This window comes from Diaphorobacter limosus (genome assembly GCF_033100095.1).
In the GTDB taxonomy this organism is placed as follows: Bacteria; Pseudomonadota; Gammaproteobacteria; order Burkholderiales; family Burkholderiaceae_C; genus Alicycliphilus; species Alicycliphilus limosus.
Genome location: NZ_CP136921.1, coordinates 1380249 through 1435699, shown reverse-complemented (window position 1 = coordinate 1435699; position 55451 = coordinate 1380249). Strand labels below are relative to the sequence as shown.

Annotated in this window: 54 protein-coding genes and 4 pseudogenes (2 of these 58 cut by a window edge); 41 read left to right on the top strand and 17 right to left on the bottom strand. The window is 64.9% G+C overall.

The annotated features are described in order from the left end of the window. The 3 genes in view from P4826_RS06955 to folK are tightly spaced (at most 4 nt apart) and all read left to right on the top strand, a layout consistent with a single transcriptional unit that may run on beyond the window. Window positions 1-608, top strand: partial view of a histidinol-phosphatase gene (locus P4826_RS06955; RefSeq protein WP_317703126.1) — the 3' portion only. It extends 88 nt beyond the left edge of the window; only the last 608 of its 696 coding nucleotides appear in the window; the start codon falls outside the window, past its left edge; it ends in the stop codon at window positions 606-608. A 4-nt stretch (window positions 609-612) separates the two neighbouring features. Continuing rightward, window positions 613-2178: a polynucleotide adenylyltransferase PcnB gene (gene pcnB, locus P4826_RS06950; protein WP_317703125.1), complete on the top strand. Its 1566-nt coding sequence runs from the start codon at window positions 613-615 to the stop codon at window positions 2176-2178. After that, on the top strand, window positions 2175-2654 hold the full coding sequence (folK, locus tag P4826_RS06945) for a 2-amino-4-hydroxy-6-hydroxymethyldihydropteridine diphosphokinase (protein WP_317703124.1): 480 nt from the start codon (window positions 2175-2177) through the stop codon (window positions 2652-2654). Before pcnB ends, folK begins: the two co-directional genes overlap by 4 nt. An 84-nt stretch (window positions 2655-2738) precedes the next feature. Here the strand turns inward: folK and P4826_RS06940 are convergent, their stop codons facing one another. Together P4826_RS06940 and P4826_RS06935 are read right to left on the bottom strand one after the other, a co-directional pair. Next, window positions 2739-3710: a tripartite tricarboxylate transporter substrate binding protein gene (locus P4826_RS06940; RefSeq protein ID WP_317703123.1), complete on the bottom strand. Its 972-nt coding sequence runs from the start codon at window positions 3708-3710 to the stop codon at window positions 2739-2741. Between the two features lie 73 nt (window positions 3711-3783). Continuing rightward, a complete protein-coding gene (locus P4826_RS06935; RefSeq protein ID WP_317703122.1) occupies window positions 3784-4845 on the bottom strand; it encodes a CDP-6-deoxy-delta-3,4-glucoseen reductase in 1062 nt (353 codons plus the stop codon). 65 nt (window positions 4846-4910) lie between these two features. Between P4826_RS06935 and P4826_RS06930 the strand changes: the two genes are divergently transcribed. After that, the gene (locus P4826_RS06930; protein ID WP_317703121.1) at window positions 4911-5837 is read left to right on the top strand and encodes an NAD-dependent epimerase/dehydratase family protein; all 927 of its coding nucleotides are present in this window, start codon (window positions 4911-4913) and stop codon (window positions 5835-5837) included. On the opposite strand, the gene P4826_RS06925 is transcribed toward P4826_RS06930, so the two are convergent. The 4 genes and pseudogenes from P4826_RS06925 to P4826_RS06910 all read right to left on the bottom strand — a co-directional run bounded on the left by P4826_RS06925 (window position 5825) and on the right by P4826_RS06910 (window position 9494). After that, entirely contained in the window at window positions 5825-6472 is a 648-nt protein-coding gene (locus P4826_RS06925) for a DUF4124 domain-containing protein (protein ID WP_317703120.1), read from the bottom strand. The genes P4826_RS06930 and P4826_RS06925 overlap by 13 nt on opposite strands. Window positions 6473-6475: 3 nt before the next feature. Next, window positions 6476-7021 (bottom strand): hypothetical protein, encoded by a 546-nt coding sequence (locus tag P4826_RS06920; RefSeq protein WP_317703119.1) that lies wholly within the window; start codon window positions 7019-7021, stop codon window positions 6476-6478. A 193-nt stretch (window positions 7022-7214) separates the two neighbouring features. Then, window positions 7215-8183: pseudogene (locus tag P4826_RS06915) on the bottom strand (tripartite tricarboxylate transporter substrate binding protein BugE). Window positions 8184-8297: 114 nt separating this feature from the next. Then, entirely contained in the window at window positions 8298-9494 is a 1197-nt protein-coding gene (locus P4826_RS06910; protein WP_317703118.1) for an acyl-CoA dehydrogenase, read from the bottom strand. 165 nt (window positions 9495-9659) lie between these two features. Between P4826_RS06910 and P4826_RS06905 the strand changes: the two genes are divergently transcribed. Further along, window positions 9660-10613 carry a LysR substrate-binding domain-containing protein gene (locus tag P4826_RS06905; protein ID WP_317703117.1) on the top strand — a complete coding sequence of 318 codons (954 nt, stop codon included), beginning with the start codon at window positions 9660-9662 and terminating at the stop codon, window positions 10611-10613. 22 nt (window positions 10614-10635) lie between these two features. Here P4826_RS06905 and P4826_RS06900 read toward each other — a convergent pair. Next, a pseudogene (locus tag P4826_RS06900) lies at window positions 10636-10784 on the bottom strand (twin-arginine translocation pathway signal protein); the annotation flags it as partial. A 136-nt stretch (window positions 10785-10920) separates the two neighbouring features. On the opposite strand from P4826_RS06900, the gene P4826_RS06895 reads away from it, so the two are divergent. From P4826_RS06895 to P4826_RS06880, 4 genes are all read left to right on the top strand, one after another. After that, complete coding sequence (locus P4826_RS06895; RefSeq protein ID WP_317703116.1) at window positions 10921-11148, top strand: hypothetical protein; 228 nt, start codon at window positions 10921-10923, stop codon at window positions 11146-11148. Between the two features lie 847 nt (window positions 11149-11995). Next, complete coding sequence (locus P4826_RS06890) at window positions 11996-13360, top strand: tyrosine-type recombinase/integrase (RefSeq protein ID WP_317703115.1); 1365 nt, start codon at window positions 11996-11998, stop codon at window positions 13358-13360. Window positions 13361-13465: 105 nt separating this feature from the next. Continuing rightward, the gene (locus tag P4826_RS06885) at window positions 13466-13795 is read left to right on the top strand and encodes a type II toxin-antitoxin system RelE/ParE family toxin (protein ID WP_013517172.1); all 330 of its coding nucleotides are present in this window, start codon (window positions 13466-13468) and stop codon (window positions 13793-13795) included. Beyond that, window positions 13792-14109 carry a helix-turn-helix domain-containing transcriptional regulator gene (locus P4826_RS06880; protein WP_013517171.1) on the top strand — a complete coding sequence of 106 codons (318 nt, stop codon included), beginning with the start codon at window positions 13792-13794 and terminating at the stop codon, window positions 14107-14109. Before P4826_RS06885 ends, P4826_RS06880 begins: the two co-directional genes overlap by 4 nt. A 171-nt stretch (window positions 14110-14280) precedes the next feature. On the opposite strand, the gene P4826_RS06875 is transcribed toward P4826_RS06880, so the two are convergent. The 3 genes from P4826_RS06875 to P4826_RS06865 are packed head-to-tail and all read right to left on the bottom strand — an operon-like array spanning window position 14281 to window position 15863. Further along, window positions 14281-15309 (bottom strand): reverse transcriptase family protein, encoded by a 1029-nt coding sequence (locus P4826_RS06875; protein WP_013517170.1) that lies wholly within the window; start codon window positions 15307-15309, stop codon window positions 14281-14283. Next, complete coding sequence (locus tag P4826_RS06870; protein WP_013517169.1) at window positions 15272-15580, bottom strand: helix-turn-helix domain-containing protein; 309 nt, start codon at window positions 15578-15580, stop codon at window positions 15272-15274. The genes P4826_RS06875 and P4826_RS06870 overlap by 38 nt, the downstream gene beginning before the upstream one ends. 49 nt (window positions 15581-15629) lie before the next feature. Further along, entirely contained in the window at window positions 15630-15863 is a 234-nt protein-coding gene (locus P4826_RS06865) for a hypothetical protein (protein WP_013517168.1), read from the bottom strand. A 1020-nt stretch (window positions 15864-16883) separates the two neighbouring features. Here P4826_RS06865 and P4826_RS06860 point away from each other — a divergent pair. The 3 genes from P4826_RS06860 (at window position 16884) to P4826_RS06850 (ending at window position 20124) form a co-directional block, all read left to right on the top strand. Continuing rightward, window positions 16884-17711: a DUF932 domain-containing protein gene (locus P4826_RS06860; RefSeq protein WP_013517167.1), complete on the top strand. Its 828-nt coding sequence runs from the start codon at window positions 16884-16886 to the stop codon at window positions 17709-17711. 65 nt (window positions 17712-17776) lie between these two features. Beyond that, the gene (locus P4826_RS06855) at window positions 17777-19852 is read left to right on the top strand and encodes a ParB/RepB/Spo0J family partition protein (RefSeq protein WP_317703114.1); all 2076 of its coding nucleotides are present in this window, start codon (window positions 17777-17779) and stop codon (window positions 19850-19852) included. 62 nt (window positions 19853-19914) lie between these two features. After that, window positions 19915-20124 (top strand): hypothetical protein, encoded by a 210-nt coding sequence (locus P4826_RS06850; RefSeq protein WP_013517165.1) that lies wholly within the window; start codon window positions 19915-19917, stop codon window positions 20122-20124. 133 nt (window positions 20125-20257) lie between these two features. On the opposite strand, the gene P4826_RS06845 is transcribed toward P4826_RS06850, so the two are convergent. Then, entirely contained in the window at window positions 20258-20773 is a 516-nt protein-coding gene (locus P4826_RS06845; RefSeq protein ID WP_317703113.1) for a hypothetical protein, read from the bottom strand. Between the two features lie 183 nt (window positions 20774-20956). On the opposite strand from P4826_RS06845, the gene P4826_RS06840 reads away from it, so the two are divergent. After that, window positions 20957-22435 carry an IS5 family transposase gene (locus tag P4826_RS06840; protein WP_317703112.1) on the top strand — a complete coding sequence of 493 codons (1479 nt, stop codon included), beginning with the start codon at window positions 20957-20959 and terminating at the stop codon, window positions 22433-22435. Here P4826_RS06840 and P4826_RS06835 read toward each other — a convergent pair. Next, the gene (locus tag P4826_RS06835; RefSeq protein WP_317703111.1) at window positions 22377-22859 is read right to left on the bottom strand and encodes a hypothetical protein; all 483 of its coding nucleotides are present in this window, start codon (window positions 22857-22859) and stop codon (window positions 22377-22379) included. The two genes, P4826_RS06840 and P4826_RS06835, sit on opposite strands and share 59 nt — an antisense overlap. Further along, window positions 22856-23953 carry a nucleoid-associated protein gene (locus tag P4826_RS06830; protein WP_041715873.1) on the bottom strand — a complete coding sequence of 366 codons (1098 nt, stop codon included), beginning with the start codon at window positions 23951-23953 and terminating at the stop codon, window positions 22856-22858. The genes P4826_RS06835 and P4826_RS06830 overlap by 4 nt, the downstream gene beginning before the upstream one ends. Window positions 23954-24840: 887 nt before the next feature. On the opposite strand from P4826_RS06830, the gene P4826_RS06825 reads away from it, so the two are divergent. After that, complete coding sequence (locus tag P4826_RS06825; RefSeq protein WP_013517162.1) at window positions 24841-25155, top strand: DUF736 domain-containing protein; 315 nt, start codon at window positions 24841-24843, stop codon at window positions 25153-25155. 384 nt (window positions 25156-25539) lie between these two features. On the opposite strand, the gene P4826_RS06820 is transcribed toward P4826_RS06825, so the two are convergent. Continuing rightward, the gene (locus tag P4826_RS06820) at window positions 25540-25833 is read right to left on the bottom strand and encodes a helix-turn-helix domain-containing protein (RefSeq protein WP_013517161.1); all 294 of its coding nucleotides are present in this window, start codon (window positions 25831-25833) and stop codon (window positions 25540-25542) included. 258 nt (window positions 25834-26091) lie between these two features. On the opposite strand from P4826_RS06820, the gene P4826_RS06815 reads away from it, so the two are divergent. The 9 genes from P4826_RS06815 to P4826_RS06775 all read left to right on the top strand — a co-directional run bounded on the left by P4826_RS06815 (window position 26092) and on the right by P4826_RS06775 (window position 33511). Then, on the top strand, window positions 26092-26442 hold the full coding sequence (locus tag P4826_RS06815; protein WP_013517160.1) for a DUF2958 domain-containing protein: 351 nt from the start codon (window positions 26092-26094) through the stop codon (window positions 26440-26442). A gap of 328 nt (window positions 26443-26770) precedes the next feature. Next, on the top strand, window positions 26771-27544 hold the full coding sequence (locus P4826_RS06810) for a DUF2285 domain-containing protein (RefSeq protein ID WP_013517159.1): 774 nt from the start codon (window positions 26771-26773) through the stop codon (window positions 27542-27544). 83 nt (window positions 27545-27627) lie between these two features. Next, window positions 27628-27909: a helix-turn-helix transcriptional regulator gene (locus tag P4826_RS06805; protein ID WP_003107109.1), complete on the top strand. Its 282-nt coding sequence runs from the start codon at window positions 27628-27630 to the stop codon at window positions 27907-27909. Window positions 27910-27935: 26 nt separating this feature from the next. Continuing rightward, a complete protein-coding gene (locus P4826_RS06800; RefSeq protein ID WP_013517158.1) occupies window positions 27936-28769 on the top strand; it encodes a replication initiator protein A in 834 nt (277 codons plus the stop codon). A gap of 253 nt (window positions 28770-29022) precedes the next feature. Next, complete coding sequence (gene parA / locus P4826_RS06795) at window positions 29023-29661, top strand: ParA family partition ATPase (RefSeq protein ID WP_013517157.1); 639 nt, start codon at window positions 29023-29025, stop codon at window positions 29659-29661. Beyond that, window positions 29658-29942 carry a hypothetical protein gene (locus P4826_RS06790; protein WP_013517156.1) on the top strand — a complete coding sequence of 95 codons (285 nt, stop codon included), beginning with the start codon at window positions 29658-29660 and terminating at the stop codon, window positions 29940-29942. The genes parA and P4826_RS06790 overlap by 4 nt, the downstream gene beginning before the upstream one ends. Beyond that, the gene (locus P4826_RS06785; RefSeq protein WP_013517155.1) at window positions 29939-30484 is read left to right on the top strand and encodes a DUF2840 domain-containing protein; all 546 of its coding nucleotides are present in this window, start codon (window positions 29939-29941) and stop codon (window positions 30482-30484) included. The genes P4826_RS06790 and P4826_RS06785 overlap by 4 nt, the downstream gene beginning before the upstream one ends. Continuing rightward, a complete protein-coding gene (locus tag P4826_RS06780) occupies window positions 30481-31080 on the top strand; it encodes a S26 family signal peptidase (protein WP_013517154.1) in 600 nt (199 codons plus the stop codon). Before P4826_RS06785 ends, P4826_RS06780 begins: the two co-directional genes overlap by 4 nt. Before the next feature lie 448 nt (window positions 31081-31528). Further along, complete coding sequence (locus P4826_RS06775; RefSeq protein ID WP_013517152.1) at window positions 31529-33511, top strand: relaxase/mobilization nuclease domain-containing protein; 1983 nt, start codon at window positions 31529-31531, stop codon at window positions 33509-33511. Here the strand turns inward: P4826_RS06775 and cadR are convergent, their stop codons facing one another. Then, window positions 33512-33967, bottom strand: a complete 456-nt coding sequence (gene cadR / locus P4826_RS06770) for a Cd(II)/Pb(II)-responsive transcriptional regulator (protein ID WP_013517151.1) — start codon at window positions 33965-33967, stop codon at window positions 33512-33514. It lies immediately after the preceding gene. A 103-nt stretch (window positions 33968-34070) separates the two neighbouring features. Here cadR and P4826_RS06765 point away from each other — a divergent pair, with 103 nt between their 5' ends. From P4826_RS06765 to P4826_RS06755, 3 genes are read left to right on the top strand one after another with little or no spacing between them, the layout of a single operon-like run. Next, window positions 34071-36515 (top strand): heavy metal translocating P-type ATPase, encoded by a 2445-nt coding sequence (locus P4826_RS06765; RefSeq protein WP_041715872.1) that lies wholly within the window; start codon window positions 34071-34073, stop codon window positions 36513-36515. Between the two features lie 22 nt (window positions 36516-36537). Continuing rightward, window positions 36538-36828 (top strand): double zinc ribbon domain-containing protein, encoded by a 291-nt coding sequence (locus P4826_RS06760; RefSeq protein WP_013517149.1) that lies wholly within the window; start codon window positions 36538-36540, stop codon window positions 36826-36828. Between the two features lie 3 nt (window positions 36829-36831). After that, the gene (locus P4826_RS06755) at window positions 36832-37524 is read left to right on the top strand and encodes a ZIP family metal transporter (RefSeq protein ID WP_009523279.1); all 693 of its coding nucleotides are present in this window, start codon (window positions 36832-36834) and stop codon (window positions 37522-37524) included. Between the two features lie 35 nt (window positions 37525-37559). Here P4826_RS06755 and P4826_RS06750 read toward each other — a convergent pair whose 3' ends face one another. Continuing rightward, window positions 37560-38750 carry a heavy metal sensor histidine kinase gene (locus P4826_RS06750; protein WP_317703729.1) on the bottom strand — a complete coding sequence of 397 codons (1191 nt, stop codon included), beginning with the start codon at window positions 38748-38750 and terminating at the stop codon, window positions 37560-37562. A 128-nt stretch (window positions 38751-38878) separates the two neighbouring features. Next, the gene (locus tag P4826_RS06745; RefSeq protein ID WP_317703110.1) at window positions 38879-39565 is read right to left on the bottom strand and encodes a heavy metal response regulator transcription factor; all 687 of its coding nucleotides are present in this window, start codon (window positions 39563-39565) and stop codon (window positions 38879-38881) included. Between the two features lie 144 nt (window positions 39566-39709). Between P4826_RS06745 and P4826_RS06740 the strand changes: the two genes are divergently transcribed. The 15 genes and pseudogenes from P4826_RS06740 to trbE all read left to right on the top strand — a co-directional run. After that, window positions 39710-40045: a DUF4148 domain-containing protein gene (locus P4826_RS06740; protein WP_038212372.1), complete on the top strand. Its 336-nt coding sequence runs from the start codon at window positions 39710-39712 to the stop codon at window positions 40043-40045. Window positions 40046-40251: 206 nt separating this feature from the next. Next, window positions 40252-40605: a hypothetical protein gene (locus P4826_RS06735; RefSeq protein WP_084217330.1), complete on the top strand. Its 354-nt coding sequence runs from the start codon at window positions 40252-40254 to the stop codon at window positions 40603-40605. A gap of 166 nt (window positions 40606-40771) precedes the next feature. Next, entirely contained in the window at window positions 40772-42097 is a 1326-nt protein-coding gene (locus tag P4826_RS06730) for a TolC family protein (RefSeq protein ID WP_038212374.1), read from the top strand. A gap of 2 nt (window positions 42098-42099) precedes the next feature. Further along, window positions 42100-43692 (top strand): efflux RND transporter periplasmic adaptor subunit, encoded by a 1593-nt coding sequence (locus tag P4826_RS06725; RefSeq protein WP_317703109.1) that lies wholly within the window; start codon window positions 42100-42102, stop codon window positions 43690-43692. A gap of 16 nt (window positions 43693-43708) precedes the next feature. After that, a complete protein-coding gene (locus P4826_RS06720; protein ID WP_013517142.1) occupies window positions 43709-46897 on the top strand; it encodes a CusA/CzcA family heavy metal efflux RND transporter in 3189 nt (1062 codons plus the stop codon). A 69-nt stretch (window positions 46898-46966) separates the two neighbouring features. Next, window positions 46967-47860, top strand: a complete 894-nt coding sequence (locus tag P4826_RS06715; protein ID WP_013517141.1) for a LysR family transcriptional regulator — start codon at window positions 46967-46969, stop codon at window positions 47858-47860. A 35-nt stretch (window positions 47861-47895) separates the two neighbouring features. Next, window positions 47896-48168 (top strand): EexN family lipoprotein, encoded by a 273-nt coding sequence (locus tag P4826_RS06710; protein ID WP_009523287.1) that lies wholly within the window; start codon window positions 47896-47898, stop codon window positions 48166-48168. A 218-nt stretch (window positions 48169-48386) separates the two neighbouring features. After that, a pseudogene (locus tag P4826_RS06705) lies at window positions 48387-49109 on the top strand (type IV secretory system conjugative DNA transfer family protein); the annotation flags it as partial. Window positions 49110-49170: 61 nt separating this feature from the next. Further along, entirely contained in the window at window positions 49171-50142 is a 972-nt protein-coding gene (locus P4826_RS06700) for an IS5 family transposase (RefSeq protein WP_317701056.1), read from the top strand. 154 nt (window positions 50143-50296) lie between these two features. Continuing rightward, window positions 50297-51586: pseudogene (gene traG / locus P4826_RS06695) on the top strand (IncP-type conjugal transfer protein TraG); the annotation flags it as partial. Beyond that, window positions 51583-52029, top strand: a complete 447-nt coding sequence (locus tag P4826_RS06690) for a CopG family transcriptional regulator (RefSeq protein ID WP_013517139.1) — start codon at window positions 51583-51585, stop codon at window positions 52027-52029. The pseudogene traG and the gene P4826_RS06690, both read left to right, overlap by 4 nt. Next, window positions 52026-53060, top strand: coding sequence for a P-type conjugative transfer ATPase TrbB (gene trbB / locus P4826_RS06685; protein WP_013517138.1), 1035 nt, complete (start codon window positions 52026-52028; stop codon window positions 53058-53060). Before P4826_RS06690 ends, trbB begins: the two co-directional genes overlap by 4 nt. Beyond that, on the top strand, window positions 53057-53434 hold the full coding sequence (locus P4826_RS06680; protein ID WP_013517137.1) for a TrbC/VirB2 family type IV secretion system protein: 378 nt from the start codon (window positions 53057-53059) through the stop codon (window positions 53432-53434). Before trbB ends, P4826_RS06680 begins: the two co-directional genes overlap by 4 nt. Continuing rightward, window positions 53431-53703, top strand: coding sequence for a VirB3 family type IV secretion system protein (locus P4826_RS06675; protein WP_013517136.1), 273 nt, complete (start codon window positions 53431-53433; stop codon window positions 53701-53703). Before P4826_RS06680 ends, P4826_RS06675 begins: the two co-directional genes overlap by 4 nt. 9 nt (window positions 53704-53712) lie before the next feature. Beyond that, on the top strand, window positions 53713-55451 hold the 5' portion of the coding sequence (gene trbE / locus P4826_RS06670) for a conjugal transfer protein TrbE (RefSeq protein WP_013517135.1). The gene runs 697 nt beyond the window's last position; the window shows 1739 of its 2436 coding nt (coding positions 1-1739); its start codon is at window positions 53713-53715; its stop codon lies off the right edge, out of view.

The following is a 55451-nucleotide window of genomic DNA, read 5'->3' as shown; positions in this document are numbered from 1 at the left end:
GGGGCGAGTTCACCACCCGCATCGGCTGGACCGATCGCGAGGAGTTTGGCCGGCGCAACCAGGCCTTTTACGACGACTACGTGGCAGGGCGGCTGGACGTGCACGACTATGTGCGCTTTGCCACCGAGGCGGTGCGCCTGCGCGGCGCTGCCGCCGCTGCCGAAGCGCACGCCCGGTTCATGCGCGAGGTGATTGCCCCGGCCATCCACGCGCAGGCGCGCGCGCTGCTGCAAAAGCACCATGATGCGGGCGACGAGGTGCTCATCATCACCGCCACCAACGAATTCGTCACCCGCCCCATCGCCCAGGCCCTGGGCGTGCCGCAGCTGCTGGCCACCGAGCTGGCGCGCGACGCGGACGGCTGGATCACCGGCGAGATCCTGGGCGTGCCCTGCATGCGCGAGGGCAAGGTGCAGCGCATGCAGCAGTGGCTGGCCGGGCGTGGCCTGTCGTGGCAGGACGTGGACAGCACGTTTTACAGCGACTCCATGAACGACGTGCCGCTGCTGGAGAAGGTGAACCACCCCGTCGCCACCAACCCCGATGCGCGCCTGCGCGCGCTGGCACAGGAGCGCGGCTGGCGCGTCCTGGACCTGTTTCACGCCTAAAAAAATGATCAAGACCTTCATCGACAAACTGCTCGGCAAGAGTCCCTCGGGCCGCGGCGCCAAGAGCCGCTTTGGCAAGCGCCAGGAGGTGCCCGCGGCAGTGCACGGCATTGATCCCGGGCTGGTGGACAGGCGGGCCAGCGACGTGGTGCGCACGCTCAAGGACGCGGGCTTCGAGGCCTACATCGTCGGCGGCGCCGTGCGCGACCTGCTGCTGGGCCTGAAGCCCAAGGACTTCGACGTGGCCACCAACGCCACGCCCGAGCAGGTCAAGGGGCTGTTCCGGCGCGCCTTCATCATCGGCAAGCGCTTTCGCATCGTGCATGTGGTCTACGGCCGCGGGCGCGAGCATGAGGTGATCGAGGTCTCCACCTTCCGCGCCTACCTGGACAACGCCGCGGCCGAGGCCGTGAGCGGCAACGAGAAAACCAGCAAGCACGCCCTGGCCGGCATGCAGCATGCCGTGGACGCCAGCGGCCGCGTGCTGCGCGACAACGTCTGGGGCCCGCAGGACGAGGACGCCACGCGGCGCGACTTCACCGTCAACGCCATGTACTACGACCCCGAGACGCAGGTGGTGGTGGATTTCCACAAGGGCATAGACGACGCCAAAAAGCGCGTGCTGCGCATGATTGGCGACCCGGCCACGCGCTACCGCGAAGACCCGGTGCGCATCATCCGCGCCGTGCGCTTTGCCGCCAAGCTCAGCGCCCTGGGCTTTGCGCTCGAGCCCAAGACCGCCAAGCCCCTGGTGGCCTGCGAGCCGCTCCTGCAGGAGGTGCCGCAAAGCCGTCTGTTCGACGAAATGCTCAAGCTCTTGCAGACCGGCCATGCGCTGGCTTCCATCGCACAGCTGCAGAAGCTGGGGCTGGAGAAGGGCATTTACCCGCTGCTGGACGTGGTGGTCGAGCGCGCGTCCAGCACCTTCGTGCAGGCGGCCCTGCAGGACACCGACCGCCGCGTCGGCGAGGCCAAGACCGTGGCGCCCAGCTTTTTGCTGGCCTGCGTGCTGTGGCAGGACGTCAAGGCCGGCTGGGAGCAGCGCCTGACACGCGGCGAGCACGCCTTCCCGGCGCTGCAGGACGCCATCGACGAGGTGTTCGACAAGCGCATCGGCGATGTCTCCGGGCGCGGCAAGCTGGCGGCGGACATGCGCGAGATCTGGGTCATGCAGCCGCGCTTTGAAAAGCGCTCGGGCAGCACCCCCTTCAGCATGATTGCCCATATCCGCTTTCGCGCGGGCTTTGACTTCCTGCGTCTGCGCGCCGATGTCGGCGAGGTCGAGGAAGGCCTGGCCGAGTGGTGGCAGCAGTTCTCGCTGGCCGACGATGCACGCCGCGAGGACATGATCGAGCAGGTGCGCGAAGAGCAGCGCGCGCGCCAGCGCAAGGCCCAGCCGGTGGTGCGGCGCGTGCCCAAGGCGGCCGAGCCGGCCACCGTGCCTGCGGCCGAAGGCCCGGCCGGCGTGGACGGCGCTGATGGCGACGCCGCAGCGCCCAAGAAGCGCCGCCGGCGCCGCCGCAAACCCGCCGGGGGCGGCGAGGCAGGCACGGGCTCAGACCTGGCGTGAGCGCCTGGATAGGCCTGGGTGCCAACCTGGGCGACGCGCGCGCCGCCCTGCGCAGCGCCGTGCAGGCCATGGCAGCCTTGCCGGGCACGCGGCTGCTGCGCGTGTCATCGCTCTACCGCAGCGCGCCCGTCGATGCCGGCGGGCCCGATTACCTCAATGCCGTGGCCGAGCTGGACACCACGCTGGCCCCCCTGGAGCTGCTGCACGCCCTGCAGCGGATTGAACAGGCCGCCGGCCGCGAGCGCCCCTACCGCAACGCGCCGCGCACGCTGGATCTGGACTTGTTGCTGTATGGCACGCTCCGGCTGGACAGCGCCGAGCTCACCGTGCCCCACCCGCGCATGGGCGAACGCGCCTTCGTGCTGCTGCCCCTGGCGGAACTGGCCCCGCCGCTGGTGGATGCGCAGCAACTCGCCGCCGTGGCCGGCCAGCGCATGGAGTGCGTGGCGACGGCGCAGCAGTGGCTGCAAAATTGATAGCTGTTCGCGCTTGTCATTTGGCGTTTATGAATGGAAAACATTTGATAAACGCCATCCATCAAGCGTGAGCAGCTATTGTTTTTAGTCCACCTTGGCGCCCGATGCCTTCACCACCTGCTGGTATTTGGCGCGCTCGGCGGCCATGAAGGCGTCGAACTGCTCGGGCGTGGTGGGCACGGGCTCGGCCATCAGGGCCTCAAAACGGGTCTTGGTCTCGGGGGCCCTGAGGGCATCGGTGAAGGCCTTGTTCAGCCGGGCGATCACCGGCCCGGGCGTGCCGGCGGGCGCCACCAGGCCCCACCAGGTGTCGATGGCAAAACCCTTGAAGCTGCTCGACAGCGGCGGCACGCCGGGCAGCATGGGGCTGGCGGCCAGTGAGGTCACGGCCAGTGCCTTGAGCTTGCCGGCCTTGATGTTGGGCGCGGCGGCAGCCAGGTTGTCGATGTTGAAGTCCACCTCGCCGGCCAGCAGCGCCAGCTGCGCCGGGCTGGCGCCGCGGTAGGGGATGTGCAGGGCGTAGATGCCGGCCTTCTGCTTGAACATCTCGCCCGCCAGATGGCCGGCGCTGCCGTTGCCGCCGCTGCCGTAGTTGAGCTTGCCGGGGTTGGCGCGGGCGTAGGCAATCAAATCCTGCAGGCTGTGGATTTTGAGCTGCTCGGCGCGCGCGGCGTTGACCACCAGCACATTGGGCACGCGCACCATCTGCGTGATGGCGGCAAAGTCCCTGGCCGCGTCGTAGGGCATGCGGCTGTACAGCCAGGGGTTGACGGCATGCGTGGCCGTGGCGGCAATGCCTATGGTCAGGCCATCGGGCGCGGACTTGGCCACCAGGTCGGCGCCAATGTTGCCGCCGGCGCCGGCCTTGTTGTCGATGATCACCGTGCCCAGGCTGTCGCGCACGCGCTCGGCCAGGGCGCGCGCGGTGACGTCGATGGGGCCACCAGGCGCATAGGGCACGACCAGGCGGATGGTGCCGTCCTGGGCATGGCCCAGGGAGGTGACGGAAGCTGCGGCAACGGCCGCTGCCGAAAGAAGAAGTTGTCTGCGGTTCATGGATGGGCGTGAGAGAAAGAAAAGCGATATCGGCTGCCCGCTGGCAGCCTGCGGTGTGCGCGGTTGGGCGATTTCAGCCGCCGTGCTTGTCGGCTTCCGAGGTGAAGGAGTCGGCGAAGAACTCCTCCGCCGGCAGGCCGCGCTGCTCGCCATAGGCGGTGCGCGCCGAATCGACCACGATGGGCGCGCCGCAGGCATAGACCTGAAAGCCCGAGAGGTCGGCAAAGTCGTCCAGCACGGCCTGGTGCACCAGGCCTGTGCGGCCCGTCCATTCATCTTCGGGCAGGGCGTCGGACACCACGGGCACGTAGTACAGCTGGGGCAGGTCGGCCAGGCGCTCGCGTATCCAGCCGTCCATGTACAGGTCACGCGGGCGGCGACCGCCCCAGTAGAGCGCGGCCGGGCGCCTGATCTTCTGGTGCTGCATGCGCTCGATCAGCGCCTTGATGGGCGCAAAGCCAGTGCCCGAGGCCAGCAGGATCATCGGCTTCTTGGAGTCCTCGCGCAGGAAGAAGCTGCCAAACGGCCCCTCCACGCGCAGGATTTCCTTCTCTTTCATGGCGCCGAACACATGGTCGGTGAACTTGCCGCCGGGCATGTGGCGTATGTGCAGCTCCAGGCCGGGCGTGGCCTCCTGGGTGTGCGGCGCGTTGGCCATGGAGTAGGCGCGGCGCGAGCCATCGCGCAATATGAATTCGATGTACTGGCCCGCGTGGTAGCGAAACTGGTCGTTGGCCGGCAGCTGCAGGCGCAGCTGCATCACGTCGTGCGAGGCGCGCGTGAGCGTGGTCACGCGCACCGGCAGCTTCTTGATGGGGTAGGCGCTCTCGTCGGTCACCTGGCGCGACTCCAGCACCACGTCGGTCAGCGCGCGCGCGCAGCAGGTCAGCACATAGCCGGCGTCTTCTTCCTCCACGCTCAGCGCCTTGTGCTGGTGCTCGCCATGCACCACCGAGCCGCTCAGCTTCTTGCACTTGCAGGAGCCGCAGGCGCCGTCCTTGCAGCCATAGGGCAGGCCCACGCCGCTGCGGATGGCGGCCGCCAGTATGGCTTCGTCGCCCTGCGCCTGGAATGTGCGGCCGCTGGGCTGCACGCTGATCTGAAAGGCCGCTGGCGCGGTCTGTGGACTCGTCATGTATCGGTATCCTTGGATGTTTTCATGCCGGGGCCGAGGCCCCGCCTCGCTCGACGGAGCCGATTTTGCCCTCAAACCAAAACCCTCTCGGCGCCCTGCCGGCGCGCTTTCGGCGCCAGCGCCTGCTCATCATCGGCTGCGGCGACATAGGCCTGCGCGTGGCGCGCGGCCTGCAAGCGCGCCTGCGGGTGCTGGCGCTGACCCAGTCGCCCGAGCGCGTACCCGCACTGCGCGCCGCCGGCATCACGCCACTCGTGGGTGACCTGGACGCGGCCGCGTCGCTGGCGCGCCTGGCCGGCCTGGCCACGCGCGTGCTGCACCTGGCGCCGCCCCCGGCGCTGGGCGAGATCGATGCGCGCAGCCTGGCGCTGGCGCGTGCGCTGCGCCGGCGTGCGCTGCCGCTGGCGCTGGTCTATGTCTCCACCAGCGGGGTGTATGGCGACTGCGCCGGCGACTGGGTGGCCGAGTCGCGCCCCGTGGCGCCGGCCACGCCGCGTGCGCTGCGCCGCGTGAATGCCGAACGCGCGCTGCGCCACCTGGGGCGCGCCGGCCTGCGCCTGAGCATCCTGCGCGTGCCCGGCATCTATGCGCCCGATCGCGCGGGCGGCACGCCCGAGGCGCGGCTGCGTCGCGGCACCCCGGTGCTGGCCGCGCCCGACGATGTCTATACCAACCATATCCATGCCGACGACCTGGCGCGCGCCTGCGTGGCCGCGCTGTGGCGTGGGCGGGCGCAGCGCGCCTACAACGTGGCCGACGACAGCCAGCTGAAGATGGGCGACTACTTTGACCTGGCGGCCGACCTGTACGGCCTGCCGCGCCCGCCGCGTGTGCCGCGCAGCCAGGCGCAGGAGCAGCTGCCGCTGTCGTTGCTGAGCTTCATGAGCGAGTCGCGCCGGCTGGTGACCACGCGCATGGCGCGCGAACTGCGCCTGCGCCTGCGCTACCCCACGGTGCATACAGGGCTGCTGCCTGCGGGTCAGCGTGGGTAGGTATTGCCCTGGGCGTCGTAGCAGCGAAACACGTTGCAGTTGGCGATCTCGCGCCGTGGCGGTGGCGGCATGGGGCGGGGTGGCACAACCACCACCGGCGGGGCGTAGTAGGGCGTGGCGTGGCCGGGGTGGTGGTCGCGGCGGCGCTCGGTGCGAGCCTGCTCGGCCGGGCTCAGGCAGGCCAGATCCGCCTGGCGCTGGGCGGCGTCCAGCCGCGACTGCTCGTCATACATGCCCTGGCCCATGGTGGCCAGCACCTGCTGCAGCTGCCGGCGCGCTTGCCGGCATGCCATGGATTGGGCCGGGTCGTCGCGGGGGGCGGTGGTGGCCTGGCGTGCTGCGCGTTCGGCCTGCTGTGCATCGCGCCGTTGTTCGGCCTCCAGCCGCAGGCGCTCCTGCCTGCGTTCCAGTGCCTCGGCCGCCTGCTGGCGCTCGCGCGCGATGTCCTGCGGGGACTGGCGCTCCTGCACCTCGCGCACCGCATCGCCGCGGTGGCAGCCGCCGTCGGTGTAGGTCACCTGGCCCGTGGCCGGGTCGGTGCAGCGCATGACCTGGGCCGCCGCAGGCTGCGCCCAGCACGCCATGGCCGCCAGCAGCAGGGCCAGGGCAGGGGTAGCAGGGGATGGTGTGGGCATGTACTAGCGCCAGTCGTAGCGCGGGTTGCGATGCTCGCGCTCGTTGTGCGGTTCACGCTCGCGTGGGTGGCGGCCGGCCTCGGCATCCATGTTCGGGCATTGCGGCACGCGCGGCTGGTGGGCATGCGGCTCCATGTGGCGCTGGCGCTCCAGCTCCCGGCGGCGCTCGGCCTCGTGGCGCATGGCCTCGCGTTGGCGCTCGGCGTCGCGGCGCTCGAAATCGCGGCGGCGCTCCATGTCGCGGCGTTCGTGCTCACGGCGCTCACGCGCCTCGCGCTCGCGGTGTTCGCGCCACTGGCGTTCGCGCCAGGCGTCCTCGCGCCAGCCGTGCGGCGGCGGCGGGTAGTTGCGCCAGCCCACGGGCGGGGGCGTGTAGATCACGCCGGGTTGTTCGTACACCGTGACCGATGCCGATCCCGGGTAGTAGCCGCCGCCGCTGTAGCCACCGTCGTAGTAGGGGTCACCCGGCACGCCCACGCAGCCGGCCATCAGCGCGCCGAGTACGCCGGCGCTGGCGATGCGCAACAAGGGGTGGTGCATAAGTGACATGTGTGGATCCAATCGTGCCGAGCACAGGGTGACTGGGTGTGAGACGCATCAGCCGGTATTTTGGTTGACCCAGGCGGCAATGGTTTGCCGTACTTTGCGCATTGTTCACGATGGTGTCTGTGCGTTTCCGATGCCGGGCAGGCAACAAAAAGCCCCGCGGGCGGCGGGGCTGTGTGTGGCCATGGGCGGGCGATCATTCCATGGTCAGCTTCTGCTTGTCCACCACGGTCTTGTAGGCGGTGTACTCGGCCTTGATTTCCTGGGCGAACTTCTCGGGCGTGTCGGCGACGATGAGCGAGCCCGTATCCTCGATGCGCTTGCGCACGGCGGGGTCTTTCAGCACCTTGTGTACGGCGGCATTCACCTTGTCCACGATGTCCTTGGGCAGGCCCTTGGGGCCGATGATGCCGTAGTAGGCCATGCGGTTCACGTTGGGTACGCCCACTTCGGCCAGTGTGGGCACGTCCGGCAGCACGGCCAGGCGCTGGGGCGCGGCCACCACCAGGGCGGTCAGGCGCTTGTCCTTGATGAAGGGCAGGGCGGAGGGCAGGTTGTCGAAGGTCAGCGGAATCTGGCCGGCCACGGCGTCGTTGAGCGCCGGGCCGGAGCCGCGGTAGGGCACGTGAATCATCTGGGCGCCGGTCTCCAGCATGAACATTTCCATCATCAGATGGCCGATGCTGCCGGTGCCGGGCGAGCCGAACGAGTATTTGCCCGGATTCTTCTTCACCTCGGCGAGGAAGCTCTTGTAGTCCTTGCCTGCGAACTGGGGGTTGGCAGCGATCACGTTGGGCGTGGCTGCAACGTTCACGACGGGCGTGAAATCGGTGAACACGTTGTACGGGATCTTCGGGTTGATGGCCGGGTTGGTGGCCGTGGTGGACACGGTGGCCATGCCCAGGTTGTAGCCGTCGGGCGTGGCGCGCGCGGTTTCGGCGGCCCCTATGGCACCGCCGCCGCCGCCCTTGTTCTCGACGACAACGGGCTGGCCCAGCTCGCGGCCCAGCGGCTCGGCCAGCACGCGGGCAATCAGGTCGGTGGTACCGCCGGCGGCAAAGGGCACAAGCAGGCGTATGGGCTAGGCGGGGTAGCTGGACTGGGCCTGAGCGGTACTGCCCATCATGGCCAGAATGCCCAGGGTGAGGATGCTGCGACGGATCATGCGGATGGTCTCCTTGTGTGAGTGGCTGGCGCTTTGGTGATGGATTATTGCAATAAAAATAGCTGCTAGCGCTTATGTATTAAGCGAAGGCAGCTATGGTTTTTGCTAGTTAACTCAGTTGGCAAAGGCGGCGATGCCGGTCTGTGCACGGCCCAGGATGAGCGCGTGCACGTCGTGCGTGCCCTCGTAGGTGTTGACCACCTCCAGGTTCACCAGGTGGCGCGCCACGCCGAACTCGTCGCTGATGCCGTTGCCGCCCATCATGTCGCGCGCCAAGCGGGCGATATCCAGGGCCTTGCCGCAGTTGTTGCGCTTGATCAGCGACGTGACCTCGATCACGTTTTGGTGCTCGTCCTTCATGCGGCCCACGCGCAGCGCGGCCTGCAGGCCCAGGGCGATATCGGTCTGCATGTCGGCCAGCTTCTTCTGGATCAACTGGTTGGCGGCCAGCGGCCGGCCGAACTGCTTGCGGTCCAGCGTGTACTGGCGCGCGGTGTGCCAGCAGGCCTCGGCCGCGCCCATGGCGCCCCAGGCAATGCCGAAGCGCGCGCTGTTCAGGCAGGTGAACGGGCCCTTCAGGCCGCGCACCTCAGGGAAGGCGTTCTCCTCGGGCACGAAGACGTCGTCCATGACGATCTCGCCGGTGATCGAGGCGCGCAGGCCCACCTTGCCGTGGATGGCCGGGGCGGACAGGCCCTTCATGCCCTTGTCGAGGATGAAGCCGCGGATCTGGCCCACGGTGCCGGATGGCTCGACTTCCTTGGCCCATACCACGAACACGTCGGCCACGGGGCTGTTGGTGATCCACATCTTGTTGCCCTTGAGGCGATAACCACCATCGACCTTATAGGCACGCGTGGCCATGCTGCCGGGGTCGGAGCCGTGGTCGGGCTCGGTCAGGCCGAAGCAGCCGATGTACTCGCCCGATGCCAGCTTGGGCAGGTATTTCTGCTTCTGCGCCTCGGAGCCGAATTCGTTGATCGGCACCATCACCAGCGACGACTGCACGCTGGCCATGGAGCGGTAGCCCGAGTCCACGCGCTCGATCTCGCGCGCCACCAGGCCGTAGCTGACGTAGTTCAGGCCCGCGCCGCCGTACTCGGTGGGGATGGTGGGGCCGAGCAGGCCGAGCTCGCCCATCTCGCGGAAGATGGAGACGTCGGTCTTCTCGTGGCGGAACATCTCCAGCACGCGCGGCGCCAGCTTGTCCTGGCAGTAGGCGTGGGCGGCGTCACGGATGGCGCGCTCGTCCTCTGTGAGCTGCTGGTCGAGGTGAAAGGGGTCGTCCCATTGGAAGGCGGCGCGGGTCATGGTGTCTCCAGTGCTGATGGATGATGAATCTGGGTGGGATCAACCTATGCATTGCAGGCATGAAAGATTGATGGCTGGGATCGTACCCCCTTGCTATCGTTGATGGCAAGCGAGTAATTTTCATCAAAAAATGACGTTTACGAATATATGGATAAGATGTCCGGCATGCGACGACATCTGCCATCCACCCAGGCCCTGGCCTGTTTCGAGGCCGCCGCGCGGCACGAAAGCTATACCCGCGCCGCACAGGAGCTGGCGCTGACGCAAAGCGCCGTCTCGCGCCAGATCCTGGCGCTGGAGGATCAGTTGGGCGTGCAGCTGTTCCGGCGCACGCGCCACGGCGTGGTGCTTACGCCCGCCGGGCGCCACTACGCGCGCCAGGTGGCGCGCTGGCTGCAGGCGCTGGAGCAGGGCACTCTGGATGTGATGGCGCACCAGGGCCAGGGCGGCGCCATCTCGCTGGCGGCGGTGGCCACCTTTGCCACACGCTGGCTGATACCGCGCCTGCCGCAGCTGGCCGCGCGCCACCCGGAGATCGTCGTGCATATCGAGACCCAGACGCGGCCCTTCCTGTTCACCGACACCGGCTTTGACGCGGCCCTGTACGCGGGCACGCCCGAGCAGGTCGCCAACTGGCCCGGCGTGCAGGCCCAGCTGCTGATGCCCGAGGATGTACTGCCCGTGTGCAGCCCGCGCCTCCTGGAGCAGGCGGCAGAGCAGTCGGGCATGCCGCGCGGCACCGGGCGCGCGCACCAGGGTTTGGCGCCGCAGCTACTGGCGCGCATGCCGCTGCTGCAGCAAAGCACCCGGCCCTATGGCTGGCAGCAGTGGTTCGAGGCCATGGGCGTGCAGGACGCGCCGCGTGCGCTGGACGGGCCGCGCTATGAACTTTTCTCGATGACGGCCGTGGCCGCGGCCCAGGGCCTGGGCGTGGCGTTGATACCGCCCATGCTGATCGAGGCCGAGATGGCGCGCGGCGAACTGGTCGTGGCCTGCGCCCGGCCGCTGCGCGGCGAGCGCGGCTACTACCTCGTCAGCCCGGCGCAGCCCCAGCCGCCAGCACTGGCAGCGTTTGCGCGCTGGCTGCAGGACATGGTGGCGGCCGGGCCTGTCGCCTAATGGGGTGCGGCGGTCCGTTGGTTCAGCGCTGTGGCATGTCCTTGGCGGAATAGCCCCGTCGGGTGGTATCGGCGGCATGGATGCGTCCCAGGCCTCCCAGGCGGCGCGCAGCGCGGCCAGCCGTTCGGGTTCTTGCCTGGGCAGGTTGGCGCGCTCGCGTTCGTCGCGTGGATTTGCATCCGGTGCGGGTGATTGGCCCATTGCGCGCCGCGCGTGCTCGCAATACCCTGTCGCCTACGTGGCGCGGGTGATGTGTCCGTGGAACATTGCCGGCGCCGCGCAATCCCAATCCATAAAGGAGAACGCCATGGCCACCGCTCAGCCCATGTACCACGCACCCACGTTCGAACCCACGGTAGACGAGATCGCCACGCTCAAGCAGCTTGAAATGGGCGAGGCCATCGCGGTGCCCGATGCGCTCAAGCATCATCTGTCGGGGCGGCTGCTGGATTGGGGTTACATCGGCAAGTCACCGACGGGGGTTTTTCATATCACCGACACGGGGCGCAAGCTGATCCGGCGCCAGGACAACTGACCGCGCTGGGGTCAGATGCAGAAGTACTTGCGCATGCGTTGCAAAATGTTAATATCCACTCGCGGTAGTAACTGAATGTGCACACGCTGCGTCCTGATCGGATGTGGTGATTGCGGGCGGAGCCGATTCCTGTCAATGGTGCCTATTGCAGGCACACAGGTGCAGGAAATGGTTGCGCCGGCGGTGGTCGGATTCATGCTGCACCATGGCCGGGCCAGGGGCTCAGCCGGCGTGCAGGCAATACGGCCCTTGTTGCGCATGCGGGCGCCGCAAGGTTGGCAGGATCTTCCGCGGGCAGCGTATCTGCGGGGCCTGGGCTTCGATTGGCGTAGCCCCGGGGCAGGTGCCAGGCACTTTGCCGCTGCCATGGTGGAGAGGCGCACAATGAGCGGGTCAGGAGGCAGATGGTCATGATGACGTGCATTGCACACATACACCGCCAACCGGCGGAGCCGCCCGTGGAGCCCGACGTTCCCGCGCCACCCCCCGAGCCAGCGGACACGCCGCCCCACCTGGGGTGATGAAACGCTGAGCAGTACAGCCCCGCTTGCGGGGCTTTTTCGCATCTTGGCCCAAAGAAAAAGCCGCACGTTCTGGGAACTGCGCGGCCTTATTCGTGGTGCCCGGGGCCGGAATCGAACCGGCACGCCTTGCGGCGGGGGATTTTGAGATTGAGTCCCGAGACTAGCATGGAACCACGCTGGAACCCGCAGAGCCTTGCTGCGCTTGGTTTTCCAAGAGGCTAGTCCCGTTTAGCCTTACGCCTAGACCAGACCGATTGCGGCAGACATTCCGATGCCGTGGCTCCTGGCTGGTTCCTGCGTTCGATCCCGAACTAGGAGGCGTCATGGCCAAGATCAAACTCACCAAATCCGCTGTCGATACGGCAGAAGTCACCGGCAAGGACTACGAACTGCGGGACACCATTGTCCCCGGCTTTCTCTGCAAAGTCACCGCCCACGGCCGCAAGGTCTTCATGCTCCAGTACCGCACGAACTGGGGCGAGCGCCGCAAGCCGAAGATCGGCCAGTTCGGCGAACTGACCGTCGAGCAGGCGCGGTCGATCGCACAGGACTGGCTGGCCGACGTGCGCAAGGGCGACGACCCCAGCGCTGCCAAGCTGGCCGCGCGCATGGCCCCTACGGTCAAGGAGTTGTGCGAACAGTTCATCGAGGAATACTCCAGGCCGCGCAACAAGCCCCGGACGATCGATTCCTACCAGGGCTACATCGACCGCCACATCCTGCCTGCCCTGGGCAAGCTCAAGGTGCCGGACGTAACGCGGGCGCACATCACCACGCTGATGAAGGACAAGGCGAGGATCGGCGTCACGGCCAATCGGGTTCTGGCCTGTCTGCGCAAGATGTTCAACATGGCCGAGGTGTGGGGCTACCGGCCTGACGGCTCCAATCCGTGCCGTCACGTCCCCAAGTACCGCGAGGACGGCGAGACGCGGTACATCAACAACGAGGAACTGGCGCGACTCTATGCGTACCTCGACCGTGCGGATGCCCAGGGGCTGGAGCATCCGACCGTGACACTGGCGGTTCGCCTGCAATTCGAGTTTTCCGCGCGGATGACCGAAATCCGCACGCTCGAATGGGCTTGGGTTGATTTCGAGAATCGCCGAGTCGTCTGGCCTGACAGCAAGACGGGCGATATGTCCAAGCCGATGAGCGAGGCGGCGTACCAGTTGCTGCGCAATGCGCCTCGCATCGACGACTCGCCTTACGTGTGTCCGGCCATCTTCGATGCCAAGAAGCCATTGCCCGACAGCACGTACTACAACGGCTGGAAGCGCATCCTGGGCCGCGCAGAGGTAGCGCATGTCGGGACGCACGGCATCCGCCATCGCGCGGCGACCGACATTGCCAACTCCGGTATTCCCATCAAGGTCGGCATGGCGCTGACTGCGCACAAGACCGTCACGCAGTTCATGGCGTATGTCCATGCAGAGGATGACCCGGTGCGGGCCGCTGCCGAGAAGGTGGCCACCCTGCGCCGGGGCGCCATCGACGGCCAGGCCCAGGCTGCGCCGACACCAACGGCGCCCGCCTCGGTTCTGGCGGTCGCGGATGGCGAAAAGACCCGTACGAGCCAGGGCAACTATCGCCCGTATCGCCATCGCAAGAGTCCAACGCGCGCTGTGCCGCCCGGCACGAAGCGGGCCGGATCGCCGTCAACGAAGGCGCCGGAAACGGCCATCGCGTGAGCTGCGGGGCGTCCAGCCTGTCGCCGCGCTGTTGCGACAGGCCGGGCATCCCGCCCCGCAGTTCCTTTGTCCCTTGACTTGAATTCGTCAATAAACGAAAATACCATGTACCGCATCGAGCACTACCTGACGGTCGACGAGCAGAAGGATGTCTACGACGATTGGCTGCGGCGCTTGCGCGATGCGCAGGCCAAGGTGGCGGTCATCCGGCGCGTGACCCGCGTCGAGCAAGGCAACTTCGGTGATCACAAGTTTTGCCGTGATGGTGTGTGGGAGTTGCGCATCGACGCCGGGCCGGGCTACCGGGTGTACTACGGGCTGGCTGGCCATCGGCTGGTGTTGCTGCTGTGCGGTGGCGACAAGCGCACACAGGATGCGGACATAGCCCGGGCAGTGGCGTATTGGCAGGACTGGCAACAAAGAGGCGACGAATGAGAAGCAGACCCCATGACGATGCGATGGCCGAGTTGTTCCGGGATGACCCGGCGCTCGCACTCGAAGTCATCAACGGCATCCTGGCCGATGGCGACCAGGCCGAGCTGATGGCCGTGCTGCGCCAACTCGCGCAGGCCGTGGGCGGCGTGCAGGCGGTGGCCGAGCAGGCGCACCTGAATCCGACTCAGCTTTACCGCACGCTGTCGCCCAAGGGCAATCCTGCACTCAGCAGCCTGTCGGCCATCCTCAAGGCGATGGGCCTGCGCTTGGCGGTGCAGCCCCTGGCCTTGCCGCCGTCCGCGCACGCGGCTTGATTCCCTGGGGGGGGAGCGCCCGCCGATTCTCGTATGACGGGCTTCCATCGCTGACGCCTTCGGCTTAGCTCGTTGAACTGATCGACTGCGTGTGTTTCTGCGCGGCGTCTTGCTGGGGCAGCGCATTTCCTCTATTGCGACCGCTGCGAAAAATTCGCGCGGCAACCGCCGCTATTCCCAGGGCCGGGCATCCGTGACGAGAGGAACTGTGTCAAGCCTGACCTTCGCAGGTGCCGTTGTGACGGACAAAGCCTCTGGCGACAAATTGTCCCGAACAACTGCAATACGACTCTTGAGCTTTGCTGCTGGCGTCTTGTGAAAGCGCCCAAGTTGACCCACCTGTTGGGCGGCCTTGTTCGCAAGCTCCCGGAGTTCATCCGTGCTCGCGCCGCTCGTGGCGGCGATCTCCAATTGCCGAACTCGCGTCCGAACTTTGGACTGTTTTTTGGGACTCAATGACGGTTTGCGGTTCACAGTTAGCTTCGTCGCGATCATCGGCTGCGAAGCCGAGAAAACCTCATGTTTCTTACGGCTCGCCTTCAAGCCGTGCTGAGCAAGCATTCCATAGACTTGGGCAATGATCCAAGTCTGAGTTTCCTTATCCAAATGTGTCGCTGATGACATTGCCATGTCATCCACATAACGGGAATAGGTGATGCCTCGCTGAGCGAACTTTGCATGTAGCCAGGGCTCGTACCGCCACATCACGAGATTCGCTAAAAATGAACTCGTAATGGCCCCTTGGGGAAGATAGCCATCCTTTGTGGTGAGCCTCGTTAGAAGCTTGGCAACGTCAGGAGAGAATCTGAAGAAGCCACACCACACGTCCTCAACAAAAGCCGCGCTCACAGAAGGGAAGAATCCCTTCACGTCTTCGCAGATCAGTATCTGCTTGCCCTTGTGAATAGATGCGTTTGTGACATAGTCACGTCCCTTCAAGCTACCTTGCAAGTATTCTGGAAAATCCACCTTGGAGAAGACATTGAGCTTTAAACGCTGATGGATCTCTTTGAGCTGCCCCATCGCGTCAAATGTCTGCCTGGTAGATCCCGGCTTTGGCTTCACGGTGCGCCACATGCCATTGGCTCGATCAGCCAGTTCCACCAGTGATTGCGCATCCCAGCGTAGGCCGCGAGCCAGTGCAGCAATGCTCTTGACGGGATTAGACCGATACCTCGGCTTGATCGGGTAGAGGTCCATTCAGAAGCTCCAATGCGGTGATTGCCAGTTGACCAGCAAGGTCTCTATTCAAGTGTCCGAGTTCCCCTTCTTCCGCGCCCAAGAAGAAAAGAATCTCTACCGGCATAACGAGCGCAGCGGCAATCCGTTGCAGAGTGGACAAAGGCGGGTCGCGTCGGCCACGCTCAAGTAGCGAGAGATAGGACACTGAGATACCAGCCCGCTTCGCCAGCGCAGCTTGGGAGAGCTTGCGCTTGGACCGAGCGAGTTGAATAGCCTGTCCGATGTTCATATGTGAATCTCACAAAACTAAGAATGGGCTTGGGGTGCCCATGACGGCCTCACAGCCAGTCTCGGATATTCGTCGCGATACTGACGAATGCCGCGATGACCTGGAGGGTGCGCACCTTCAGCGTTTCCGCATCCGTTGCGCTCTGGAGTTGGTCACAAAGCTGTTCTAGCTTCGAGACTTCACGATCCAGTTCCTTCATAGCACCAGTGTCGAGTTGGCTTCTGCATGCATCGCAAGCCTTCTTCAGGCTATTGATGTGGTTTTCCAAGATTTGCTTGTCCATTTAGGACCTCCTTTACACAAGGCACCATTGCCCTGCTTCCCCCGTTTCAAGGCAGCGCCGTAAAGGAGCCAACTCGACACCAACCAAGCCCACCACAGTTGCACGCTGCTGGCTCAACCTTCCCCCTCGCTGAGCAAGAAGCCGTATGGTCTTCGCACTCTGAGAGTTCTGATCGTCCTGCTGGTCACAGTAAGCTGAGCCAACTGTGCCGCGTTACAAGCCACGCACACTGTCTGCGTAGCGGACTTCATCAACTGAAGCCCTGATCACTGAGCCTTTGCCTTTTCGGGTCGGGAACAACAAATCTTCTGAACCGCAGCAGCACGATCACGTGCCGCCGTTTCGCATTGTACGCACAATTCAGACTGAATTTTGACTGTCAGTACGTCTTATTTGTAACGTTTTGCGTCTTCGCCGTTCCTTGGGGCAAAGAGCTGGGATCGCCAGCATGGACTCCCCGCTCGGGGTAAGGGGGCTGTCTCCCAAGGGGGCGGTGCATGTCGAACACCGAAGTCCGGGCGTCCCCGGCCACCTGGGAGATGGCCGGTCGCGCTGTCGTGCTGCGCATCGAGCCGCCTGCGGCGTCTCGCCCCTGACGGGCTTCCATCGTTCCCTCGCTCCGCTCGGCTGACGCCTCCGGCCCGGCTTCCAGCTTCAGGCCTGCGCGCTTCGCTTGCCGTGCGGTCGGCGTGTGGGGAGGGCCGTTGCCATGTCCAGCCGTCTTCCCTGACTCCATCACCTTGTCCGCGACTGTAGCCCGCGCACGTGTGCCGTCAAGGCGCGCAGGGCCGTGTCCTCGGCTGCGCCTGCGGGCCGCACCAACCCTGCGCTTGCCTCCTTGACGGCACCCGTTCGCGCGCTCCTGACCGTCGCGGGCGATGAACTCAGGAAAGACGGTGGCAACAGGGCCAACCGGGTTCCTCGTGCCGACCGCACCGAACAGCCGAAAGGCTGGGCTCCGAATCTTGGAATCCGGTGTGCGGTGTGAACAGCAAACCTCTTTTTGTCAGGAGAAAGACCATGCAACTCGCATCCCGTTTCGCTTCCCGCTCCCCTTCGCTGCGCAGTGATTACCCGCTGTCCGATGACCAGATTCGCAGCGTGGCCCCGTCCATCTTCGCGGACGCCCCGCATGAGAGCCGTTCCGAACGGTATAGCTACATCCCGACCGCTGCCGTGCTGACCGAGCTTCGCAAAGAAGGTTTCCAGCCTTTCATGGTGACGCAAACCCGCGTGCGCGATGAAGGCAAACGCGAGCACACGAAACACATGCTGCGCCTGCGCCACGCCAGCCAGATCAACGGCGCGGAGGCTAACGAAATCGTGCTGCTGAACTCGCATGACGGCACCAGCAGCTATCAGATGCTGGCCGGAATGTTCCGGTTCGTTTGCAGCAATGGCCTTGTATGCGGCGACACCGTGGCCGATGTGCGCGTGCCCCACAAAGGCGACGTGGCCGGTTCCGTCATTGAAGGCGCTTTCGAGGTGTTGAGCGGCTTCGAGCGGGTGAAGGAGTCGCGCGACTTGATGCGCGGCATCACCTTGGACGATGGCGAATCCGAAGTGTTCGCCCGTGCTGCGCTGGCGTTGAAGTACGACGACCCGGACAAACCCGCACCCATCACCGAATCGCAAATCTTGATGCCGCGCCGGTTCGACGACCGCCGCCCGGACTTGTGGAGCGTGTTCAACCGCACGCAGGAGAACTTGACCAAAGGCGGATTGCATGGCCGCAGCGCCAACGGACGCCGCCAGCAAACCCGACCTGTGCAGGGCATTGATTCCGATGTGCGCCTCAATCGCGCTCTCTGGATGCTGGCCGATGGCCTGCGCCAGTTGAAAGCCTGAACCGCTCCCCCGCCGGAGGGGCGGTTCCCCTCCATTCCCTTGTTTCACACGATTGGAGATTCACCATGAACGCCATCACCCAAACCGAAGCCCGCGCCGTCAATACCGCCGCCGCTATCCCGCTGGAAGCCGCCGACCCGACCAAGAACCTGATTCTGGTTCCGCTGTCGCGGCTGGTGCTGCGGCCCACGGGCCGCAACGTGCGCAAGACCCCGCGCATGTCCATTCCCGAACTGGCCGCATCCATCCGGCGTGTGGGCCTGTTGCAAAACCTGATCGTGATTGCATCCGCCGATGGCGAGCATTACGAGGTGGTCGCCGGTGGCCGTCGCCTCGCCGCGTTGAAGCTGCTGGCGAAAAAGCACCGCATCAGCAAGGAATGGGAAGTGCCTTGCCTGCTGGTGGCCGATGGCACGGCCCGCACGGCCAGCCTCACCGAGAACGTGCAGCGCGAAGCCATGCACCCGGCAGACCAGTTCGAGGCGTTCGCCGCGCTGGTGGCCGAAGGCCGACCCATCGAGGACATTGCAGCAGATTTCAGCGTCACGCCGCTGGTGGTGCAGCGCCGCTTGAAGCTGGCGAACGTCTCGCCGCGCCTGATGGCCGACTATCGCGCCGATGCGGTGAGCCTTGACCAGTTGATGGCCCTTGCCATCACCGACGACCACGCCGCGCAGGAAAGCGCGTTCTACGATGCGCCAACGTGGCAACGTCACCCGTCCAATCTGCGCGAACGCCTGACCGAGCGCGAAATCGACGCCTACCGGCATCCGCTGGTGCGCTTCGTCGGGCTGGATGTCTACGAACAGGCGGGCGGCAGGGTTCGCCGTGACCTGTTCGCGGAAGGCGATGCGGGCGTGTATCTGACCGATGCCGCTTTGCTGGAACGGCTGGTGCAGGACAAGCTGGCGGGCATCGCCGCCGAGACAAAGGCCGAAGGCTGGGCCTGGGTGGATGCAGCACCCGCTGCCACCTATGCCGACCTGCAAGCTTTCCAGCGTGCGCCGAGGGAGCGCCGCGAGCCGAACAAGCGCGAGGCACAGCGCATCGAGAAGCTGCAAGCCAAGATGCAGGAAGTCGCCGAAGCGGTGGATGCTGCGATGGACGCCGATGACGAGAACAAGGCCGACGCCTTGCAGGAGGAAGGCGAAACCCTGGGCGAACAGTTGCAGGCGCTGGAGGATGGCTTGCAGGACTACAGCCCGAACGTGAAGGCCGCAGCCGGTGCCATCGTCACCATCGACCGCAACGGCGAGGCCATCATTCATCGCGGCCTGATGCGCGAGGCCGAGGCCAAGGCGCTGCGCACGCTGGAACGGTTGCGCCAAGGATTCGGCAGCGAAGGCGAAGCCGAGAACGACGACGACGGCGAGGACGGAGACGATGATAGGCAACCCAAGACCGCCGCCATGTCCGATCGGCTGGCGCAACGCTTGAGCGCCCACCGCACCGCCGCGCTGCAAATCGAAGTCGCACGGCATCCGCAAGCTGCGCTGGCCGCAGTGGTGCATGGCATGGTGCAGACCGTCTTGCAGGAAAGCCGCTATGGCCGCAGCCGTGATTCTCTGCCGCTGGGCGTGGGCCTGAAAGTGCAAGACCGGCTGGAAGGCATGGCCCCGGACTGGCCGGAAGCTCCCGCCGCCGTGGCACTCCGCGAACTGCAACAGGTGGCGGGCGAAGCCTTGCCGGAGAACAGCGCCGAACTGTTCGCCGTGCTGCTGGCGAAGCCGCAAGATGAACTGGTGCGGCTGCTGGCCGTGTGCGTGGCTTCCACGGTGGACGTGGTGACGCCACGTGCCACGCCGCACCAGCCCGGCGCAGAACTGGCGCAGGCCGTGGGCCTCGACATGGCCGCATGGTGGCAGCCGACCGCAGAAGGCTACTTCAAGCACGTTTCCAAGGCCGTGATTCTGGATGCCGTGGGCGCGTTTGCACCGGAATCCGTCACCCGGCTGGCGAAGCTCAAGAAGGCCGACATTGCCAGCGAAGCCGAGCGACTGGCCGATGGCAAGGGCTGGATGCCTGCGATCTTCAAGGCCACAGGCCCGCAGGATGTGGCGCAGGAAGCAGGCCCGGAGCAGGACGCCCCGGAGGATGCCGAAGCAATGGCGGATGAACCCGCCGAGGCGCTAGCCGCTTGACCCGCGCCGAAGGCGAGCGCCCCGGCCTCGACCGGGGCGCTTCGCTGCAAGGAGAAGCCCCCATGACCCGCATCACCACCAGCCGCCCACGCATGGCGGCGATCTACGCGCCCGGCACGGTACGCGCCCGCCGCTGGCACGGCGCAGGCGACGTGCGCGGCTACCGCCCGCCCTCGGGCTGGTCGGCCCGCGCCGACCTCACCGACATTCACCCCATCACGGGCCGCGCCTTGCCGCGCGCCGTGTGGTGGCTCATCGAGACGAAGGAATAACCGCGATCAGCACCGCGCCCAGGCCGTTCCGCCCTGGGCGTGGTGAAATGCAAAATCCAGGCGCGGCGGTGGCCGCGCCCGGTGTTGAAGGCCAACCTCCGAATCAGAATTGAGCACTGCAACCGTGCGCCCCTTAAAATGCGGCGCCCAAATCACTGAATATTTTGGCCAGATCATCCGAGTCTATAGGCCAATTCTCTCGGGTCTGGGCAGGCATTTTCTCGACGAGGAAGTACGCCAGGAGTACAGCAGGTTGATTGAAGAAATGTCGCTGGCCGTTTTGCTCTTTGATCTTTTCAAAAATGTAGTTCTTGGCCGTCAAGAATTCCTCGATACGAGCACTGGTTTCCTGCGGCAGAAACTCCATGAAGGCATCGACCACAAGCTGATTGGATCGCTCCTGGCCAGGCTCTAGGCCGGTGCCCTTCCTGTAGGTCGTACTTAGGTAGTCCAAGAGTTGCCGCTGTGGCTCGCTGGCGCTGGCGAGATCCTTCATGGCTTGCTCGAAGAATTCGTCTGTAGCTTCGATCAATGCCATGCTCTTGGCAACAGTGCGCTTGATGGAGGGTTTTGCAGTGGTCTTGGGCTTGTAGAGCGTGTCGTGGGTTAGTTCGCTATGAGCATGCTGCAAGAGCGTGCGGATTTGCACTTCACACGCAAGGCCCTCGGGGAGATTCACCCCATCGACGGACAGCTCCGCCTTGGAGCGCAGTACGTAGTCGGCCCTGCAAAACCCAGCCAGCCCCCATAAACACTGGGTTTGCGCTGTTTCCCCGACAGCTCCATCCCCCGAGAATCAATTCACCAGCCATTGATTTCTGAGAGTTTTGTGATGCCCCAGCCCGGTCAAACCGCCGACTTCTTCCGCCAACCACTGGCCGAGATGATCGACCTGCACCACCCGCTGGCGGTGCTCGCCAGCCGCCTGCCCTGGGCACAGATCGAGGCAGCGCTGGCACCGCACTTTGCTCGCCAGGCACGCGAGGGCCGTGCAGTGGCACAAGACGACCTGTTTGGCCCTTCTGTGCAAGTGGCTGGCGGCGCAGTCGCCGCCGCAGGCCGTCCGCGCCTGCCCATCCGCCTGATGGCCAGCCTGCTGTACCTCAAGCACGCCAACAAGCTCAGCGACGAGGAGCTGGTGCAGCGCTGGGCGGAGAACGTGGTCTGGCAGCACTTCAGCGGCATGCGCTTCTACGAACCACGCCTGCCGTGTGACGCCACGCAGATCGGACGCTTTCGTACAGCGATTGGCGAGGCCGGCGTGGAAGAACTGCTCAAGGCCACCATCGACACGGCCGTCACCTCCAGGGCCATCGGGCCCGCCGAGTTCGAGCGGTTGATCGTGGACACCACGGTGCAGGAGAAGGCCATTGCCCACCCGGTGGACTCACGCCTGCTGGAGATCGCCCGCCACAAGGTGGTGACCGCCGCCAAGCGGGCGGGCATTGCCCTGAAGCAGACCTTTGTGCGCGAAGGCAAGGCCTTGCGGCGCAAGGCCGGCGGCTACGCCCATGCCAAGCAGTTCAAGCGACTCAAGAAGACCGTCAAGCGCCAGCGCACCATCCTCGGCATCGTGTTGCGCGAGGTGGGGCGCAAGATCAAGCAGATGCCTCAAGTGCCGGCCGAGGCGCTGACCGCCCTGCACGATCTGATGCAGCGCGCCGAGCGCATCCGCACCCAGCAACCCAAAGACAAGAACAAGCTGTATGCCATGCACGCACCGGAGGTCGAGTGCATTGGCAAGGGCAAGGCCAGGAAACCTTACGAGTTCGGCGTGAAGGTCAGCGTGGCGGTAACGCACAGGCAAGGGCTGATGGTGGGCGCACGCAGCTTTACCGGCAACCCCTATGACGGCCACACCTTGGCTGAGCAACTCGAGCAGGTAACGATCCTGACCGAAGACACGGGCCGCAGCCCCAAGCAGGTGGTCGTCGATCTGGGCTTCAGAGGGGTGGATGCACACAACCCGGGCGTTGAAATCATCCACCGGGGCAAGTTCAAAAGCCTCACCTCAGCGCATCGGCGCTGGCTCAAGAGAAGGCAAGCGGTAGAGCCTGCGATAGGGCACTTGAAACACGACAACGGCATGGATCGGTGCTGGCTCAAGGGATCCATGGGCGATGCGTTGCACGCGGTGCTGTGCGCAGCCGGCTACAACATCCGCTGGCTGCTGCGGGCGATCGTGCGTTTGGGCCTCAAGGGGCTTTTTGCGCCCCTGCTCGCACGACTGTGGATCTGGGCTGCGGCGCTGGCTATGGCCACGCAGGCGCGCAGAACCCGCTGTGGATCGCTGGGTTGGATGTTGCGGTGAATTTTGCAGGGCCGACTACGTAGTGAACCGATTGATAGGAGAACTCCAAGGGCTTGGCCAACCGCTCCTCTTCGTAGTCCTTGTCCTTGGACCATGACCAGAATGCTTCGCACTCACGGCTTTCGATGATCGAGCAGAACGTATTGATGTGCGTGGTCAACAGTACCACGTACCGCATGCCCACCTTGTCAGTAATGTCCTCATACGGATTCTTATAGGGCTTGCTGCGGTACAGGGCCTTGTCAATCAAGCTGGTGTCGCCTTTGAGGCGAGGCACCATGGGAACCTTCAAGAAGTAGTCCAGCGGCGTTGGGGCAATGGCGGATACAAGGCGCCTTTCGATTTCCTGGTCGATGAGCTTGGCCCAAGCTCTGTATAAGGGCTTGTCAGCTTCCCATCGCGCAAGGATTTCTTGTTCGTTCACTCTTGGTCTCGGATGTGGTCGCGCACCGTGATCTTGGTCCACTTGGGCACGTTGCCGTGCTCATCGGCATCACCGTCGATGGACTCGATTCGCACGTAGTTCTCGAATTGATCTGCGGGAGCGGTGAGCTTGATGTCATGCCCGAATGTGAGTTTCCGCAGCCGCAATTGGCTTTGAACCTCAGAGAGATCCTTATGGATGGCCGTATTGGGAAAACTCTTTTGCCCCATATAGGCCGTGTATGCATCTTGCAGAGCTGCGTCTCCCAGATAATTTTGGGAGAACACGTCCACCTGAATCGTGGCGGCCTGATCCGTCTTCAAGTAGGTGGTTAGAGCATTCAAGAGGTCGATTTTTTTCTCCGAATCGACATTGGCATTGCGGATGAAATCTTTGGTCAGTGCGTGGAACTGTTTGGTCTGAAATGCACTGTTGGATGGAAATTCCAACCCCAGAAAAGACTCATAAAAATACTGCGCAGCAGCGAGCTTGTTGCCCTGAGTAATCAGGTCATCAAACAGAAAGGCTCTCCAGCCGGTAGTGGGCTCCTGGGGTGTGGCTGCTGCGGGATCTTGTCGCAGGAAGGCTCCAATCTTGTAGAGCTTGGCCTGGGGTGTGAGGATGAGTTCCTTGATGTATTCCAAGGTCAAATGCCCGCCCGCTTGCCGCTTGGTGAAGCCCCCATGGGGCTCGGCTTTGATGACGCACATGAAGGACTTGGCGGGGTTGCCGCAAGTTCCTTCGATCACCACGACGATGCCGCCAGGGATGGTGCGATTGGCCTGGGCAACCGCCAACTTGCTGGCAATGTTTTGGGAGATGTTTACGAATTGGGCATCGTTGCCCTGCGCCTCGACGATTTCTTTAGCTCTGTGCCAAGTGCTGTCGGCCCCGGACTCTCGGATCGTCATTTCGACACCGTGAGATGATTTCCCGAGAGCATTCGTGATGCGGGCTTGCAAGGCATCCCTCGCGTCTTGAGGGAGCACCAAGAGCTGGTTCCCGTAAGTCGGCTGAACCAAGGCCCTGTCCGCGCCTCGTGCAAAGACTTCGTGGATGATCAGACGGCCAATCGAGAGATTTTCAAAGGACATGAGAGCTGGCTGAAAGTATCTTGATGCAACGAAATTTGCATTAAGGATACAACGATGAACCTATGCAGCGAACTTCTGGGCACTCGGTTCGCTGCACGTTTTCACTGATGTGAGCGTGTCGGCGCGCAGCGCCGCCGGGCTTTCGGGCTGCGCCCCGTGCCGCCTTCGCCGTCACGGCCATTCGGCTTCAATCCCTCACGCCTTCGCGCCTGTGGCGCTGCGCGCTTCGCTTGCCTCCAGAGGAAAGCCCTGCGGGCTATCCCCGCCGCGCGATGCTTGGCGCCCCCCGATGCCGCCGAACCGGCTGCGCCGGATCGGCCCGGCCAGTGCCCCGCCGCGATGGGCGGGGCTTGTGGGGCTACGCCCCGGCTTGCTGCGGCGGGTTGTGCAAAAGCGTGCCGTCCTCGACGCTGGTGATTCGTTGCCTGTACGTCATGAAGGACGGTTCACCGACACACCTCCCGGCCTCGCCTGATGGAGCTTCCACACCACGCCTCAAGCATGTGCCGCGAGCTGCGGCTGGGGCGCTCTGGCCTTGTCGTCGGGGCATTGACCTGGCCCGCGTCAGGGCGCAAGCCAGTGAAGCCGTCACGCGGGGATGCCGAGTCGGCCACGTCTCCATTCGGGAGCGGGCGGCCTGTGCGTCCTTGTCTTGTTGTGAATCCTGGCGGTGGCGCGGCTGCGCCTTGGGCTTCATGGCCGCAACCTTCCAGCGAAAACAATTTCCCCGCCGCTACGCGGCTTCCTCGCGGGACAAATTCTTTTCGCTTCCAGGTTCTCCACTGCGTTCCGACCGCTGCGCGGTGCGGCCAGCCCATCCCCCGCCGGACGGATCACAACAAGGACGCACTGGCGCGACCTTGTTCAACCCGAAAGGAGAAATCATCATGGCCAACATCGGCACCTTCACCGCAGACAAAGACGGCTTCAACGGCCAGCTCCGCACCCTGACGCTCAACGTCAAGGTCAAGCTGGTTCCCAACGACAAGGGCAACAACGAGAGCGCCCCCGACTTCCGCCTGCAAGCGGCTGGCCACGACATCGGCGCGGCGTGGAAGAAAACCAGCGAGGCCGGACGCCCCTACGTGTCCGTGACCCTGGACGATCCTTCATTCCCGGCAACGGTCTATGCCCGCCTGATCGAGAACGAGGACGGCACGCACGACCTGATCTGGTCGCGCAACAAGCCCAAGGCGGCCTGACGGCCGCCCACCGCGCCCCGCCCATTGCGGCGGGGCGCGGTGCTGCTCATCGCAGCACCGCACGCACGAGGTTCGGCAACGGGTGTCTCTTGGCATGTTCGCCAGGGCCGGTATTCATCGGTCGATGGATGGCTCGCAACCCGTGGCGTAGCAAGCACAGGATGGCGTGTCGGCGCTGCAAGCGCCGCCGGGCTTTCGGGCTGCGCCCCGTGCCGTCAAGCCGTCACGGCCATTCGGCTTCAATCCCTCACGCCTTCGCGCCTGCGGCGCTGCGCGCTGGCGCTTGCACTCCAGGGGAAAGCCCTGCGGGCTATCCCCGCCGCGCGATGCTTGGCGCCCCTCGATGCCGCCGAACCGGCTGCGCCGGATCGGCTCGGCCAGCGCCTACGGCTGGGCCGCTGCTGCGAGCTGGCTTTCAGCCTCGCTCATCAGCACCGCCGTGCTGCATTCGAGCGCGCCGGCGATCTTGAAGATGATCGCCAGCGTGGGCATGTGCTCGCCGCGCTCGACCTTGCCCATGTGCGAACGCTCAATGCCGGCGAGGTGTGCCAGCGACTCCTGCGCGATGCCGCGCTCCGTCCGCAGCGCACGCACCGCCGCGCCGAAGGCTTGCGCCAGCTCGGCATCGTAGGTGGTGGCGCCGGTCGGCCGGCCGCGCTGGATGGATCGCTTCTGCATGGACAGAAGCGTCGATTCGCAGCACAATTAAAACCACGTTATCTTTAACTCATACATGCCTTTGGCCCTTATTCGTGCTTTTACGGAAATCCGCTTCTACGGTTTCCGACAGAGCCGGAAAGCCGCCAACGTGTCTTTGCGGATTTCTACAATGCCGCTTTTGCGCTTTCGTGTTTCAACGGCTTCCGTGGAAATCACATCCGCGCTTCGGCGTGGAAGCGCAAAACCGGCATTCCATGTTGGAACAGGAGCACCACGATGAACGCTCCCCTCGTCACCGATGCGCAGCGCGCCGCGCTGCTGGCGAACGGGCGGCGGGTTGCCGCCGCTGAACCGCACGACCCGTTGCCGGTCGTGCGGCTGTTCACTCCCGACGCGCACGCCATCTGGCTGCTGGCCTCGCTAGATCCTGCCGATGGCGATACGGCGTTCGGCGTCATGGACGTGGGCATCGGTATGCCCGAGCTGGGCCATATCAAGCTGTCCGACCTGACCTCCATCGTCGGCCCGAACAAACAGCCCGTGATGCGGGATTTGTATTTCCAGGCGGTGCACCCGCTGTCGGAATATCTGCGGCTGGCGCAGGAAAACGGTTCTATCGTCGATTGAACGTTCGCGCTCCGACCAAGCCGGGCGCATTCAGACTATTTCGGTCTTATTCCTGGCCCGCAGAGTCTGAATTCGCACTCTTGCATCAAACCGAATATCTGTGACTGAAACAGTCACGATCATTCACGCGGCTTGCGGCACGGTGTTTTGTGCCGCGTGACGTTTGTGGATCAGGCGGCCGTCGCATTCAGACGGATTTCGCAACACGCCGGAGCCTATCGGTCTTGACACCAGCAGTTACAGCTTAACCGGATTTCTACCTGGATTTGATGCTCCCGCATGTTTGACGCCGTGGCGACGTTCCTGCTGTTCGACAGGAGCTTTCGTCATGGTCAGCCCCCACCATTTCGCGCACTGGTATCCCACCGCCGCGTACCTCTACGTCCTGTGGCTGGATACGCTCGCACTGGCCTGGGAATACCTGCGCCGTCATCCTGATTACCGGCTCGACTGGCTGCGCCGCGCGCGACGCCCCGATGCTGCGCATCGTTGGGGCTTGCGCCTGCTGGAAGACCCGGCGCTGGATGCGCGTGACGCGCATCCGGCCTGGCAGCCCGGCCACGCTGCCGTGGTGCAGCTCCACCCCGATGCTGATCCGCCCGTGGATGCCGAATCCTTCGCGTTCTGGCGCATCCCCGGCCATAAGCAACTGCTCCATGACGGCAAACGGCTGGCGCTGATCGCGCACAGCCCAGGCCATTGCCTGCGCTTCGCGCTGGCGCCTGGCCTGGAAGACGGCATGGCTGTCGCCTATGCCGTGCGAACCGACGCCACGGCATCGCCGCGCTATCGCGCTTGCGGCACCACACTGGCGACTCCCGCAGCCGTTGCGTTGCCCAGGCCAGCACCGGTGGCGCTACTGGAACTGCACACCTTGCAGGCGCTCGACGCGACCCTGGCGGGCGCGTCCTTGCGCGAGGTCGGCGAAGGCTTGTTCGGCGTGGATGCCGTGGCCGACTGGTACGCCGACGGCGGCTTGCGCTCCAAGGTGCGCCGCCTGGTGCGGCGTGGCGATGCGCTGATGCGCGGCGGCTATCGCCGCCTAGCACAGCTTCCACCACTTGAGAAGGGTCGTTTTGATGCGGACGCGAAACGACCCTGAGCACGCGGGCCGCGTTTTCTGAGACTGCCTCCATCCGGTTGCGCTGTGTGGCCGGAGCTTTGAAAGCTATGGAGGTTCACACCATGCGTCCCGCTCCCTTGCGGCCTGCCGCCACTGTCTCGACCGCTGCCGCGCAGCCCCAACGCTATCTCACCAACGACGAAGCCGCCGAGTACCTGCGCCTGTCGCCGCGCACGCTGGAAAAGCAGCGCGTGATCGGCGGTGGCCCGCGCTTTCGCAAGTTCGGCCGCCGCGTCATGTACGCCGTGGCTGACCTCGATGCCTGGGCCGCCGACCGCAGCTTCGAGACGACTTCCGATCCCGAATACGCCGAGCACCACTCGGCCGACAGTCGTGCGCGCTGATCGGCGGCGCGTGGGCGGCCTTCGCCATGTCCAAACCCTTGCAGGAACGCGAACAGCTCGACCTGTTCCGCGCGCTGCCGGGCGACATGGCGCCACGCGACAGCCAGGATTTGATGGCCTTTCCGTTCTTCTCGCTGGCGAAGTCGCGGCGCACGGCGCCGATCGACTTCCGCGCGAGCAACGTGACCATCCGCGTGGAAGGCACAGCCGAGCACGGCATCGCCACGATCTGGGATGCCGACATCCTGATCTGGGCCGCCAGCCAGATCGTGGAAGCGCGCGACGCGGGCCTGCGGCCCTCGCGCTTGATGCAGGTACGCCCCTACGAGGTGCTGCGCTTCATCGGGCGCGGTACGTCGCTGCGCGACTACCAGCGCCTCAAGGCCGCGCTCGACCGGCTGCAATCGACCACGGTAGCCACGTCCATCCGCGAGACGACCGGCCGGCGCCTGCACCGCTTCTCGTGGATCAACGAATGGAAGGAACTGGCCGATGCCAGCGGCACGCCGCTGGGCCTCGAATTGATCCTGCCGGACTGGTTCTATGCGGGCGTGCTGGATGCCGCCCTGGTGCTGACCATCGACCCGGCGTATTTCCGGCTGACCGGCGGCATCGAGCGGTGGCTGTACCGCTTGGTGCGCAAGCACGGCGGCCGACAGCCGGGCGGCTGGCAATTCGACTTCCAGCACCTGTACCGCAAATCGGGCAGCGTGGCGCGCTACTACGACTTCGCCGCCGACCTGCGGGCGCTGGTGGCGCGGCAAGCCTTGCCGGGCTACCTGTTGGGCATCGAGCACGTATCCGGGATTTCCTCGCCGCTGCTGACGTTCCGGCCCGTGCCGCAGACGGCACGGGGATAACTTCGGGAGAGTCTGTGGATGGACTCGTGCTATCAGGCAACAGAGGTATCGTGCTATCAGGCAACGAATCCTCGTGCTATCAGGCAACAAAATCGTCCGCAAACCCGCGCCAGCATTGGGTTTGCGCGCCCTCTAACTTCCCTAACTTAAATTCTCTAACTTTTAGTAGAAGCGCCGCGCCACAGTGGACAACCGCCACGCGGCACGAAAAGCAGCAGCAACAGCCCGGCTTTCCAACACGGAGGGCCGCGCCATGATCGTCGCTCTGCTCAACCAGAAAGGCGGCGTGGGCAAGACCACGCTCGCCACCCACATCGCCGGCGAGCTGGCGATGCGCGGGCAGCACGTCGTACTGCTGGACGCCGATCCACAAGGCTCATCGCTGGACTGGACGCAGCGCAGAAGCCAGCAAGGCTTGCCACGGCTGTTCAGCGCCGTAGGCCTCGCACGCGAAACACTGCATCAGGAAGCGCCAGAACTCGCCAGGCGGGCCGATCACGTCGTCATCGACGGCCCGCCGCGCATCGCCGCCTTGGCGCGCTCCGCGCTGCTGGCGGCCGAGCGCGTGTTGATCCCCGTGCAGCCCAGCCCCTACGACCTGTGGGCCAGCGCCGAGATGGTGGCGCTGATCCGTGAGGCGCAGGTGTTCCGGCCTGCGCTGCGCGCGGCCTTCGTCATCAACCGGCGCGTCAGCACCACCGTGATCGGGCGCGAAGCGCGCCAGGCGCTAGCCGACCAACCGCTTCCTGCGCTGCGTGCGGAAGTGCATCAGCGCATCGTGTTCGCCGACAGCGTGGCCGCTGGCCGGCTTGCACGCGAGACGGCGCCGGACAGCGCCGCCGCCCGCGAAATCACCGCACTGGTGGACGAACTGCTGCGGTGGACGCCATGACCGCGAAGCCGCCACCGAACGGCAAGCGCACGGCAAAGCGCGTCAGCATCGGCGCGCGTCCACCCGCGAATCCGCACGCCGAGGCGTGGATTCGCCAGGGCGATGCCGATGCGCTGGGCAAGGGCGACCTCTACACGGCTCGCTTGACCCTCGACATCACGCCCGCGATGCGGGCGCGCATCAAGGTTTCGGCCTTCACGCAAGGCGTGACCGTCGCCGACCTGCTGCGCGGCCTGCTGGAGCGGGAGTTTCCAGAGCACCGCAGGGAGAACACCCCATGACTGCATCCGTTTCGTCTGCCGCCGCGCCTGTTGCCTGCGCGGCCACGGCTGCGCTCGCAGCACCTTCCGGCCAGCCCGCCAGCGCGCCGCTGACGCGCGTGGCGCTGGCCTACATCGAACCGCGCTTCAAGCTCTACCTGCGCTTCGGCGAACCTGCGCGCACGCTCCAGCTCGACCGCTGGCGGCGCTGCGCGGTGTTCCTGCCGGGCGCCATGCTCTGCCGCATCCGCTGGCAGGCCAACGACTACGGCACGATCCGCTGGCAGCTCATGGTGATGCAGGCTTGCACGCCGCTCGATGCGGCGCAGCGCATCCCCGGCGTGCAGCCGGGCGCGCGCCTGCTGCTACACGCCGAGGGCGAGAACCAGGTGCGCGCCGTGCTGGAGCGCATCGACGCCATCGAGGCGCTGGGCATCGCGCCTAACGGCGCCTCGCCCGCGTACTGGCGCACGCTCGCCAACCGGCTCGCTGCGCGCCTGCCGCTGCCCGAATACACCGCCGAGCGACATGCTGCCTGGCTCACCGGGAGGGCGCTGTCATGACGTTTCCATCCGCCGTTGCCGGTGCAGCGGGCATTCCGCCGCGTCCTCGCTCGCGCCTGCGCGCTCGTATCGTGCTGGCGGGCCTGTCCGCCTGCGGCCTCGCTGCGCTGGCCTGGGCGTCCTTCGTGCAGCCGATGCCGCGCCTGATCTACAACCCGTCCGACAGTGTGGCGGTCGGCTGGTATCGCGTCGATCCGCTGGGCCACGATACCGGCTCGCTGCCACGTCCTCTGTCCGTGGGCAGCATCGTCCTGACCACGCTGCCGCCAGACGCCGCCGCGCTGGCCGCGCAGCGTGGCTACCTACCGGCGCGCGTGCCGCTGCTCAAGCGCGTGGGCGCCGTCGCGCCGCAGGAGGTGTGCATCACTGGCCGCGTCGTCCGCATCGACGGCGTGCCTTCGGCCGCCGTGCTGCCTGCCGACCGCTGGGGCCGGCCGCTGCCATCTTGGCAGCAGTGCCGTCACCTAGAACCCGGCGAACTTTTCCTGCTCAGTGTGACCAACCCGGCGTCGTTCGACAGCCGGTATTTCGGGCCGGTCAGCACATCCGCCGTGATCGGCGTCGCGCATCCGGTCTGGCTGGAGTCCCGCCCATGATGGCCGCCGACTCGCTGCACGTCGCCGTGCATCTTGTCGTGCCATCGGGCGTGTCGTGCTGCTGGCCGTCGCCGTGTCGTAGCGCGTGCAGTGCGAGCGCATCCGCGCCGCACTTCGCGCTGCCTTCGGCGCAGCCATCCAACGTGCAGGCGTCTTGCCTCGAACGCGCCCGGTCTGTGGCCGTGTTCGCGTTCGCCGGCGCGCTGGCTGCTCGCGCAGCAGCGCCGCCGGGCCGCCGCTGCCCGGAGCGCCAGCGAGGGGCAAAGGCGGAAGGCAAGACAAAAGGGTGCGGCACCTGTCGGCCCGCAAAGCCAGTCTGCACGTGGGGGTGGCGCGGCACGGAGCGGCTTCGCCGCCGTGCCGCGTGGGGCGCGAAGCCCGCGCCAATGCAGGCATGTCCGCGTGCTTCGCACGACCGGACACGCCAGAGCTTGCAGGGAGCGCAGCCATGACCGACCGCCGCGACGATGATTTCCGCATCCGCCCCAGTGCCCCGAAGAACCGGGGCCAGGGCTTCGTCTCCAAGGTGCTCAAGCAGGCAGGCAAGGCCAGCAGCGGCAAGTCCTCGGTGCGCCGTCCTGGCGCCAGCGGCAGCGGACAGCGCGCCGGCCAGCGGCCCGGCTCGCGCCTGGGACGCGGCCACACGGCAGCGCGCTTCGCGGGGGCGAAGCTCACGCCCATGTCGCGGCGCGTGGCCATCAAGACGCTGCTGGTCAATCAGCAGCGGGCCAGCCCGCAGTCGCTCGCCAAGCACCTGCGCTACATCGAGCGCGACGGCGTGGGCCGCGATGGCGAGCCGGGCCAAGCCTACGGGCCGCAGACCGATACCGCCGACCTCGACGCCTTCAAGGAACGCTGCGCCGATGACCGGCATCATTTCCGCTTCATCCTCTCGCCCGAGGATGGCGCCGAGCTGGAAGACCTGCGCACCTACACGCGGCACCTGATGGGCCGCATGGAAGCTGACTTGGGTACGCGGCTGGAATGGGTGGCGGTCGATCACTGGAACACCGACAACCCACACACGCACATCGTCGTGCGCGGGCGCGACGACACCGGCAAAGACCTCATCATCGCCGGCGACTACATCGCCGACGGCTTCCGCCATCGCGCCGCCGAACTGGCGACCGAATGGCTGGGGCCGCGCACCGAGCTGGAGATCCAGCAGACCTTGCGGCGCGAGGTGGATCAGGAGCGGTGGACGAACCTGGATCGCACGCTCAAGCGCGAGCTGGGCGACGATGGCCTGGTGCATGTCGAACGGCTCAACGAGTCGAGGTTGCAACGCCAGTGCCTGCTGCTGATCGGCCGCCTGCAACGCTTGCAGCGCCTGGGCCTGGCCGACGAGACGCAGCCCGGAACCTGGGCCATTCATGCCGATGCCGAAAAGACCCTGCGCGCCCTGGGCGAGCGCGGCGACATCATCCGCACCATGCAGCGGGCCATGCGGGGCGAGCCGCGCGAGCTGGCGGTATTCGAGCCTGGCGACGATGGTCGCACCATTGTCGGCCGCGTGGCCGCGAAGGGGCTGGCCGACGAGCTGCGCGACCGGGGCTATCTGGTCATCGACGGCGTGGACGGCAAGGCCCACTACGTCGCGCTCAACGCCCGCGACGAGCTGGCGAACTATCCGGCCGGCGCCGTGGTGGAGGTGAAGGGATCGGCCGACGTGCGCGCGGCCGACAAGAACATCGCCGCACTGGCGAGCGATGGCCTGTACCGCACCGACCACCACCTTGCCATCGCGCAGGGTCAGGCCGCGCCGGGCCGTGATCCACAGGAAGTCGTCGCGGCCCACGTCCGCCGGCTCGAAGCTCTGCGCCGGACTGGCATCGTGGAGCGCGTGGCCGAGGGGCTATGGAAGGTGCCGGACGACCTGCCCGAGCAGGGCCGCCAGTACGACGCGCAGCGCCTGGGCGGCGTAGCCGTGGAGCTGAAATCGCACCTGCCCATCGAGCGGCAGGCGCGCGTGATCGGGGTCACCTGGCTCGACCAGCAACTGATCGGCGGCGGCTCGGGCCTGGGCGACCTGGGCTTTGGCGGCGAGGCCAAGCAGGCAATGCAGCAGCGCGCCGACTTCCTGGCGGAACAGGGACTGGCCGAGCGGCGCGGGCAGCGCGTGATCCTCGCGCGCAACCTACTGGGCACACTACGCGATCGGGAACTGGCACAGGCCGCCAAAGACATTGCGGCCGACACCGGCCTGGAGCATCGCCCGGTGGCCGACGGGCAGCGCGTGGCCGGTATCTACCGGCGCAGCGTCATGCTCGCCAGCGGTCGGTACGCGATGCTGGACGACGGCATGGGCTTCAGCTTGGTGCCGTGGAAGCCAGTGATCGAGCAGCGACTGGGGCAGCAGCTTGCGGCGACGGTGCGTGGCGGAGCGGCCTCATGGGAAATCGGGCGTCGGCTTGGAGTTTCTTTGAGCTAGTCACTTGAGGCTATGTGCCCCATGAACATGACCCCTGCGCGTTGCTGGCTCGTGCACCTGGCGCGATGCTGAGGACAGTTCGGTCAAGATGCCGCACTGGCTGGCCTGCTGGGATTCCCGGCAGCTTTCCCGCAAGGTCTTGAGCTGTCGTTCCAACGCTTTCAATTCCTTGATGCGGGTAGCCACATGGTCGATGTGCTCGTCGAGCAGGTCATTCACCTGGGCGCAGTTCTCGTGCGGAGCATCCTTGAAGCGCAATAGAACCCGGATTTCATCCAGTGTCATGTCCAAACCCCGGCAGTGCCGGATGAAGGACAGTCGGTCAACGTGTTCTTCTGCGTACATGCGGTAGTTGCCATCTGTACGGGCCGTTTCTGGTAGCAAGCCTTCACGCTCGTAGTACCGGATCGTCTCTACCTGGGTATGTGCGGCCTTAGCCAGTTCGCCGATTTTCATAGCTTCATCTTGAGCGGTCGCGAGTTTTTCTCCAAGGCTCATTGTAGGCGCTTGACTCTGTAGTGGGTATAGGGTTTCCAATTTGCCTGAAAAGGAGAATTTCATGAACCCTGCCCACCAACGCCAACACGCCGACGCTGCTTGCTGCGGGAGTAGCTGTGCAACAGTGCCTGCGGTGCCCGAGCCAACACCGTCTGATCCAACGACTGTCGAGCCGCAGCGCTTTCGCATAGCAAACATGGACTGCGCCTCGGAGGAGTCGGAAATCCGCCGGGCGCTGGAAGGCATGGCGGGGATTCGCGGCCTGCGATTCAACCTAGGGGATCGAGAGCTTGCCATTGCCGCCGATGACCACGCGCTGCCCCAAGCCCTGGAAGCGATCCGCAAAGCGGGTTTCAAGCCAGAACCCCTCGGCGCGAAGAATGCCCAGCGCTTCCGCATTGCAAACATGGACTGTGCCTCGGAGGAGTCGGAAATCCGCCGGGCGTTGGACGGCATGGCGGGAATTCGTAGCCTGCAATTCAATCTGGGCGACCGCGAGCTGGCCATTGCCGCCGATGATCCTGTCTTGCAGCAGGCGGTGGACGCGATCCGCAAGGCAGGCTTCAAGCCGGAACCTCTTGGCGATACCGGGTCGTCGGCTGCTGCCGCTGCGGTTGCCTCGCCAACGGGCTTCTGGACGACCTGGGGCAAGTCGCTGGGCGCCTTGGGGCTCGCCGTGGCGGCCGAAGGCTTGGCATTCGCCTTCCCAGACAGCGTGCCAGTCAAGGCGCTGGGAATGGCACTGGCTGCGGCGGCCATCGCGCTGTCGGGTTTCTCGGTTTACGGCAAGGGACTGGCCGCGCTGCGACAGGGCCGCTTGAACATCAATGCCCTGATGACCGTGGCCGTGACCGGCGCTTTTCTGATCGGCCAGTGGCCCGAAGCGGCGATGGTGATGGCCTTGTATGCCATTGCGGAAGCCATCGAGGCGCGCGCCGTGGATCGGGCGCGCGGTGCCATCAAGAGCTTGCTGGCGCTCGCGCCGGAGCAGGCCGAAGTGCGTCAAGACGACGGCAGTTGGGCACGCATCGGCGTCAAGGAAGTCACTGTGGGCGCGACGGTGCGTATTCGCCCCGGCGAGCGCCTTCCTCTGGATGGCATCGTGACCTTGGGCCAGAGCGCCATTGACCAATCCCCCGTGACCGGCGAAAGCCTGCCGGTGGACAAGAGCCCTGGCGATGAAGTCTTCGCCGGCACCATCAATCAGGCTGCGGCGCTGGAAATCCGTGTTACGGCGCCTGCTTCCGACAGCACGCTGGCGCGCATCATCCACGCCGTTGAGCAGGCCCAGTCCTCCCGCGCCCCCACCCAGCGTTTCGTGGATCGCTTTGCCGCCATCTACACGCCTGCGGTGTTTGTCCTGGCCGTTGCCGTTGCGCTGTTGGCTCCGTGGCTCATGGGGCTGACCTGGATGCAGGCCGCCTATAAGGCTCTGGTGCTGCTGGTCATTGCCTGCCCCTGCGCCTTGGTGATTTCCACGCCCGTCACCGTCGTCAGCGGTTTGGCCGCCGGGGCGCGGCGGGGCATCCTGATCAAAGGCGGTGTGTACCTGGAAGAGGCGCGCAAGATCAAGGCCGTGGCGCTGGACAAGACCGGCACCATCACCGAAGGCAAGCCCAAGCTGGTGGCCTTCGAGCCCGTGGACGCAGGACTCGGTCAGCAAGTCCTGGAGGGGCTGGCCAAGAGCCTCGCGGCGCGGTCGGATCACCCGGTGTCCAAAGCCATCGCGGACGGCGTGTCATCCGCCGCGCAAGAGGTGGACGAATTTCAGGCCGTTGCCGGGCGCGGCGTGCAGGGGGTGATCGACGGCCATACCTATGTGCTGGCCAACCACCGCTGGATCGAAGAGCGCGGGCAATGCTCGGCTGAACTCGAAGCCCGCCTCGCAGTGCATGAACAAGCGGGCCGTACCGTCACGCTGCTGGCCAGCAGCGAACGGGTCATGGCCATCTGCGCGGTGGCTGACACGATCAAACCCTCGTCGGCGCAGGCCGTGGCCGACCTGAAGGCGCTGGGTGTGACGCCGGTGATGCTGACGGGGGACAACCTAGCGACGGCGCAAACCGTCGGCGCCCAGGCGGGCATCGCCGAGGTGCGCGGCAACCTGCTGCCCGAAGACAAGCTGCGCGCCATCGGCGAGCTTCAGCAGCGCCTGGGCGTCACGGCGATGACCGGCGACGGCATCAACGATGCCCCCGCGCTGGCGAAGGCTGACATCGGCTTCGCTATGGGCGGCGCGGGCACCCACACGGCGATGGAAGCCGCCGACGTGGTGGTCATGAACGACGACCTGCGCCGCCTGCCCGAAACGATCCGGCTATCCAAGCGCACCCACGCCGTGCTGTGGCAGAACATCGCGCTCGCGCTGGGCATCAAGTTGGTGTTCTTGCTGCTGGCCATCTTCGACGATGCCTCCATGTGGATGGCCGTGTTCGCCGACATGGGGGCGAGCCTGCTGGTGGTCTTCAACGGGCTGAGGCTGCTCAGGCAGCGGGCGGGTCAGTAAAACTGAATATGGAGTGTTGAAAATGGGAATTCTGGATCGAATTTTTGGCGGGCATGGCGGGGGGCATGGCAGTTCCCACGGGCATGGCAATAGCCGCGGCCACGGTAGCCCCAGCAGCCACGACTGGGGGCACAATCCAGCGCCTTCGGTCAGTGGCATCACCTGCCCGCAATGCAAAGCGATCAATCCGAACGGCGCTCGCTTTTGCGGCCAGTGCGGGACATCGCTGGTGCCAGCGTCGTGCACGAAGTGCAGTAGCGTCATTCCGATCGGCGCGAAATTCTGTGCTCAGTGCGGCAACGCGGTAACTTAAGTCATGGTGATCTCGGCCTGGATCTACACCTTGATCCCGGCAGCGGCCGCCATCATCGGAGCTGCGGTCGCGGTGAACGTGCGGCCGGGGCCAACACTGGTCAGCGCGATTCAGCATTTCGCCGCTGGCGTCGTGTTCGCGGCGGCGGCCGGCGAAATCTTGCCCGACATCATGCACCGGGCCTCGCCTTGGGCGACGATGATCGGCGGCGGAATCGGCGTCGCCACCATGCTGCTGGTGAAGCATCTGGAAGCGTTGGCGAAGGGGCCGGCCGGTCTCCTGACCGTGATCGGCATCGACATCCTGATTGATGGCTTGGTGCTTGGTATCGGGTTTGCGGCTGGCCCAAAGGTCGGCTTGCTTCTGACCATCGCCCTGACCATCGAGGTTCTGTTCCTGGGATTGACAGTGGCCACGGAACTCGGCGAGAGCGTTCGCTCCCGTGCCAGGGTCGTCTGGATCACGGCCGCGCTCGTGCTCTTGCTGCCGATCGGGGCCTTGCTTGGAGCGCCGGTGGCGCTGTTGCCCAACCCTCTTCTGACTGGCTTCTTCGCGTTTGGTCTGATTGCGTTGCTCTACCTCGTGACCGAAGAACTGCTGATCGAAGCACACGAAACGCCAGATCGCCCCTGGGTGACGGCGATGTTCTTTGTCGGCTTTCTGGCGCTTCTCCTGCTGGAAGAAGTAATTGGCTAGTGGAGCCAGTCTGTTGGTGGTGCCCGATCCGTTGACTATTGCGCGCGCGGGGTGGGCACCATGAGCCCGATAGACGTGATGCCGTTGCTCGAATCGACCATCGTCCGCCCTCCGTGCATGCGGGCGATGGCAGCCACGATGGCCAAGCCCAGTCCATGATTGCGGGCGGCATCCGACCGCGCTGCATCTGCCCGGTAGAAGCGGTTGAACAGATTGGGCAAATGCTCGGCTGAAATCGTCTGCCCCTCGTTCACCACCCGCAGGGCGATCTCGCCGTCCAGCCGGTCGATTTGCACGACAACGGTGCTGTGCGGATGCGCGTGCCGGGTTGCGTTGCCGATCAGGTTTGACAATGCGCGCTGCAATAGGCGCACGTCGGCCAAGCCAGTGGCATCACCATTGATACGAACTTTCAGCCCGGCTTCCTCAATGGCTGCCTCGTGCAATTCCACCACCGTGCGCGCAACGCCTGCCATGCTGGCGACGTGCTCGCGGCGGGCCTCAGCCCCACGGTCGGCTTGCGACAGAAAGAGCATGTCCTGCACGATCATCGACATGCGCTGGAGATCTTCGAGGTGCGAGCCCAACACGTCTCGCAACGTGTCGGCATCGCGTGCTTTGCGCAAAGCAACTTCAGTGCCCCCCATCAACGTCGCCAACGGCGTGAACAGTTCATGCGCAACGTCAGCATTGAAGGCTTCCAGTTGTTCGTAGGCTTTGTGCAGACGCTTCAGCAACTCGTTGACGTGAGCCACCAGCGGAGCCAGTTCGTCGGGTTGAGCGGAGCCATCCAGAAGCCGGTGCAGAGTATCGGCCTCCAGTGCCTGGATCTGAGCCGAGAGGTCGCGCACGGGACGCAGCCCGATTTGCACCAGCGTAAATCCGCCAGCAGCAATCACCACTGCGCCAGCGAGTGCGGCGGCGACGAGCGTGCGGGCTAGGCGTTCTAGCACACGATCGTCCTCGCTGACATCAAGACTCAGCACCGCCTGGATGGGGGGGATGCCGGTCGTAGCCTCGAATCGCATGTCGATCACGCGGTGATGCACTGGAATGCCGGCGCTGGCATAGATGACGCTGCCGTCGGCACGGGTCAGGATCAATTTCATGTCCTGTCGGCCGACCATGCCATCGTCAAGCTTGTGTGCAAGCGTACCGCTTCCCAACCCTGCTGCCTCAGCAATGAGATGGTTCACCTGGATCTGCTGTTGCCGCAGCGTGTCCATCTGCCGCTCTTTGAAGCTCAGTGCGGTGACGGTGTAAATGCCCAGACAGGTCAAGGCCAGCCCGACCAGGGTGAGAAGTGCGAGCCAGCGGGCAAGCCGCCGCCCCAGCGATCCGGCACGCCTGGGTCTCACGGTTGCCGATCTTCGAGTACGTAGCCCATGCCACGGACGGTGTGCAGCAGTGGGCGCTCGAAGGGCAGGTCGAGCTTGCTCCGAAGGCGACGCACAGCGACGTCGATCACGTTGGTACCGTGATCGAAGTTCACGTCCCATACTTGTTCCGCGATTTCGGTACGTGACAGAACCTCGCCCTTGCGGCGCAAGAGCAGCGTCAGCAGTTGGAATTCCTTTGCGGACAGATCGATGCGCTGGCCGGCCCGAGTGGCGCGCCGCCTCGCCAAGTCCACTTGCAAGTCTCCCAGGCACAGCACCAGCGCATCAGGCGCGGGCACAGTACCAGCGGCGCGGCGCAGCAGCACCTCGATGCGTGCCACCAGTTCGGAAAAGGCGAACGGCTTAACGAGGTAGTCGTCCGCTCCCGCCTTCAGTCCGCGTACGCGATCCTCGATGCGATGGCGGGCTGTCAACATGATCACCGGCGTCTGCTTGCTCTGCCGCAGCGCGGCCAGCAAGCCGAAGCCATCAATGCCCGGCAGCATGGTGTCGAGGACGATCAGGTCGTAGTGGCCGTGGGAGGCCATGTGGAGGCCATCGATGCCGTTGGCAGCCACATCGATCACATAGCCTTCTTCAGAGAGTCCCTTGCGAAGATAGTCCGCGAGCTTGGCTTCGTCTTCAACGATCAGCAGCTTCATGCGCAGCGTTCCCGCTGCGGCCTCTCGCAACCTGTCCAAATTGTCATCTGCACGTTTTACTCCCGTTCTGTGCCGGTTCTTACATTGTCCTCATGCCTTCGGGCATATCGATTATCTGCACTTAGCAATGGAAAGGACCATGAAATGAAACTGACCCATCTTGCTGCCTTGAAGGCGATCATCCTGGCTACGGCACTCCCCCTGACGGCCCAGGCCAGTTCGATGTGGCACCCGGCCCCCACCGAGGAGGGCTTCACGTACCACCCGGATCACTTCCAGAGTACCAAGACACGCGCCCAGGTGATGGCCGAAGTCGAGGCCGCCCGTAAGGACGGTACGCTGGCGATACTGCAACGTGGAGCACCGTTGCCCATCAAGAGTTCCGAAGCGCCGAAGACGCGCCAGCAGGTTCTCGATGAGATGCGCAGCGAATCACCAGAAGCTCGACGTGCGCGGCTCGAAATGTACTCCGGCGGTTGACCTGCTGCTGCCCGTACCCTGCGCTGTGGCGCCCCCTCGTGTCGCCCCAGTCGTCAAAGCGGCCACAACTCGCCGAATATCGAAGCGGCTCTGATTTGATGCAGGATGAACCTGAGAGGAGGCACGCTACGCGCACGGGGCTCTGAGAAAACCCAAGCAGCGAGGAGTGGCAAAGTAAAGCCTGTAGCTGCTACACTGTTACCCCTATGCGCAAATGGCTGGCCCTCGTCTTGCTGGTGTTCTTGCCGCTTCAATTCAGTTGGGCGGCAGTGGCCAGTTATTGCCAGCATGAAACCGGAGCTGCGGCCAAGCACTTCGGCCACCATGCGCATCAGCACAAGGCGGCCGACGGCAAGGATGCCAGCCCTGATCCGGCCAAGACCCTGGGTGGCGATCCTGATTGCGCGTCCTGTCATGCCGGGTGCTTCTCGGTCTTGTCAGGGGATGTGAAGCTGGCGTCGCCAGTCAGCCCGTCCCTGGTTACGGGGTATCCCCCGGAGCACCTTGCTGCGCCTCCACCTGAACGTTTAGAGCGCCCTCAGTGGCGTGTCCTCGCCTGATCGGCGGGGAGCGCGTTCCTTTCCCTTCGTCCTCACCCCTGCCGTCGCGCATGGCGCGCTACGGTATCCAGCAGGCTTCGCGCGGCTGATGTGATGACGTTGCTGGCGATCATCTGGATTGCCCCCCGCCGATTCCCTTGTGTATTTCAAATCACTGGAGAATCGGATGCTGAAGGATATTCACAATTACAACGCGAGGGCGGTTGCGGCAGGCTTGCTCCTTGCGCTCATGACGGGGACGGCTTTCGCTCAGTTATTGCCGACGGCACCAGCTCTTGGGCAGAGCGCCAACGGCGTAGAGCAGATTGAAGCAGCAACGCCCCTGACCCTGCAAAAGGCCGTCGCGCTGGCTTTGGAGGCGAATCTTGACCTGACTGTCGCCCAACGGGAGATCGAGGCCGTGGAGGGCCAGGTAATTCAGGGACGAGTACGTCCTAATCCCGAGCTGGCGTACTCGCTCGAAGACCAACGCACGCCAACCCGCACGCAAAGCGTCCAGATCAATCTGCCCATCGAGCTGGGGGGCAAGCGCGCTGCCCGCATTGCCGCGGCAGAGCGAGGGCGTGACGTCGCAGTTGAAGAACTGAACACGCGGCGCGTCGAAATTCGCGCCGCTGTGGTTGCCGCCTTCTTTGAGGCGCTGGCCGCCCAGGATCGCACGGCCTTAGCCCAGGACAGCGTTGACCTGGCCAGGCAAGCGACGGATGCCGTTGCCAAGCGCGTGACGGCGGGCAAGGTGTCCCCGGTCGAAGAAACCAAGGCTCGGGTGGCCGAAGCCGGCGTGCGGGTTGAACTGGCACAGGCGCAGAGCGAACAACGCAGTGCCCGCGCGCGGCTGGCTAGTTTGCTCGGGGCCAACCCGCCGCGTTTCACCCAGGTAGCGGGCAGCGTGGATGATCTTCCCAACGTCCCTTCGCTGGATGACATCCAGCAGCGCCTGTCGGCCTCTTCGGCACTGCGCCGGGCGCAGTTGGAGATCGAACGTCGCCGGTCGCTGGCCGACGTGGAGCGCAGCAAGCAGACGCCCGATGTCACGGTCAGCCTGGGCGTGAAGCGTCCGAACGAGTTAGCGCGCAATCAGTTAATGCTCGGCATTTCCGTGCCGCTGCCTTTGTTCGACCGCAATCAGGGCAATCTGCTGGAAGCGTTGAAGCGTGAAGACAAGGCGAGGGATGAACTTCAGGCGTTGAATCTGCGCCTCAGCACAGAGGTGTTGCAAGCCCGCGAGCGGCTGGCGTCGGTTCGCGGCGAGATCGACGTATTGCAGCGAGAGGTGCTGCCAGGGGCCAAGAGCGCCTATGACGCGGCCACCGTGGGCTTTGGTTACGGCAAGTTCAACTTTCTGGAAGTGCTGGACGCGCAACGCACCTACTTTGCCGCCAAGTCCCAATACCTCAAGGCGCTCGCCGATGCGCACCGCGCGGCGGCGGACATGGATCGCGTGATCGGCGCATCCGAATCCACGACCACCCTGCCTGCAAACAAGGAATGAACATGAAACCCGAAACGAACAAACTGAACGTCAGCAAGAAGCAGTGGTTTGCCATCGCCGTGATCGCCGCAGTGGGCATAGGACTGGGCAGCGCCATTCTCGGCGGCAAGACGGATAAGAGCGCTGAGGGTGAGGGTCACGGCAGCCACGTGGAAGCCAAGGCCCACAGTGATGGTGAGCATCATGGCAAGACGGGCGCAGACTCCCACGAGGACGACAAAGGCCATGCGGACGGCGAGCACCACGAGGGGTCAAGCAAGGGGCCGCATGGCGGCAAGCTGTTCAAAGAAGGGGACTTCGGATTGGAAGCCTTACTCGCTGAGGACGGCGGCGAACCACGCCTGCGAATCTGGCTCTACGAAAGGGAAAAGGCGCTAGCCAGCAGCGCCGCCAAGGTTAGCGCTACCGTTACACGCCTGACTGGGGAAAAGCAGGCGCTCAACTTCACTCCCGACAAGGACAGCCTGTTGAGTCGAGAGATTGTCCCGGAACCTCATGCGTTCGAGATCAGCATCGTGGCTCAGACGGCCAACGCGCCTTTCACGTTCAGCTTCAGCCAGGAGGAAGGAAAAGTCGAACTCAGCGATGCGCAAATCAAGGCTGCATCCATCGGCATTGACACCGCAGGGGCTGCAAGCATCAAGTCTGCCCTGCAATTGCCGGGTGAGATTAGGCTGAATGAAGACCGCACCTCGCACGTTGTTCCGCGCATTGCGGGTGTTGTCGAAAGTGTGCAGGCCAGTTTGGGGCAAACGGTCAAGAAGGGGCAGGTGCTCGCCGTTATCGCCAGCCCTGCCGCATCCGAGCAGCGCAGCGAGTTGCAGACGGCGCAAAAGCGGCTGGCCTTGGCCCAGACAACTTTTGAACGCGAGAAGCGGCTGTGGGAACAGAAGATTTCCGCCGAGCAGGACTACCTGCAAGCCGGCCAGGCACTGAACGAGGCGCAGGTCGCCGTGGCCAACGCGCAGCAGAAGCTGTCGGCCGTGGGCTTGGCCCCAGGGTCTTCGGGCGGGCTGAACCGCTTCGAGCTGCGTGCGCCTTTCGATGGCGTGGTGATTGAAAAGCACCTCAGCTTGGGTGAGGCTGTCAAGGAAGACGCCGCCGTGTTCACGGTGTCCGACCTGGGCCAGGTCTGGGCAGAGATTAACGTGCCCGCCAAGGACTTGCCGCTGGTCAGAGTGGGTGAGAAGGTCAGCATCAAAGCCACGGCATTCGATGCCAGCGCACAAGGGACCATCACTTTCGTGGGTGCGCTGATCGGCGAACAAACCCGCATGGCCAAGGCTCGTGTGGTCTTGGCCAATCCCCAGGGCGCGTGGCGTCCCGGCCTGTTCGTCAATGTGGAAGTGATCGCGTCCGAAACCGCCGTGCCAGTCAGTGTGGCTAGCGACGCTATTCAGAGCGTGGGGGACAAGCCGGTCGTTTTCGTCAAGGTGAAAGACGGCTTTGTAGCCCAGCCTGTGCAGTTGGGTCGCAGCGATGGCAAGCGGGTCGAGGTACTGCAAGGTCTTCAAGCAGGGGCGGCATATGCGGCCGCAGGCAGTTTCGTCGTGAAGTCTGAACTCGGCAAAGCCTCTGCCGAGCACACCCATTGATGCCGGAGCTACGCCCATGTTTGAAAAACTTATTCGCGCGGCCATCGAGCACCGATGGCTAGTGTTGTTAGCTGCCATTGGCATGGCCGCCGTCGGCGTGTTCAGCTACCAGAAGTTGCCCATCGACGCCGTGCCGGACATCACCAACGTCCAAGTGCAGATCAATACCCAGGCGCCGGGCTATTCACCGTTGGAGACCGAGCAACGGGTGACCTACCCCATTGAAACCGTGATGGCGGGCCTGCCCAACCTGGAGCAAACCCGCTCTCTTTCGCGCTATGGCCTCTCGCAAGTGACCGTGATCTTCAAGGACGGCACCGACATTTACTTTGCGCGCCAGTTGGTCAATGAGCGCATCCAGGAAGCACGGGATAAATTGCCGGTCGGCATCACACCTGCGCTGGGGCCGATCTCCACCGGCCTGGGGGAGATTTACCTGTGGACGGTCGAGGCGAAGGACGGTGCGAAGAAACCCGACGGCATGCCCTACACGGCAACAGACCTGCGCGAGATTCAGGATTGGATCATCAAGCCGCAGTTGCGCAACGTGCCCGGTGTGACTGAAATCAACTCGATTGGCGGTTATGCCAAGGAGTATCAGATCGCACCTATACCCGCTCGCTTGGCTTCGCTCGGCGTTACCCTGCAAGACATCGTGACGGCACTGGATCGCAACAACGGCAACGTGGGTGCGGGCTATATCGAGAAGCGCGGCGAGCAGTACCTGATCCGTGCGCCTGGGCAAGTCAAGACCCTGGAGGACATTGGCAACGTTATCCTCAGCAGTGCGGGCGGCGTGCCGATACGGGTGCGTGACGTGGCGGACGTGGGGCTGGGGCGCGAACTGCGCACCGGCGCGGCCACGGACAACGGCCGCGAGGTGGTGCTGGGCACTGTGTTCATGCTCATCGGCCAGAACAGCCGTACGGTTTCGCAGGCCGTGGACAAGAAGATGGTGGAGATCAACCGCAGCTTGCCCGAGGGCGTGCATGCGGTGACGGTCTACGACCGCACTGTGCTGGTGGACAAGGCCATCGCCACAGTGAAGAAGAACCTGCTGGAAGGTGCGATCCTGGTGATCGTGATCCTGTTCCTGTTCCTGGGCAATATCCGCGCGGCCATCATCACGGCGACGGTGATTCCCTTGTCGATGCTGTTCACCTTCACAGGCATGGTGCATTACAAGGTGAGCGCCAATCTGATGAGCCTGGGGGCGTTGGACTTCGGCATCATCATCGACGGGGCGGTGGTGATCGTCGAAAACTGCGTGCGCCGCCTGGCCCATGCGCAGGCCCACTACGGCAGGCCCTTGACGCGCACGGAGCGCTTCCACGAGGTGTTCCTGGCGTCCAAGGAATCGCGCCGCGCGCTGCTGTTCGGACAGCTCATCATCATGGTGGTGTACTTACCCATCTTCGCCCTGACGGGCGTGGAAGGGAAGATGTTCCACCCGATGGCGTTCACGGTGGTGGCTGCGCTCGTGGGGGCCATGATCCTGTCGGTGACTTTCATTCCGGCAGCGGTCGCCCTGTTCATCGGCCATCGGGTCAGCGAGACGGAAAACTTCCTGGTTGTGCAGGCCAAGCGCTGGTATGGCCCGCTGCTGGATCGCGTGATGGCGGCCAAAGCGGTGGTGCTCGCGGCAGCCGCCGTGGCAGTGGTGCTGTGCGGCCTGATCGCCACCCGCATGGGCAGCGAGTTCGTGCCCAGCCTGAACGAAGGCGACTTCGCCATCCAGGCCCTGCGCATTCCCGGTACCAGCCTGTCGCAATCGGTCGCGATGCAGCAGCGCCTGGAGGCGACGCTGAAGGCTAAGTTCCCCGAGATCGACCGCGTTTTCGCGCGCACCGGCACGGCGGAAATCGCGTCCGACCCCATGCCGCCGAACATTTCCGACGGCTACATCATGCTCAAGCCGGTGTCCGAGTGGCCGGAGCCGCGCAAGTCGCGCGACGAATTGCTGGCGGCCATTCAGGAGGTCGTGGGCAAGGTGCCGGGCAACAACTACGAGTTCTCGCAGCCGATCCAATTGCGCTTCAATGAACTTATCTCAGGGGTTCGCAGCGATGTGGCGGTGAAGATTTTTGGCGACGACATGGATGTCCTGAATAAGACAGGTGAAGAAATCTCGTCCATGTTGCAGAAGATTCCCGGCGCGTCCGAGGTCAAGGTGGAGCAGACCACCGGCTTGCCCATGCTGACCGTGAATATCGACCGCCAAAAAGCCTCGCGCTATGGGCTGAACGTGGCCGACATCCAGGACGCCGTGGCCACCGCCATCGGCGGGCGCGAGGCTGGCACGCTGTTCGAAGGCGACCGCCGCTTCGACATCCTGGTTCGCCTGCCGGAGTCCTTGCGCAACGACCTGGAAAGCATGAAGCGCCTGCCGATTCCGCTGCCGCGCGGAACGGGTGGCACCGGCAGTGCCGAAGGACGGACGAACTTCATCCAACTGGCCGAGGTGGCGAGCTTTGAACTGGCACCCGGCCCCAACCAGGTCAGCCGCGAAAACGGCAAGCGCCGCATCGTGGTGAGCGCCAACGTGCGCGGCCGTGACGTGGGCTCATTCGTGGCTGACGCCGAGGCGGCGCTGGCACAGGTCAAGATTCCCACGGGCTACTGGACGAGTTGGGGCGGCACTTTCGAGAACCTGCAATCAGCCACGCAGCGTTTGCAGATCGTCGTGCCGGTGTCGCTGCTGCTGGTCTTCCTGCTGTTGTTCGCCATGTTCGGCAACGTCAAAGACGGCTTGCTGGTCTTCACTGGCATTCCGTTCGCGCTGACCGGCGGCATCTTGGCGCTGTGGCTGCGCGACATTCCTCTGTCCATTTCCGCTGCCGTGGGCTTCATCGCGCTGTCAGGTGTGGCCGTGCTCAATGGCCTAGTGATGATTTCCTACATCCGCAGCTTGCGCGAGGACGGAACACCACTGGATGAAGCCATCCGCGAGGGCGCGCTGACGCGCTTGCGGCCGGTGCTGATGACAGCCCTGGTGGCGTCGCTGGGTTTTATCCCGATGGCAATTGCCACGGGAACAGGCGCGGAAGTGCAGCGCCCCCTGGCTACCGTAGTGATCGGAGGCATCTTGTCTTCCACGGTGCTGACGCTGCTGGTGTTACCGATTCTGTATCGGCTGGCCCATCGCCCGGACGAGCAGGAAGAGGATGTCACGGCAGAGCCAGCACATGAGGGCGTAACCGCTTGAAAGGAACAACGATGAACGCCGTTACGGCACCACGACAGACTCCTTCAAGCTTTACAGGGACATCGACTCATGGAATTGCGTCACCTCCGGTACTTTCTGGCCGTTGCCGAAGAGCTTCACTTCGCCCGCGCTGCGGAGCGGCTGCATATCGAACAGTCACCACTGTCGCGCGCCATCAGGGAATTGGAAGAGGAATTGGGCGCGCAACTGTTCGTGCGTACCAGCCGCAGCACGCGCCTGACGCTGGCGGGCAAGCTGCTGATGGAGAACGCGCCTCGCGTGCTGCTGGCGCTGGACCAGGCGCGTGAGAGCGTGAAGGCGGCAGCCAATGGCTTTCACGGCCGGTTGCGCGTGGCGCTGTCCGACGGCATCACCCCCTCGCGCCTGCCGGCGCTGCTGGCGCGCTGCCGCGAGGAAGACCCGGAGATCGAGATCCGCCTGTTCGAGGTGCCGCTGGCCCAGCAACTCAGCGGCCTGCGTGACGATCTATACGACGCGGGCTTCTCGATGGCCGACGAGGTGGGCGACGGCATCATCATCGAACCCGCCTGGGAGGATGAGCTGATGGTCGCCATGCCCGCGCGCCATGAACTACTGGCCCACAGGCGGGTACCGCTGGATGAAGTGCTGCAACATCCCCTGGTGCTGGGCGACCCGGCAGTTTGCGAAGGCCATGCCAAGCAGATCGACCGCATCCTGCGCAAGCAGGACCGGGAGCCCTTGATCGAACAGTACGTCGCCACGTTCGACGTGATGATGACTTTCGTGTCGGCCGGCTTGGCGCTGGGGCTCGCAGGCGCCGCGCACATCGCTTCCAGCCGCGAGCCGGGCGTGGTGGGCCGACCGCTCGCGGGAAAGTCGCCCATGCTCACTACCTATCTGCTGCGCCGCGACGCCGAGCCGTCGCAGGCGCTAGCCCGCTTTATCGAGCGGGTCGAAGCCCTGGGACCGGGAGACGCTTAGCCATTGGCCCCGTTTCACTTCGGAGGATTCAAGCCATGAACCTATCCAAGATCATCGCTATGTCGTCGCTAGCAGTTCTGCTGGTCGCCTGCGGCAAGTCTGAGCCGTCCAAGCCCGCCGCCGTGCCCAGCGTGGAGGAACTGGCTGCTGACCCCGTGCGTTTGCGAGAACTGCGCCAGCAGTGCAAGACGGATCGTCCGACGATGGGCGACGTGCTGTGCAACCGAGTGGCCGAGGCGACGAACCGGCGTTTCCTGGGTGACGGCAAGGTGCCTTATACGCCGCCGAAGGAACCGCCGAAGTTCTGATGGTCGGTTTGCCGCAACGCACCTGCGCGTGCCTGCGCCTTTTTGCGCGCTGCGCAGCAGCGCGCCCGTTGTGGCGGTCTTTCGCCCCAGTTCTTCCCTGCCGGAAACCATGCTTTTTGCGGCATCAACCTGCCGATAACGGTCTTTGACCGGCACGCCCAGCGGCACTGATCCTCACGAGGGCGGCACATGCCTGTGCCGCGATCGGAGGCTGGATGATGCAGGGAACGAACGTGCTGTTCGGTCAGATTGCCGTGGTGTTCGGCATCGTGATCGCTGGGGTGTGGAGCGCCACGCAATGGACAGCCGCCGCCCTGGGCTATCAGCTACGCCTTGGCTCGCCCTGGTTCGATTTCTTCGGTACGCCGGTCTATCACCCGTGGCGGCTGTTCGAGTGGTGGTTCGTCTTCGATGCCTATGCGCCGCGCGTGTTCGACACCGGCGGCGCCATCGCAGGCGGCAGCGGATTGCTGGCGGTGGTGGTCGCCATCGGCATGTCGATCTGGCGCTCGCGGCAATCGCGCCTGGTCACGACCTACGGCTCGGCCCGCTGGGCGAACGCGGATGACATTCGCAAGGCCGGCCTCACGCAGCCGACCGGCGTGTTCCTCGGCCAGCACGACCACCAGTACCTGCGCCATGAAGGCCCGGAACACATCCTGACCTTCGCGCCCACGCGCTCGGGCAAGGGTGTGGGCCTCGTGGTGCCGACGCTGCTTTCCTGGCCAGCTTCGGCCGTCATCCACGACATCAAAGGCGAGAACTGGCAGATCACCGCCGGTTGGCGCTCGCGCTTTTCGCATTGCTTGCTGTTCAACCCGACGGATAGCCAGTCAGCGGCCTACAACCCGCTGCTGGAAGTGCGGCGCGGCGTGCATGAAGTCCGCGACGTGCAGAACATCGCCGACATTCTGGTCGATCCCGAAGGGGCGTTAGGGAAATCCTGCAAAACCTCCCCATTTGTCTGGTAGCTGTCAGCCACCGCTGGCATCCTCAGCATCTATGAAGCAAATTGGCCTCGCCCTGAACCTGAGCACGCGCCAGACCCGCAAGCAAGTCTTTCTCGAACAGATGGAGCAAGTCGTGCCCTGGCAAGACTTGGTGCAGCTGATCGCCCCGTACTACCCCCAGGGCAGGAACGGGCGCCCGCCCTTTGAGCTGCAGACCATGCTGCGCCTGCACTTCTTGCAGCAGTGGTTCAAGCTGTCGGACCTGGGGATGGAGGAAGCCTTGTTTGACACGCCCCTGTACCGAGACTTTGCCCAGCTCGATGCCCACGGGCGGCTGCCTGACGAGAGCACCATCTTGCGCTTTCGCCACCGCCTGGAGCGCCACAAGCTGGCCGAGCAGATGCTGGCCACCGTCAACGACCTGCTGTGCGCCAAAGGCCTGCAGCTCAAGGAAGGCACCATCGTGGACGCCACCTTGATTGCCGCGCCGAGCTCAACCAAGAACAAAGACAAGGCGCGAGACCCCGAGATGCATTCGAGCAAGAAGGGCAACCAGTGGTACTTCGGCATGAAGGCCCATATCGGCGTGGACGCCGACAGCGGCCTGGTGCATACCGTGCGCTGCACCTCGGGCAACGTCGGCGACGTGGTCGAAGGCAACAGCCTGCTGCACGGACAGGAGGTGCAGGTCTTTGGTGACGCTGGCTACCAGGGAGCGGACAAACGCGCCGATGCGCCCAAAGACGTGCCGTGGCACGTTGCCATGGGGCCGGCCAAACGCAAGGCATTGGACAAAGAACGCAGTGCCGTAGATGCCCTGGTCGATCAGCTCGAGCGCGTGAAGGCGCAAATCCGCGCCAAGGTGGAGCACCCGTTTCGCGTCATCAAGCGCCAGTTTGGCTACACCAAGGTGCGCTACCGAGGTCTGAAGAAAAACACCCTGCAGATCGTGACGTTGTTTGCGCTCTCGAACCTGTGGATGGCGCGCCATCAGTTGATGCAGCAGCAAGGAGCACGGGGATGAGTGCGCCCGAAAACAGGGCGCGGGCCGCCAAAAGCGGCAAAAAGCCCTGTTTCAAGGGCAAAAAGGCAGGGGAAACTGCCGAAATCAACTCAAGTTTGCACCATCTGAAAAATAGCCCAGGCGTAGCACGCCTGGGGATGGGTTGTTCAGGGCATCCTTAGAGAAACGCAATCATTGGGAGAAGACCAGCCATGCGCTGCTGGTCGGCGCGATTCTGCACGTGCTCTATGCCGGCGAGGACAAGACGCTGTGCGGCGTCGCCAACTTCCTGTCTGACCCGGCTTGCCCGTTCGAGCTGACGCTGCACCGGATGATGACGACCCTGCACCTGGGCGATCGCTCGCACCCGGTGGTGGCGTCGGCCGCGCGCGAAGTGCTCAACAAATCGGACAACGAGCGTTCCGGCGTGTTGAGCACCGCCATGTCGTTCCTCGGCCTGTACCGTGACCCCACGGTGGCCGAAGTCACATCGCGCTGCGACTGGCGCATCGCCGACCTGATCGCGGCCGAGCATCCGGTGTCGCTGTACCTGGTGGTGCCGCCTTCGGACATTTCGCGCACGAAGCCGCTCATTCGCCTGATCCTCAACCAGATCGGCCGGCGCCTCACCGAATCGCTCGATGGCTCCGATGGCATCGAGCGCCGTCACAAGCTGCTGCTGATGCTCGATGAGTTTCCGGCGCTGGGGCGCCTGGACTTCTTCGAGACGGCGCTGGCCTTCATGGCGGGCTACGGCATCCGCAGCTTTCTCATCGCGCAGTCGCTCAACCAGATCGACAAGGCGTATGGGCAGAACCATTCCATCCTCGACAACTGCCATGTGCGCGTGACGTTCGCCACGAACGACGAGCGCACCGCCAAGCGGATCTCCGAGACGCTGGGTACGGCCACCGAGCTGCGCGCCCAGCGCAACTACGCGGGCCACCGGCTTGCGCCGTGGCTGGGCCACCTGATGGTGTCGCGCCAGGAAACCGCGCGTCCGCTGCTGACGCCGGGTGAAGTCATGCAGCTTCCGCCCGACGAGGCCGTGGTGATGGTGTCCAGCGTGGCACCGATCAAGGCGAAGAAGCTGCGCTACTACGCGGACGCCAATTTCAAGCGCCGCGTGCTGCCGCCGCCTGTGCTTGCAGGCGGTCAGTACGCCGACGCGCCGCCGCTACGCCCGGACGACTGGAGCGGGCTGGCGATCCCCGCCGTGCCCGCCGCACCGGCCACGGCATCCGCCGATGGCCTGGGTTCCACGGATGAAGGCGGCCCGCGCCGTCAGCCTGAACTCTCCGAAACCGTCGCCTACGACCCCGAGCTGGCCGCGCCCGCAGCCGACCTCGGGTTGCTCGATGACGACGACGACTTGCCGCTTCCCCTTCCGCGCCAGCTTGATCCGGCCATGCAGCGCACGGCCCGGCTGGCTTCCCTCGACCCTGACGACGGAATCGACCTATGACCCAACACCGCCTCAACGTGTTCATCCAGCCTGAGCATGGCAAGCGGCTCGACGAACTGGCCGCCAAGAAAGGCGTATCCAAGTCCAGCATCGTCGCTGCCGCCTTGGCATCGTGGCTGTCGCCCGATGCCGCCGACCAGCGCGAAGCAGCAATTGCCAAGCGCCTGGATCGCTTGTCACGGCACGCCGAGCGCATGGAGCGCGACCTGAACATCCAGATCGAGACGCTGGCACTGTTCATCCGCTACTTCCTCACGGTGAGCACGCCCGTGCCCGAAGCGCATCAGGACGCAGCGCGCGCCCAGGGCAAGGCGCGCTTCGAGCAGTTCGTCGAACAACTCGGGCGGCATTTGCTGCGCGGTCGCAGTCTGGTGCGGGACGTGGTGGAAGAACTGCATCCAGACCCGGCACGCATGGACGACGCGCAGGAGCGCGCGTCATGAGCGCCGTTCCTTCCTTCACCGCCGTTTCCCTGGATCGCCGCATCCAGATGCTGCGCACGGCAATGGGGCCGCTGATCGCCGCCGCGCTGGAAGACCCCGACGTAGTGGAAGTCATGCTGAACCCGGATCGAACCTTGTGGATCGACCGGCTTTCGTCGGGTCGCGCACCGATGGGTGTGGAGCTGTCCGAGGCGGACGGTGAACGCATCATCCGCCTCGTCGCGGCCCACGTCGGCGCCGAGGTGCATCGCGGTCAGCCGCTCCTGACGGCGGAGCTGCCCGAGACGGGCGAGCGCTTCGAGGGCATCTTGCCGCCCGCCGCACCGGGGCCGGCCTTCGCCTTGCGCAAGCGCGCCTTTGGCGTGATCCCGCTGTCGCGCTACATCGAGGACGGAATGATGACCGCCGCGCAGGCGGGTCTGCTGGTGCGCGCCGTGCGCGAGCGCCAAAACATCCTGATCGCAGGTGGGACGAGCACCGGCAAGACCACCTTGGCCAATGCGCTACTGGCGGAGATCGCCGCCACGGGCGACCGCGTGCTGGTGCTCGAAGACACTGTGGAGCTGCAATGCGCGGCCCGCGACCATGTGCCGCTGCGCACACGCCAGGGCGTCGTGTCCATGACCGAGTTGGTGCGTTCGTCCATGCGCCTGCGCCCGGATCGCGTGGTCGTCGGCGAGGTACGCGGCGCCGAAGCGCTGGATCTCATCAAGGTGTGGGGTACAGGCCATCCGGGCGGCATTGCCACGATCCATGCCGGCTCCGCGCTGGGCGCGCTGCTGCGTTTGGAGCAACTGATCCTCGAAGTGGCGGTGAACCCGCCCCGTGCGTTGATCGCGGAAGCGGTCAATGTGGTCATCCACATCGCTGGGCGCGGGCGCAAGCGCCGCATCGAGAGCATCGCCCGCGTCATCGGCTTCGATGGCGTGGGCTACCACCTGGCGGATGCGCTTGAGGCTCCATTCCCGGAGCTGCTGCCGCAGTCCGACCTTTCCTCCCCGTCCCCCGACCACTCTGGAGAACTTCCATGACGCACGTTGATGCTTTCCGTATTTCCGCAAATCCGCTTCCTCGGCCCGCACGGCTGCATGGCTTGGCTCGCCCGGCCATTCAGGGCTTGATGCTCGCTGCCTTCATGCTGCTGCTCGCAGGTACTGCGCAGGCCGCCGGTTCTTCGATGCCCTGGGAAGGACCGCTGCAATCTATCCTCGAATCCATCCAGGGGCCGGTGGCGCGCATCGTCGCAGTCATCATCATCATCGCCACGGGCTTGGCGCTGGCCTTCGGCGATACCTCGGGCGGCTTCCGCAAGCTGATCCAGATCGTGTTTGGCCTGTCCATCGCGTTCGCCGCTTCGAGCTTCTTCCTGTCGTTCTTCAGCTTCTCCGGTGGGGCCGTCGTATGAACGGCCCGCACGATGGAATGCCCGGCTTCGAGGTGCCGCTACATCGGTCTCTGACCGAGCCGATCCTGATGGGCGGCGCTCCGCGCACCGTGGCCATCACCAACGGCACGCTGGCCGCCGCCGTGGGCCTGGGCCTGCAACTGTGGATTCCCGGCGTGGTGCTGTGGATCGCCGGCCATTCGCTGGCGGTGTGGGGTGCCCGAGTCGATCCGCAGTTCATGGCCGTGTTCGCGCGGCACATCAAGCACCGGCCGCTGCTGGACGTGTGAGGGAATGCCATGCTGAACCTTGCCGAATACCGCCAGCGGCCCGCGCTGCTGGCCGACTGGCTGCCTTGGGCTGGACTGGTTGCGCCGGGCGTCGTCCTGAACAAGGACGGCAGTTTCCAGCGCACGGCGCGCTTTCGTGGCCCCGACCTCGATAGCGCAACGCAGGGCGAGCTGATCGCCACGGCTGCGCGGTTGAACAACGCGCTGCGCCGGCTCGGTTCGGGCTGGGCGCTGTTCATCGAGGCCGAGCGCCGCGCCGCCGCCGACTATCCGCACTCGGAGTTTCCCGAGCCGCTTTCGTGGCTGGTGGACGAGGAACGCCGCGCTACGTTCGAGGACTCGGGCAACCACTTCGAGAGCGGCTACCACCTGACGCTGGTGTACCTGCCGCCCGAGGAATCGCGCGCCCGCGCGGCGGGGATGCTGTACGAGAACCGGCCCACCGAAGGCGTGGACTGGCGCGAGCGCCTGACGGCCTTCGTGGCGGAAACCGATCGCGTCTTCGACCTGCTCGATGGCGTGATGCCGGAAATCGCCTGGCTCGATGACGGCCAGACGCTGACCTATCTGCACTCGACCATCTCCACGCGGCGCTACCGCGTCAGCGTGCCCGAAGTGCCATTCCACATCGACGCGCTGCTGACGGATTCCGCACTGGTTGGCGGCCTGGCGCCCATGCTGGGCGACCAGCACCTGCGCGTGGTGTCGGTGCGGGGCTTCCCGACCTCGACCTGGCCGGGGATTCTGGACGACCTCAACCGCCTCGGCTTTGGCTATCGCTGGTCAACCCGGTTCCTCTGCATGGACAAAGCCGATGCGGAAAAGGAACTTTCCCGCCTGCGCCGCCAATGGTTCGCCAAGCGCAAGAACGTCATCGCGCTGCTGCGCGAAACCATCTTCCAGCAGGAAACCCCGCTGGTTGATACCGACGCCAGCAACAAATCGGCCGATGCAGACGCAGCGTTGCAGGAGCTGGGCAGCGACCAGGTGGCCTTCGGGTATGTCACCACCACGGTGACGGTGCTCGACGCCGACCCGGCAAAGGCCGACGAGAAGCTGCGCATGGTGGAACGGGTGATTCAAGGGCGTGGGTTCGTGACGATCCCCGAGACCTTGAACGCGGTGGAGGCGTGGCTGTCGTCGATTCCCGGCCACGCCTACGCGAACGTCCGCCAGCCCATCGTCTCGACGCTGAACTTGGCGCACCTGATGCCGGTGTCCGCCGTATGGGCCGGGCCGGAGAAAAACTCCCACCTCGACGGCCCGCCGCTGATCGTGACCCGCACCGAAGGCGCAACGCCATTCCGGCTGGTCACGCACATCGGCGACGTGGGCCACACGCTGGTGGCCGGGCCGACCGGCATGGGCAAGTCCGTCCTGCTCGCTACGCTGGCGATGCAGTTTCGGCGTTATCGCGGCTCACGCATCTTCGCCTTCGACATGGGGCGCTCGATGCGCGCCACGATCCTGGGCCTGGCCGGCGAGCACTACGACCTCGGGATGGATGGCGAGATTGCTTTCCAGCCGCTGGCCCGCATCGACCGTGAGGGCTACCGCACCTGGGCGGCCGAATGGATCGAAGGGCGCTTGCGGCACGAAGGTGTCGCGGTCGGCCCCGACGAGAAGGTTGCCATCTGGTCGGCGCTCGGCAGTCTCGCTGGTGCGCCCGTGGAGCAGCGCACGATGACGGGTCTGTCGGTGCTGCTGCAATCGAACTCGCTGCGGCAGGCGCTCGCGCCCTATGTGTT

Bases quoted from the DNA above. Each gene is read 5' to 3' on its own strand.
- P4826_RS06760 (WP_013517149.1), top strand. From the start codon at position 36,538: ATGGGAATTCTGGATCGAATTTTTGGCGGGCATGGCGGGGGGCATGGC.
- trbB (WP_013517138.1), top strand. From the start codon at position 52,026: ATGAGCGCCGTTCCTTCCTTCACCGCCGTTTCCCTGGATCGCCGCATC.
- P4826_RS06780 (WP_013517154.1), top strand. From the start codon at position 30,481: ATGACGTTTCCATCCGCCGTTGCCGGTGCAGCGGGCATTCCGCCGCGT.
- P4826_RS06830 (WP_041715873.1), bottom strand. From the start codon at position 23,953: ATGTCCTTTGAAAATCTCTCGATTGGCCGTCTGATCATCCACGAAGTC.
- P4826_RS06875 (WP_013517170.1), bottom strand. From the start codon at position 15,309: ATGGACCTCTACCCGATCAAGCCGAGGTATCGGTCTAATCCCGTCAAG.
- P4826_RS06680 (WP_013517137.1), top strand. From the start codon at position 53,057: ATGACGCACGTTGATGCTTTCCGTATTTCCGCAAATCCGCTTCCTCGG.
- P4826_RS06820 (WP_013517161.1), bottom strand. From the start codon at position 25,833: ATGCAGAAGCGATCCATCCAGCGCGGCCGGCCGACCGGCGCCACCACC.
- P4826_RS06905 (WP_317703117.1), top strand. From the start codon at position 9,660: ATGCGACGACATCTGCCATCCACCCAGGCCCTGGCCTGTTTCGAGGCC.
- P4826_RS06740 (WP_038212372.1), top strand. From the start codon at position 39,710: ATGAAACTGACCCATCTTGCTGCCTTGAAGGCGATCATCCTGGCTACG.
- P4826_RS06825 (WP_013517162.1), top strand. From the start codon at position 24,841: ATGGCCAACATCGGCACCTTCACCGCAGACAAAGACGGCTTCAACGGC.
- P4826_RS06700 (WP_317701056.1), top strand. From the start codon at position 49,171: ATGAAGCAAATTGGCCTCGCCCTGAACCTGAGCACGCGCCAGACCCGC.
- P4826_RS06850 (WP_013517165.1), top strand. From the start codon at position 19,915: ATGACCCGCATCACCACCAGCCGCCCACGCATGGCGGCGATCTACGCG.
- P4826_RS06720 (WP_013517142.1), top strand. From the start codon at position 43,709: ATGTTTGAAAAACTTATTCGCGCGGCCATCGAGCACCGATGGCTAGTG.
- P4826_RS06935 (WP_317703122.1), bottom strand. From the start codon at position 4,845: ATGACGAGTCCACAGACCGCGCCAGCGGCCTTTCAGATCAGCGTGCAG.
- P4826_RS06805 (WP_003107109.1), top strand. From the start codon at position 27,628: ATGCGTCCCGCTCCCTTGCGGCCTGCCGCCACTGTCTCGACCGCTGCC.
- P4826_RS06925 (WP_317703120.1), bottom strand. From the start codon at position 6,472: ATGCCCACACCATCCCCTGCTACCCCTGCCCTGGCCCTGCTGCTGGCG.
- P4826_RS06735 (WP_084217330.1), top strand. From the start codon at position 40,252: ATGCGCAAATGGCTGGCCCTCGTCTTGCTGGTGTTCTTGCCGCTTCAA.
- P4826_RS06880 (WP_013517171.1), top strand. From the start codon at position 13,792: ATGAGAAGCAGACCCCATGACGATGCGATGGCCGAGTTGTTCCGGGAT.
- cadR (WP_013517151.1), bottom strand. From the start codon at position 33,967: ATGAAAATCGGCGAACTGGCTAAGGCCGCACATACCCAGGTAGAGACG.
- P4826_RS06750 (WP_317703729.1), bottom strand. From the start codon at position 38,750: ATGGACACGCTGCGGCAACAGCAGATCCAGGTGAACCATCTCATTGCT.
- parA (WP_013517157.1), top strand. From the start codon at position 29,023: ATGATCGTCGCTCTGCTCAACCAGAAAGGCGGCGTGGGCAAGACCACG.
- pcnB (WP_317703125.1), top strand. From the start codon at position 613: ATGATCAAGACCTTCATCGACAAACTGCTCGGCAAGAGTCCCTCGGGC.
- P4826_RS06790 (WP_013517156.1), top strand. From the start codon at position 29,658: ATGACCGCGAAGCCGCCACCGAACGGCAAGCGCACGGCAAAGCGCGTC.
- P4826_RS06810 (WP_013517159.1), top strand. From the start codon at position 26,771: ATGGTCAGCCCCCACCATTTCGCGCACTGGTATCCCACCGCCGCGTAC.
- P4826_RS06910 (WP_317703118.1), bottom strand. From the start codon at position 9,494: ATGACCCGCGCCGCCTTCCAATGGGACGACCCCTTTCACCTCGACCAG.
- P4826_RS06725 (WP_317703109.1), top strand. From the start codon at position 42,100: ATGAAACCCGAAACGAACAAACTGAACGTCAGCAAGAAGCAGTGGTTT.
- P4826_RS06815 (WP_013517160.1), top strand. From the start codon at position 26,092: ATGAACGCTCCCCTCGTCACCGATGCGCAGCGCGCCGCGCTGCTGGCG.
- P4826_RS06755 (WP_009523279.1), top strand. From the start codon at position 36,832: ATGGTGATCTCGGCCTGGATCTACACCTTGATCCCGGCAGCGGCCGCC.
- P4826_RS06765 (WP_041715872.1), top strand. From the start codon at position 34,071: ATGAACCCTGCCCACCAACGCCAACACGCCGACGCTGCTTGCTGCGGG.
- P4826_RS06855 (WP_317703114.1), top strand. From the start codon at position 17,777: ATGAACGCCATCACCCAAACCGAAGCCCGCGCCGTCAATACCGCCGCC.
- P4826_RS06920 (WP_317703119.1), bottom strand. From the start codon at position 7,021: ATGTCACTTATGCACCACCCCTTGTTGCGCATCGCCAGCGCCGGCGTA.
- P4826_RS06840 (WP_317703112.1), top strand. From the start codon at position 20,957: ATGCCCCAGCCCGGTCAAACCGCCGACTTCTTCCGCCAACCACTGGCC.
- P4826_RS06940 (WP_317703123.1), bottom strand. From the start codon at position 3,710: ATGAACCGCAGACAACTTCTTCTTTCGGCAGCGGCCGTTGCCGCAGCT.
- P4826_RS06865 (WP_013517168.1), bottom strand. From the start codon at position 15,863: ATGGACAAGCAAATCTTGGAAAACCACATCAATAGCCTGAAGAAGGCT.
- P4826_RS06690 (WP_013517139.1), top strand. From the start codon at position 51,583: ATGACCCAACACCGCCTCAACGTGTTCATCCAGCCTGAGCATGGCAAG.
- P4826_RS06895 (WP_317703116.1), top strand. From the start codon at position 10,921: ATGGCCACCGCTCAGCCCATGTACCACGCACCCACGTTCGAACCCACG.
- P4826_RS06890 (WP_317703115.1), top strand. From the start codon at position 11,996: ATGGCCAAGATCAAACTCACCAAATCCGCTGTCGATACGGCAGAAGTC.
- P4826_RS06715 (WP_013517141.1), top strand. From the start codon at position 46,967: ATGGAATTGCGTCACCTCCGGTACTTTCTGGCCGTTGCCGAAGAGCTT.
- P4826_RS06675 (WP_013517136.1), top strand. From the start codon at position 53,431: ATGAACGGCCCGCACGATGGAATGCCCGGCTTCGAGGTGCCGCTACAT.
- P4826_RS06730 (WP_038212374.1), top strand. From the start codon at position 40,772: ATGCTGAAGGATATTCACAATTACAACGCGAGGGCGGTTGCGGCAGGC.
- P4826_RS06860 (WP_013517167.1), top strand. From the start codon at position 16,884: ATGCAACTCGCATCCCGTTTCGCTTCCCGCTCCCCTTCGCTGCGCAGT.
- P4826_RS06800 (WP_013517158.1), top strand. From the start codon at position 27,936: ATGTCCAAACCCTTGCAGGAACGCGAACAGCTCGACCTGTTCCGCGCG.
- P4826_RS06745 (WP_317703110.1), bottom strand. From the start codon at position 39,565: ATGAAGCTGCTGATCGTTGAAGACGAAGCCAAGCTCGCGGACTATCTT.
- P4826_RS06710 (WP_009523287.1), top strand. From the start codon at position 47,896: ATGAACCTATCCAAGATCATCGCTATGTCGTCGCTAGCAGTTCTGCTG.
- P4826_RS06785 (WP_013517155.1), top strand. From the start codon at position 29,939: ATGACTGCATCCGTTTCGTCTGCCGCCGCGCCTGTTGCCTGCGCGGCC.
- P4826_RS06775 (WP_013517152.1), top strand. From the start codon at position 31,529: ATGACCGACCGCCGCGACGATGATTTCCGCATCCGCCCCAGTGCCCCG.
- P4826_RS06870 (WP_013517169.1), bottom strand. From the start codon at position 15,580: ATGAACATCGGACAGGCTATTCAACTCGCTCGGTCCAAGCGCAAGCTC.
- P4826_RS06885 (WP_013517172.1), top strand. From the start codon at position 13,466: ATGTACCGCATCGAGCACTACCTGACGGTCGACGAGCAGAAGGATGTC.